Source organism: Marinobacter sp. 1-4A (assembly GCF_016597725.1).
In the GTDB taxonomy this organism is placed as follows: domain Bacteria; phylum Pseudomonadota; class Gammaproteobacteria; order Pseudomonadales; family Oleiphilaceae; genus Marinobacter.
This window is the reverse complement of record NZ_VCGY01000007.1, coordinates 113,703-170,999: the sequence shown is the minus strand read 5'-3', so window position 1 is coordinate 170,999 and position 57,297 is coordinate 113,703. Positions and strand designations below refer to the sequence as shown.

Below are 57,297 nucleotides of genomic sequence, written 5' to 3'. Positions count from 1 at the left end.
AGATCCCGCTCCGATACCATTCCTATCAAACGCTTATGCTCATCTACCACACAGAGGTGTGCAAAGTGGTGTTCTGCCATTAGCATGGCCGCGTCAAAGGCGTCTGCTTGTACAGGTAGACAGCAGGGGTTTTTGGTCATAATTTGACCCACAGGCTCGTCTAAGCTGCACGTTTCCTCTGCAATCATGGTACGCAGATCACGAAGCGTAAAAATACCTATGGGGTGCCTGCCATCGTCGGTGATAACGATGCTGCCAACGTTATTTTCATGCATGCGGGCAACGGCTTTGCGCACTGGCACATCCGGATTGCACACAATGGGGTTGCGCAGCGCGTAACGCTCAAGTGGTGTGCTTAAAGAGATGCTGGATCCCATAGAAGCCATGGCGCCGGTTTGTATGCGTTGGTTAACCTGATCCAGTAAACTGCTGACACCGCGCAAGCAAAAATCCCGGAATGGCTCGCTCTCGGATATCAGGGTTACAAACGCGTCTTGCTCAATACTTAAACAGAAGGTATCGCCAGCTGCGCGGTGCAGAGTTCGAGTGGGGCGCTCGCCTATGATGGCCGCTAGAGGAAAACACTCGCCCTGACTTATCTCAAATGTGGTTTCGGTTTTGTCCGCTTTCTCATTATGTCGTTCGCCACGAATCCGTCCCTGTTTAACAACGTAGAACCTGTTAACGACGCCATCTTCTGCCGACAAAACAACATCGCCATCGGCGTAGAACCGCAGCGTTGCATGCTCCGCAAAGTGAGCGAGATGATCGTCATCCATGTTTGAAAAGGGCGCGTGTGACTGTAGAAAGACCATTATGGCGCGAGTATTCTGCGGGCGAGTTGTGTCCTGATTTGCTGCTGCCATAGCCGGTCCCGTCCTTTCATTATTATTGTCAATTTACAGTGTAGAACACTGGGGACAATGTCCACTCTACGATTTTGGTCGCATCTTGGGCGTTTTGATGGGGTCGGTGCACGTCTGATCAAACCTCGGCTTTCTTTATGGAAAGCGTGCCGAGTGGTAGAGTTCCTTCATTCAGCAGCTTATTAAATGCACGGCCATGATTACCAAAAATGATCGCCTCAGTTTTCTTGAGGAAATGAAGGATGTCCGGCGTATCCGAAAGCCCAATCGCGCCGAGATAACCACCCCCCGCGAACTGACGCCCGGTCACTTGGAGCGTCAGCGTGCTGCTGTGGAAAAACCGCTTCGAGATTCTAACCCACTGACCTCGGACATAGTGGAGCCTTTAACCGCGCACGACATCCTCAGTTGGCAGCGCCCCGGTATACAGAACGGAGTCTTCCGCAAGCTTAGGCTGGGACAATATCCTATTGAAGCGAGGCTGGATCTGCACCGAATGACGGTGGAGCAGGCGCGCAAAGAGGTGTTCCAGTTCATTGGAGATTGCGTTAGTTACGGCTTACGGTCTGTGATGATTCTTCATGGGAAGGGTGAACGTAATCCTGATGGCATAGCCCAGCTCAAAAGCTATTTGGCTAAATGGTTGCCGGAACTCGCAGACGTCATGGCGTTTCACTCCGCCCAGAAACGACATGGTGGAACCGGAGCAGTCTATGTCATGGTGCGCAAGAGTGACCGGGACAAGCAGCACAACCGCGAACTGCACGGCACACGCTAGTGTTTCTGAATGGTTTATATATCTGAAGCGTTAATCGACCTACTAACCGATCTAAAGTAAGGATTTTTCATGAAAAAAATGGCTCTGATATTGTTTGTTGGTTTGGCCCTCGCGGGCTGCAAAGACCGTGTGATTTGGGATGACAAAGGCAAGATTGATGAAAAGACCCAGAATCGCGAGGTGTGGGACTCCAACGGAAAAATGAAAACCGATGAGCGCGAAGTTTGGGTAAATAAAGACGGCGAAAAAGTTGTGAAGTAATACCTGCATCAAGCAGCCATCGGCCATACAAAAGCAAGAACCCAACATGCGGTGTTGAGAATAGGGAGAGAGTAGGCATGGCACTTAGCCTTATAGTTAACGGCGAACAGCGCTCGTTGGATATTGAGGGTGATACCCCTTTGTTATGGGTATTGCGTGACGAACTGGGGCTGAAGGGCACCAAGTTCGGCTGTGGTGCGGGGCTGTGCGGCGCATGCACGGTACATCTGAATGGGCAGCCGGTGCGGTCCTGTTCGACCCCGGTGGAGTTCGCGGTTGGTGGTGAAGTAACCACCATAGAGGGCTTGGCTGACAACGGGCAACTCCATGCTCTACAAAAAGCGTGGATTGCCGAGGGTGTGCCACAATGCGGTTACTGTCAGTCTGGCCAAATCATGAGTGCAGCCCATCTTTTGGCAACCAATCCGGCTCCAGCCCGAAATGAAATTGTCGCAGCCATGACTGGAAACCTCTGCCGTTGCGGCACCTACTCGCGCATCATTGCAGCTGTAGAGTCGGTGGCCGCAAGCTCTCTCGCATACGATGCGTCAGCAGCCGGGCAGGAGAGGTGATATGGCTATGAATCGACGCGACTTTCTGAAAATAAGTGCTGGTACATCTGGCTCTCTAATGTTGTCTCTGGCGCTCCCCGGTTGTTCTGGCATGCCCACTGGTTACACACAGGAGACCGGCGAATGGAAACCAGACGCCTGGCTTGAGATAACCAATACTGACGAGATTCACTTTACTTTAGCCCGGGTTGAGATGGGGCAGGGTACCTACACCGGCCTTACTACGTTGATTGCGGAAGAGCTGGAGGTTGATCCTGAAGCGATCACGCCTAGATTTGCGCCAGTTGCGCCTGAATACCGCAACCCCCTATATAAGCTACAACTGACGGGCGGCAGCACCAGTATTTCGACCAGTTGGGAACCGTTGCGCACAGCGGGGGCTTCGGCTCGGCAGATGCTGATCATGGCAGCAGCTAGAGTATGGCAAGTGGACTCCGCGGATTGCTCCGCGGCTCAGGGGCGGGTGCTTCACCCCAATGGTCGGGATTCCATGCGCTACGGGCAGTTGGTGGAACTCGCGGCTAAAGAATCCATAAGCGATGATGTAGTACTCAAACCGGCGCGCGAGTGGAAGTACATTGGTAAACAGCGCGGCCGACTTGATGCGCGCGCCAAATCCACTGGCACGGCGGTTTATGGCATTGATGTTGAGCTACCCGGGATGGTTTACAGCGTTGTAACCCGGCCACCCCGTTACGGTGCGCGGGTTAAAGCGTTCAATGAGAGCGATGTGCGTGCTATGCCGGGAGTTTTGGATGTATTCGAAATCCAACGCGGCGTGGCAATTGTTGCCGACAAATATTGGCGTGCCCGAAAAGCTCAGGATGCCTTGAAAGTAGAATGGGATAACGAGGCAGCTTTGTCGCTTTCAACCCATGAGGTGTTTGCCTCCTATCGAAAGGCGGCGGATGAGGATCGCGGCGAGTCGGAGCGTAGCGAAGGCGATTATGAAGACTCTCTTGAAAAAGCAGAGAGGGTATTTGAGGCAGAATACAGTCAGCCGTATTTGGCCCACGCAACTTTGGAGCCGATGAATGCGACTGCCTGGTACCGGGACAACAGCATAGAAGTGTGGGCGCCTACACAGGCTCCCGATCTCGGTCGTATTGCTGCGGCTAGGGTAACCGACCTTTCTCCGAGTGATGTTATCATCAACACCACCTTTCTTGGTGGTGGGTTTGGCCGCCGCCTGACCCAAGACTATATTGAAGAAGCTGCGGCGGTTGCTTACCGGGTTAAAACACCGGTGAAGCTGATTTGGTCGCGGGAAGAAGATACTCAGCACGACTTATATCGCCCGGCCATGCTGCACAGGATGCAAGCTGGCTTTGAAGGCAACAAGCTAACCGGTTGGCATCACCAAATCGTTGGGCCCCAGTTGCTGGACTGGTACGTGCGGAATGCTGCGCCAGCCCAGTTCCCTTGGGCGCCAAAGTTTATGTACGACACCTTGGGTAAAGTCGGCTTGCTTGCCGAAGGTATCGCAACCCCAAAGGACATGTCGGCCATAGAAGGGGCCATAGAGTACCCCTACAACGTGGATAACATAGATGTTCGCCATACCCACACCGACCCCGGTGTGCCGGTCACATTCTGGCGATCAGTGGGGTACTCCCACAATGGTTTTGCCGTCGAAACCTTCATGGATGAGCTGGCTCACGAAACTGGAGAAGACCCCTACCAGTTTCGTCGCAAACTGCTGGCGGGTCAGCCCAGACACCTGGAAGTGCTCGACAGAGCTGCGCGATTAGCCAACTGGGATACGCCCGTTGCACAAGGTCGTGGCCGAGGCATAGCGCTGTTCAAAAGCTTTGGAACCTTTGTGGCTCAGGTGGTAGAAGCCGGGGTGGAGAATGGCGTCATTAAGGTCTATAAAGTGTTCTGTGCTGTGGACTGCGGCCAAGTGGTTAACCCGCGCATTGTAGAAGACCAGATTGAAGGCGGGATTATCTTCGGGCTGACCGCGGCACTTTACGGCGAGATAACCTACGAAGATGGCCAAGTGCAACAGAGCAACTTCCACGATTATCAGCTGCTGCGGCAATATGAGCTGCCCGAGGTAGCTGTGGACATTGTTCAGAGCAGGGAAGCCCCAACAGGCGTGGGCGAGCCCGGTGTGCCTCCGGTTATTCCGGCCCTGGGCAATGCGCTTTTTGCGTTGACGAGCAAGCGCCAGCGCAGTCTGCCTTTGAAAGCCGATGCCTGAAACCCCTACCGCTCCGGTGACTGGTAGCCATGAATCGGTGATTAAAGATGTCCTGTTATGGCTTGAGCAAGGCAGGCGGGTGTGGTTGTGCACGATTGTGGAAACCTGGGGCTCATCGCCCCGGCCTGCCGGTTCTTGGTTGGCGGTGAGTGACAGGGGGCAATGGAGTGGTTCCGTATCAGGCGGCTGTCTGGAAGAAGATCTTCTGCGCCGCACCGCCCGCGAGGGCTCTGACTACCCTGTGGTTATCGACTACGGTATTACCGACAACGACCGTGATGACTTTCGGCTGCCCTGTGGTGGTCGCATTCGGTTGCTTGTGGAGCCCTTGGGTGCCGCTTCAGACAATAGCAGCGCGATAGCGCATGTGCGGCAGTTGGCAGACGCTTTGAGCCATCGCAACCCAGTAGCCCGGCGCGTCATTCTCCAAGACAACCTTCAAAATATCTCCAAAAGCGCTTATCGAAGCACGGATCAAAGCAGTATGACGCTGCAGCTGCCTGAGTCTGCCTCTGAGCCCAGCATTGTGTTTGACGGACAAGAGTTGCGTCATAGGTTACAGCCGGAATGTCGGCTGCTGCTCATTGGTGCCGGAGAAGTCGCACGCTATGTGGCAGAGTTTGCAGGTGCGGCTGATTTTACTGTCACGCTTTGTGAGCCTCGCGAAACCTTTGCTTCTGGCTGGGGGCACCCGAAACTGCCACTAGACCGGAGATTGCCGGATGATGTGATAATCGAGTCTTTTAGCGATAGCTGGTGCGGCGTGTTGGCGCTGGCACATGACCCGCGAATAGACGATATGGGCTTGCTGGCGGCGCTGCAGTCGCCAGCGTTTTATGTGGGTGCCATGGGTTCAAAACGAACATCCGAGGCTCGGCGTGAACGTTTGGTATCGCTTGGCCTTGGTGATGCTGAGCTGCGGCGTTTGCGTGCACCTATCGGCATCGATATACCCAGTAAAACCCCTGCAGAAATTGCCATTTCCGTTGTTGCTGATTTGATTGCCGCGCGGCATCATTTGCGAACAACCCACGAGCCATGCTCTTCATCTTTTGGAAAGTAAAACCGTGTTTGATGTAAGCCGATACGCTGTTGTTGCCGAAGCCATAGTGGATGCCGGGCGCTTCCTGTACGGGCGTGGCTGGTCCCCGGCTACAAGCAGCAACTACTCTGCCCGTATAGATCAAGAACATATTGCCATTACGGTATCCGGCCGCCACAAAGGTCAATTGGGGGCGGGCGATGTCATGGTTGTCGATCTTCAGGGCAAGCCTGTGCAAAGTGAGTGCCGTGCCTCTGCAGAGACGCTGCTGCATACGGTGCTGTATCCGGTGTTCCCGGATGTTGGGGCCGTTCTGCATACCCATTCTGTTAACGCAACGGTGCTAAGTCGGATCGTTCCCGCTGGGGAGCTTTTAACATTTGAAGGCTACGAGCTGCAAAAAGCCTTCGATGGCGTGGAAACCCATGAGTCGACGGTCACGATTCCAGTTTTTGAAAACACTCAGGATATTGAAGCTCTGGCCCGGGAAACCCGAGAGTGGTTTCTGGAACACCCCGAGCAACCCGGCTACCTGATTCGCGGGCATGGTCTGTATACCTGGGGCAAAACCATGGCGGACTGCCTGCGGCATGTGGAAGCCTTTGAATTTTTGTTTGAATGTGAGCTTGCAACCAAGAGGGTTCGCCCATGACAACTTTGAGTATTTTTGACACACACAACCCGAAATCTGCACCAACAGTAACCCACGACTCAGGCGAAATCGGCGAGTTATTGAACAGCAAGGGCGTCCGTTTTGAGCGTTGGCCAACCCAGAACCTACCAGCAGATGCAGCGCCAGAACAGATTCTGGAAGCCTATCGCTCTGAGATTGCAAAGTTGAAGGCCGAGAGCGGGTTTCAAACCGCTGATGTGGTAAGTCTGAATCCGGACAATCCACAGAAAGGGGCTTTCCGAAACAAGTTTCTCGATGAGCACATTCACAGTGAAGACGAAGTGCGCTTTTTCGTGCGCGGGCAGGGCATTTTCTATCTACACTTTGGCAATCAAGTGTTCGCGGTTCAGTGCCAGAAAAATGACCTGATCAGCGTGCCGCAGGGCACACGGCACTGGTTCGATATGGGGCCGGAGCCGGAGTTTACGTGTATTCGCTTGTTTACCAACCCTGAAGGCTGGGTTGCAGACTTTACCGGGGAAGATATTGCCTCGCGCCTGCCGCGCTTTGAGGAATTAGAGGGGGTGTCAGCATGATCCGGGTCATTCTTACGGATATTGAAGGTACGACCAGTTCAATCTCTTTTGTGCACGATGTCCTGTTTCCCTATGCGGCAGAGCACTTGCCGGGCTTTGTCCGCGAGCATTGCGACAAACCTGAGGTATCCGGACAACTGGATTCGGTAGCCAAGGATGCAGGCGTGGACAGAGGCGATACCGAAGCGCTGATTGAAATCCTCCAAGCATGGATTCGCGAGGACCGTAAGGCTACATCGCTCAAGGCGCTTCAGGGAATGGTTTGGGAGCAGGGGTATCAGAAAGGCGAACTGCAGGGGCATATCTATGAAGATGCCGCACAGTACCTGCAACACTGGCACGACCGTGGCTTGCGTTTATACGTTTATTCGTCAGGCTCGGTGAAAGCCCAGAAACTGATCTTTGGCTTTACGACGGCTGGTGACTTTACACCGTTCTTTTCAGGCTATTTCGACACCAGAATTGGTGGCAAAAAAGAACCAGAAGCCTACCGAAATATCCTTAATGAGCTTGGTGTTGAGGCGAAGACGGTTTTGTTCCTCTCAGATGTTGAAGCCGAGCTTGAGGCGGCCGAGGCTGCGGGTATGAAAACGGCGTGGTTGATCCGTGATGGTGATTTGCCGGAAACAGAGCGAGTTGTTGCCCGGGATTTTGCCGAGGTGGACGGTGCCCTGCTGCAAAAGCGGTAACCGGTATCCAGGGCCCATCCGGGCTGGTCTAGGAGGTAAATATGCCAGCATCCATCGCTGTCAGACTGTTCACTTCCACCTTGGCCGCGCTGTTGCTGACAGGTTGCAATCCCTTCTCGGATGCTCGCCCAATGATGGAGGAATACGTAGAGCGGGTTGGGCGGGTACTGGATTCAGAACCAGTATTGTCGGAGGTGCCTGCAGCGAAGCCCATTCCCCGGCGCCGTAACCGCGTACTGCCAATGCCCGAGCTGGAATTGGGTATGCTCGATTTTTTATCCTTGTACGGTTGTGAGTTGCAGTATGTGGTGGGGGAGAAAAACTCTGTTATGGGCAAGGTGATGCAACCCCTTAACCGGTTGCGTTATGAGGTGCGTTTTATCCGGGCCGCCACTGAGTGTTTGGAAACGGTAGAGGATGAAGAGCTTGAAGGCGTGTTAAAGCAAGCCATTGCCAGTAAGCGTGAATCACTTCCAATCGCGGTGTGGAACGCAACCTGGGGTGTGGAAGAAGTTGAAACACTATTCACGCTCGCCAAAGGTGAGTACCCCGTAGAAGCTAAAAACGCACTCTCGGACCTTGCCCGCGATGCCCGCCAGTTAAACAAATCAGTGGCAGCACTTCTTGCGCAGAATCTTGAAATAGATTTGAGCTTTTGGGGCAAGGTGCACCAGCGCTGGCAGGCGGAATACCGCGCAGGCCAGTTACTCAATAGCGCTCGACTGGTTACTGCGCGTCTCGAAGACGGCACACGCCTCATTCGTCAGCGGTTGAATAGTCGCCCGCTGTGCTTCAATGGCAAGCCAAATAGCCAGTCTGATACCGTTCAAAGTATGTTTTTCAGTATCTACATTGGAAAAATCCAACCCTACCTCGCCGATATACGTCGCGCCCGCACAGATTTGATAGAGCCCTTATCTGAACTTGCCACTATGCAGGCAAAGGTAATGCCGACAGTGTTTCAAGAATGGAGCCGTTCGGCGCTGGCTTTGCAGGGCCACGATAGTGCGTGGGCCAATCTGGATAATGCCGTGACTACCCACACTAAAGCGTGGCAATCGCTACTTGAACAATGTGGACTGAGGCCGGGAGCATAACGGCTGCTTGTTTTTTGTTTAGCAAACACTCGCCTTGAAGTCAGCGTTGACTTGCCGGTGTAACCCGGAGAATTTCCTCAACGGTGGTCTGGCCGCTGGCCACTTTTTGTGCGCCGCTCAACCTCAGTGATTTCATGCCTTCTCGATAGGCGTCCAGCCTTAGCTGTTCAAGTTCGCAGTGGTCAGTAATCTGGCTCGTGAGTGCGCCCGACAGTGTCATGATTTCGTACACGCCCGCACGGCCAAGGTAGCCGGTGTTGCGGCATTCCAGACAACCTACGGGTTTATGGAAGTGTTTGGGTGGCGGAGCTTTCCAGGGTTTGGTCAGCGTCTGCCAGGCCTGCGTGTCAACGGGCGCTGAGACTTTGCAATGCGGGCAAAGTGTGCGAACCAAGCGTTGGGCCATAACACCCAATACCGTTGCACGGATGAGGTAGGGAGGAATGCCCAGTTCCATCATTCGAGTCAGCGCGCTTGGCGCGTCGTTGGTGTGCAGAGTTGAGAGCACTAAGTGCCCCGTCAGGGCTGCTTGAACCGCCATTTCAGCGGTTTCCAAATCGCGTATTTCACCGATCATAATAATGTCGGGGTCTTGCCGCAGTAGCGCCCGAACGCCGGAAGCAAAGGTCAGGTCAATATTGGTTTGAACCTGCATCTGGTTGAACGCTGGCTCCACCATTTCGATGGGGTCTTCAATGGTACAAACATTCAGCTCGGCAGAAGCGATCTGCTTCAGAGTGGAATACAGTGTTGTGGTTTTACCAGACCCTGTAGGGCCGGTAACCAACACAATTCCGTGGGGTTTTGAGGTTGCTTCCTGCCAGCGCTCCCGATCTTCGCGGCTGAACCCCAGTTGTTCGTAGGATTTTAACAACACATCAGGGTCGAATATCCGCATCACCATTTTTTCGCCGAAAGCCGTTGGCATGGTAGCCAAACGAAGTTCTACTTCGCTGTTGTCGGGCTTGCGAGTTTTTAGGCGGCCATCTTGAGGTCTGCGTTTTTCGGCAACGTTCAGTCGCCCCAGAATTTTTAGCCTACTGGTAATGGCCATACCCACATGTTCTGGAAACTCGTAAACGCTGTGCAAAACGCCGTCTATCCGAAAGCGTATGTGGGTTAGCGTGCGTCTTGGCTCAATGTGAATGTCAGAGGCGCGCTGATCAAAGGCATATTGCAGTAGCCAGTCGACAATACGTACAACGTGCTGGTCGTTGGCATCTGCGCTGTCGCTGGCGCCCAAGTCCAGTAGCTGTTCCAGATTCTGATGACCTGCGCTGTTGCCCGGACCTTGACCACCACTGGCTTTATTCACAGAGTTCGCGAGCTGATAGAACTCGACGGAGTAACGTCGAATATCTTCGGGGTTTGCCACTACGCGACGAATGTCTTTGCGCACCGCTTGGTGTAGATTGCCCTCCCAGTCGGTTTTGAAGGGTTCCGCACTGGCCACGACTATGTCGTCCGGCCCAATCTCAACGGCGAGAATGCCATGGCGTTGGGCGAACGCATAGGACATAACCCGGGCAATCGCGGGCGTGTCTATTTTTAGTGGATCAATGTGGTAGTAGGGTTGGCCAGCCCAGCCAGCTAACCATTGTGTAAGCCGGTCGAGATCGAGAGTCTTACCGCTCTTTTCGCTGGTGAGCGCCGCAATAGCAACAAGCTCCAGAGGGTGACGTTTTGCTGTCTGACTGCTGGCAGCGCCGAGATTGGCAGAGAGCACCCGCTCAGCGCTTTCCTGATTGATTTCGCCGTCGCTGACCAGTGCCGTACAAACATCCCGCAGTGTTAGAGTGCTTCTTGGAGGCGCAGGGGGCTTAGAAGAATGTGACGGTGTGTGTTCTGCTTTAGTGAAATCAGCCATGGAGTATCACTTTTCGGAATTGGGGCGAATCAATCTGCAACCGGCCGGTTCACTTTTAAATGAATCATGGCCACAGTGAACAAAAGAAATGTCAGGATCATAAGCACGACGGGGCCAGGCGCACCCTGACTAAGCCACGAGGTAACCACTGCTTGAGTAAAGTAAAAAATCACTGCAAAAGCTAACCAAATATAGCCTCTATTGTTGCCACGGAAAACGGGTGCCACCAGTGCGAGCAGCGGTATCAGTTTAACGGATAGCATAAGGGCTATCGACACGCCAGCAACCGGTGCTGGGTAAAAGGTGGTGATCAAAAGGGTTGCCAGTACCGCCAAATACAAAAACTGGGTTGCGTGGGCGGTGTGCCGGGCTTTGGGGTTGTGGAGCATTGTAGAATTCCCGAAAAGTATAAAGTGCTTTACGTGGCGAGGCTGTGTTTGTGTCAATCAGCTAACTTAAGTGCCAGATTTGCAAGGCGTTCACCAAATAGCTGGCAGAGGGCCTTTTCATGTGTGCTCAACGGTTGTTGCGCAGCAGTTCCGGCCCAGTGTGTGGGGCCATAGGGTGTGCCGCCGGTTGTGGTTTCACTGAGGTTTTCATCAGTATAGGGAAGCCCGCATAACACCATGCCGTGGTGCAGCAAAGGTATCATCATCGTCAGTAATGTAGCCTCTTGGCCGCCGTGTAGGCTTCCGGTCGAGGTGAAAGCCCCCGCTGGCTTGCCTGCTAGGGCGCCGCTTAGCCATAAATCCCCAGTGGTGTCTAGAAAGTGTTTGAGCGGTGCGGCCATATTGCCAAACCGGGTGGGGCTGCCAATAGCCAGACCTGCGCAATTAGCGAGGTCGGACTTGCTAGCATAAGGCGCACCTGTGTCTGGAACCGGAGGCAAGGATGCGTCTGTATCGGGCGAAACCATGGGAACGGAGCGCAGTTTTGCCTCGATACCCTTCACCTTTGCGACTCCGCGGCCTATCTGGCTTGCCAGCTCCGCAGTCTGCCCGTTGCGGCTGTAATAGAGAATAAGAACATAAGGCAGTTGCTCAGACACTTTGGCTTCCTTTAGTCGACGGTCGTACAATCAAAGAATGGTTAGAATATTTTCCGGTGGGCGTCCCACGGCAGCTTTGCCGTTGGCGATCACAATGGGCCTTTCAATCAACCTTGGACTGGCTACCATAGCAGCAATCAGTTGTTCTCGGGTAAGGTGCGGGTTGCCCAAACCTTGCTCCTTGAATTCACTTTCACCGGTGCGCATCAGTTCACGCGGCTGGCGGCCGAGTGCCTCAAGAATATCGGATAGTTCCTGCTCTGTTGGCGGTGTTTCCAGGTAGCGTATAATCTCCGGCTCAATACCTCGTTCCGTAAGTAGTTCGAGCGCTTGGCGAGATTTTGAACAGCGGGGGTTGTGGAAAATCCGGATGGGTTCTGTCATGTTCGTGCCTGTTTGTTGAAATGGAGCTGCAATCATTTGTGGCGAGCAGTCTAACAGGAGGTTTTCCCGTGCAGAACCCTGACATCCGCCGGTTAACCCGGAGAGTCGTCGTTACGGCAGCGGTATTTTTAGCGGTTGCATTAGCCGGTTGCCAAAAAGTTGAGCTGGAAAGAGCAGAGGGCCCAAAACTTGCCTGGAATGATCTGCGGGGCCAGTGGGTATTAGTTAATTACTGGGCTGAGTGGTGTAAGCCTTGTTTGGAAGAAATCCCGGAATTCAACGAGCTGGACAAAGCACCGGATATAACGGTGTTGGGTGTCAACTTTGACGGTGTGAAAGGCGAAGCTCTGGTAAATCTCGGTAAACGCATGGGCATTGAATACACCATGCTTGGTCAGGATCCGGGGCCCGAATTCGACTGGAAGCTCCCGGTTGCCTTACCTGCAACCTTCATTGTGAACCCCGAAGGGGATCTCGTGGAGGCTCGTTTCGGCCCTCAGACGGAAGCCGATATACGCGCATTGATTGGCGGGTAAGGGCTTCTCGGACACGTTGTTCCCGACCACTTAAATCCTTTTAATGAATACATATGCAGGAATTACCTGACGCTATGTCGCAGACTTTTGTACACCTTCGCGTACACTCCGAACACTCCATGGTGGACGGCCTTGTGCGCGTCAAACCGCTGGTCCAACGCGTTGTGGAGTTGGGCATGCCAGCCGTGGGCCTCACGGAACAGTCCAACATGTGCTCGCTGGTGCGGTTTTACAAAGCGACAACCGGTGCAGGTATAAAGCCGGTTATTGGTGCGGACCTATGGCTAGAGAATCCAGACGAACCGGAAGCCCCGTTCCGTTTAACCTTGCTAGCCCGGGACAATCAAGGCTATCTCAATCTCACAGAAATCATTTCCCTTGGATACACAGAGGGCCAGCGTTACGGCAAACCCATTATTCAGCGCAAATGGCTTGAGACCAGAGCCGAAGGCTTGATTGCCATGTCTGGAGCCAAAATGGGTGATGTGTGCAAAGCGTTGCTAGCAGACAAACCCGAACTGGCTAAAACTCGGGCTGAGTATTGGATGAATCTGTACCCGGGCTCTTATTATCTGGAGTTACAGAGAACTGGTCGGCCCGGTGATGAAGACTGCCTGCACATGAGTGTCGAGCTTGCTCAGGAGTTAGGGCTTCCTGTTGTAGCGACAAACGACGTGCATTTTTTGGAGGCCGACGACTTCGAAGCCCATGAGGCTCGGGTCTGTATCGGTGAAAGCCGTGCACTAGACGACCCCCGACGTGATCGCCGCTTCAGCGACCAACAATACTTGCGCAGCGCTGAAGAAATGATTGAGTTGTTCAGCGACGTGCCAGAAGCCATCCAGAACACTGTCGAGATAGCGCGGCGCTGCTCGGTTACCGTGCGGTTGGGCGAATACTTCTTGCCCAACTATCCGGTGCCGGAAGGCATGACCATGGATGAATACTTCCGTAAAGTGTCTGAGGATGGTTTGGAAGACCGTCTGGCCAAAACCCTGCCCAAGGACGATCCTGACTACGACAATAAGCGCGAAGCCTACTACAAGCGGCTGAATTTCGAGCTGGATATCATCATCCAGATGGGATTCCCGGGCTACTTCCTGATCGTAATGGACTTTATCAAGTGGGCTAAGAACAACGGCGTACCTGTTGGTCCGGGACGTGGTTCCGGTGCTGGTTCGCTGGTTGCATACGCTCAGCTCATCACCGACTTGGACCCCCTAGAATACGACTTGCTGTTCGAGCGCTTTCTTAACCCGGAACGGGTATCCATGCCCGACTTTGACGTCGACTTCTGTATGGAAGGGCGGGACCGGGTTATTGCCTACGTAGCTGAAAAGTACGGCCGGGAAGCGGTTTCCCAGATCATTACATTCGGCACCATGGCGGCGAAAGCGGTAGTGCGAGACGTGGCCCGTGTGCAGGGCAAATCCTATGGTCTCGCAGATAAGCTGTCTAAAATGATTCCCTTCGAAGTGGGAATGACTTTGGGTAAGGCGGTTGAGCAGGAGCCAAGTCTTCAGGAATTCCTAGAGCAAGATGAAGAAGCTCAGGAAATTTGGGAAATGGCCCTAAAGCTTGAGGGTGTGTGCCGGAACGCCGGCAAGCACGCTGGTGGTGTGGTAATCGCACCCACCAAAATTACCGACTTCTCGCCGCTCTACTGCGATGATGATGGCGGTAGTTTGGTGACCCAGTTCGACAAAAACGATGTAGAAGACGCTGGTCTGGTGAAGTTTGACTTTTTGGGCCTGCGTACGCTCACCATCATCGATTGGGCGTTGAAAATGATCAATCCGCGGAGAGAGAGCCGAGGATTGCCGCCGTTGGATATTAACGAAATCCCGCTGGATGACCCGGCCTCCTTCGTAATGCTGAAAAAAGCGGATACTACCGCTGTATTCCAGCTGGAATCCCGGGGCATGAAGGATTTGATTCGCCGCTTACAGCCGGATTCGCTAGAGGACATGATCGCTCTGGTGGCGCTGTTCCGCCCCGGGCCATTGCAATCGGGCATGGTTGACGACTTTATCGACCGGAAGCATGGCAAGCAGCCCATGTCGTTCCCGCACCCGGACTATCAATACGAAGGCTTGAAGCCGGTTCTGGAGCCCACCTACGGGGTTATCTTGTACCAAGAGCAGGTTATGCAGATTGCTCAGGTGATGGCGGGTTACACTCTAGGCAACGCTGACATGCTGCGCCGGGCTATGGGTAAGAAAAAGCCCGAAGAAATGGCCAAGCAGAAACAGTTTTTCCTCGATGGGTGTGAAGGCAATGGCATCAACAAAACCCTTGCTGAAAATATCTTCGACTTGGTTGAAAAATTTGCAGGCTACGGCTTTAACAAATCCCACTCTGCAGCCTATGCGCTGGTGTCCTACCAGACGCTATGGCTGAAGGCGCACTACACCGCCGAATTCATGGCTGCGGTTTTGACCGCAGATATGCAGAATACGGACAAAGTTGTCACGCTCGTTGAAGAGTGCCGTAACCTCAAGCTGGACTTGGTGCTGCCGGATGTAAGCCGCTCGGAGTATACCTTTACCGTTAATGATGAAGGCCAGATTGTGTACGGCTTAGGCGCTATTAAAGGGTTGGGCGAAGGTCCGATTCAAGCCATTGTAGAAGGTCGAGCCAGCGGCGAACCCTATCAGGACCTTTTCGACTTCTGCCGCAAGGTAGACCTGAAAAAAATCAACAAGCGGGCGATGGAAGCCTTGATTCGTTCCGGTGCCATGGACAAACTCGGCGCGAGTCGGGCCCAACTGATGGCCAGTATCCCCAAAGCCGTTCAGCAAGCGGATCAGCAATCGCGTAATGAGTCCGTCGGCATGGTGGATATGTTCGGCGACATGCTGGAGGCCGCTGATGGCGGAGATCCCTACGCCGATGTGGCGGACGTGCGCGAGTGGCCCGAGAAGCAGCGCCTGAAAGGCGAAAAAGACACTCTAGGGTTGTACCTTACGGGGCATCCGTTTGATGAATATGAGCGCGAAGTCCGGCGTTTTGTGCGCTCGTCTATTTCAGATCTAAAACCCAATAAATCACCGCAACGGGTCGCTGGGTTGGTCATTGCCCAGCGAACCATGAAAACCCGCACCGGCTCCACCATGTGCTTTATTACGTTGGATGACCGTAGCGCACGAATTGAGGCTACACTGTTTTCTGAGGCTTTCTTTGAGAACCGCGAGTTGTTGCAGTCAGATCAGGTGATTGTGGTTGAAGGTCAGGTAAGCCACGATGACTACTCTGGGCAGATGAAAATGCGCGTCAGTTCGGTAATGGACGTGCCCAGCGCGCGCAAGCAGTTCAGCAAGGGCTTGAAGCTGAACTTGCATGCTGACCAGCTTCAGAATGGACTGCTGGACAAAATCGACAGTACCCTAAGGCCGTTTCGTTGTGACGGTAGCCCAGTATGGATTGAATACATCAGTCCGGAAGCCAGCACCCGGATTGAGCTGGGAGATGCCTGGCGTGTGCAGCCGGATGACAACTTGTTGCTGGAATTGAAGTATCTGGTGGGCGACCAGTGCGTAGAACTGGTCTATGATTGAGTGATTAAGGCAAAGAGTTGCACGCAGAATTAAATGTTTGTCAGGTTGCGGGCTCATACCAATGTCCGCTTTAGCCGTGACTCTGGCGCTGCTATCTTTGTCCCAAATTCTTTATTGGCGGAGCGCTGGCCCGCCTGGCGATAAAATGATGGAACATCATGAACCCTAATTATTTGGATTTTGAACAGCCGATTGCCGACCTTGAAGCGAAAATAGAAGAGCTTCGAATGGTTGGTAATGACACTGACATCAACATTTCTGATGAAATCACACGGCTGAAAAAGAAAAGTGTCAGCCTGACCGAGAACATATTCTCTGATCTACATCCTTGGGATGTGGCTCGCTTAGCTCGGCATCCGCGTCGGCCCTATACCCTTGATTACATCGAGATGATCTTCGAAGATTTCGATGAACTTCACGGCGACCGTCGTTATGCGGACGATCAGGCCATTGTGGGCGGCACAGCGCGCTTAAACGACACGCCTGTGATGGTGATCGGCCATCAAAAAGGCCGCGAAGTGCGGGACAAAGTGAAGCGCAACTTCGGCATGCCGCGCCCTGAGGGTTACCGCAAAGCCCTGCGTCTGATGGAAATGGCAGAGCGCTTTAGAATGCCCATCCTTACGTTTATAGACACGCCGGGTGCCTATCCGGGCATCGGTGCGGAAGAGCGAGGCCAGAGTGAAGCCATTGCCTTTAACTTGGCAGTTATGTCGCGCCTAAAAACGCCGGTTATTTCAACGGTGATCGGTGAGGGTGGTTCAGGCGGAGCTCTGGCCATTGGTGTGTGTGATCAGTTGAATATGCTGCAGTATTCCACCTATGCGGTGATATCGCCGGAAGGTTGTGCCTCCATCCTATGGAAAAGTGCTGAGTATGCTTCTTTGGCGGCTGAAGCCATGGGTGTAACGGCAGATAGGCTGAAGGATCTCGGGCTTGCGGATAACGTTATCACCGAGCCCTTGGGTGGCGCCCACCGTAATCCGGAACAAATGGCTGAATCCTTGCGCGAAACGCTTGTAGGCGGGCTGGCAGAACTATGTCGCCTGCCTCTGGACGAGCTGGTCTCCCGGCGGTATGAGCGGTTAACCCGCTATGATACAGGGCGCTGAGCCCGTCCACGGGTATTCGTTTCCGGAGTCCCTGCTCTCGCCGGTGAAAGCCATTTCCGGTTACCGGCAGCTTTGGGTCGCCCTCAGTGGCGGCCTTGACTCTACCCTTCTTCTGCACCTTGCTGCGCGCTGCCATTCCGGAGTGCGGGCAGTGCATATCAATCATCAGCTTCAGGCCAATGCGGGCGAAACGGAAACGTTCTGCGAAAATCTGTGCGCTGAACTTAATATACCTCTCACCATTCGGCCGGTGTCGGTTGAGCTGGGTACAGGCCCGGGTGAAGGGCTTGAGGAAGCTGCACGCAAAGCTCGTTATAGCGTGTTTGAAGCACTCCTTGATTCCGGTGATGTGGTGTTGATGGCCCATCATGGAGATGATCAGGCTGAAACAGTGCTGTTTAGAATGTTTCGTGGCAGCGGTGTGGCGGGCCTTGCTGGCATGCCTGAGAGTCGCCCGTTGGGTAAGGGGCGTTTGGCTCGGCCGTTGTTGGGTATTGAGCGATCAGAGCTTGAGAGTCATGCGCAAAATGCTGGGCTTTCATGGGTTGATGACCCCAGCAACACCGATACAAAGTTCGACCGCAACTTTTTACGTTTAAGCATTCTACCGGCCCTTAAAAAACGCTGGCCCGGCTTGAGTCAACGCTTGCGACACAGCGCTGAAGCCTGCTCCGAGAGCGACTTTCTAAACCAACGGCTGGCGGAGTTGCAGTGGCAGGCGATCGGAGGAGAAGGGCGGCGCCTGCCAGTTGCCGGGCTGATGACACTTTCGCTTGCGGAGCAGACAAATCTTCTCCGCTGGTGGATCCGTCGGGCTGGATATCACCCTCCCTCGGTTAACAACTGGTCGCAGGTACTGCAGGATCTATTGCTGGCAGCAGAAGACCGTTTGCCGGAGCTGAGAGCGAACCGTTATAGCCTTCGACGTTTTCAGGGCGAGCTGTGCTTGGTTCCCGAAGCTCAGTCATTGCCTAAGGCGCCTTTAAAGCTTCGGCCTGACCAAACGGTGCAATGGGCAGAGTGGGCGATTCGGTTGAATCGGGTGTCTACAGCGAAAACGGATTTGCCGCCTATACGGATATGTACGAGGCAAGGGGGGGAGCGCGTTCGTTTTCGCGTAGATGACCGCTCTAAATCACTTAAAAAGTGGTTTCAGGAGCAAGCCGTTCCCCCTTGGGAAAGGGGGCGTCTGCCCTTGATTTTCGCGGGTGCGACGGGGCAAGAGGAACTCATTGCGATTGGCGATTTATGGTGTTCTGAGCAATACTGCGGAAGCGCCCCTGCCGCAGGCTTGCGGCTGATTGTCGAGCGGGATTGTGATTGAGTCGCTAGGGGCTTTCTGGTAGTCTGGCGTCCCATCTTGAGATGACAATCTCCCTCCTTCACAGAACCTGATAATCATGGAATCTGCATGACGCGTTATATTTTCGTCACCGGCGGTGTTGTGTCTTCACTGGGGAAAGGAATCGCATCAGCCTCTCTGGCTGCGATCCTTGAGGCACGCGGCCTGAAGGTCACTATCCTCAAGCTGGACCCTTACATTAACGTGGATCCAGGCACCATGAGCCCGTTTCAGCACGGTGAGGTGTATGTCACCGAAGACGGCGCTGAAACCGACCTCGACCTTGGTCATTATGAGCGTTTCATTCGTACACCGATGAGCCGTCGCAATAATTTTACGGCTGGCCGTGTTTACGAGGAAGTTATCCGCAAAGAGCGTCGCGGTGATTATCTCGGTGGAACCGTGCAGGTTATTCCCCATATCACAGACGAGATTAAACGCCGCGTTGTTGAAGGTGCCGCTGGAGCAGACGTAGCTTTAGTAGAAGTGGGCGGAACCGTGGGCGATATTGAATCTCTGCCATTCCTCGAAGCCTGCCGCCAGTTGAAAGTTGAAGTAGGCTCGTCTCGCGCCTTGTTCATGCACCTTACTCTGGTTCCCTATATTGCCACGGCTGGTGAAATCAAAACCAAACCAACCCAGCACTCCGTAAAAGAAATGCGCTCTATCGGTTTGCAGCCGGATATTCTGCTATGCCGCTCAGAGCATGAAGTAGACGCGAGCTCACGCCGAAAAATTGCACTATTTACCAACGTAGAAGAGCGTGCCGTTATTCCTATGCGAGACGCCAAATCTATCTACGCTATCCCGCGCATGCTGCACGAGCATGGTCTGGATCAGTTGGTAATCGAGCGCTTTAATCTTGATGCCCGCGAAGCAGACTTGAGTGAATGGGACAATGTTGTCGAATCGCTGATGAATCCAGAGCAGGAAGTGACCATTGCCATGGTAGGCAAGTACATGGAACTGCTTGAAGCCTATAAGTCGCTGATTGAATCTTTGCTTCATGCAGGGATTAAAACCCGCACCAAAGTGAACATTAAATATATCGACTCAGAGGACATCGAGCGCGATGGCACTCAGGTACTTGAGAGCGCAGATGCAATTCTGGTTCCAGGTGGATTTGGCGAGCGTGGCGTAGAAGGTAAAATCACCACGGTTCAGTATGCACGTGAGAATAAAGTGCCCTATTTGGGTATCTGTCTGGGCATGCAGGTGGCGGTGATTGAATACGCCCGCAACAAAGCTGGACTGGTTGATGCGCACAGCACAGAATTTCGTGAGCATACTCCCGAGCCTGTGATTGGTTTGATTACCGAGTGGCTGGATGCGACGGGTGAGCGCGAAGAGCGCTCGGACGATTCAGACCTTGGTGGCACCATGCGTTTAGGCGCTCAGGACTGTGTGCTGACCGAAGGCTCGAATATTGCTAATTGCTACGGTAGAAAGACCATTCGTGAGCGCCATCGCCATCGTTATGAAGTAAATAACCACTTCTTACCTCAGTTGGAAGCTGCTGGCCTGCTGATTTCCGGGCGTTCCACAGATGGAAAATTAGTGGAAGTTGTGGAAGTTGCCGATCATCCCTGGTTTGTCGCTTGCCAGTTCCATCCGGAATTTACATCAACGCCCCGGGATGGCCATCCGCTTTTCAAGGGCTTTGTGGAAGCAGCGCTGGCGAATCGTAAGGACTCCTGATCATGGCCCAGAGCACCGTTACTGTTGCTGACATCGACATCGCCAACCACAAGCCGTTCGTGCTGTTTGGTGGTATGAACGTGTTGGAATCTCGTGATCTGGCTTTTGAGGTTGCTGAAAGCTATGTAGAGGTTTGCCGCAAGCTGGGTATCCCTTACGTTTTCAAAGCTTCATTTGATAAAGCGAACCGCTCTTCGGTTCATTCCTTCCGGGGACCGGGTCTGGATAAAGGCTTGCAGATACTGGCTGACATCAAGAGCAAGTACGGCGTCCCGATTATTTCTGATGTCCACGAGCCGGAACAGGCGACGCCTGCCGCAGAAGTGTGCGACATCATCCAGCTGCCCGCTTTTTTGAGCCGCCAGACCGATCTGGTTGTGGCCATGGCGAAAACCGGTGCGGCAATCAACATCAAAAAGGCCCAGTTTCTTGCGCCGCAGGAGATGAAGCACATCATCACCAAGTGCGCCGAGGCGGGAAACGACCGGGTTATTCTTTGTGAGCGGGGCAGCAGCTTCGGTTATAACAACCTTGTGGTCGATATGCTTGGCTTTGGCATCATGAAGGCCATGAATGTGCCGGTTATGTTTGATGTAACCCACTCGCTACAGATGCCGGGCGGCCGCGCAGATTCTGCAGGTGGTCGCCGTGCTCAGGTTACAGATCTGGCGTTGGCTGGCATGTCTCAGGGCTTGGCTGGGTTGTTTCTTGAGGCTCACCCTAACCCTGATGAAGCCCTGTGTGATGGCCCATGTGCGCTGCGCCTGAGCCAGCTTGAGCCGTTCCTGCAGCGAGTTAAGGCTGTTGATGATCTAGTGAAGAGTTTTAAACCTATCGACACCGCCTGAATGGCGGTGTTCGTGTTTTAGCCCTGGTGGCACGAGCAAGCTGGTAGGGCCTTACGAAACACGCTGTGAATACGTCCATGTACGCTTGGCTACGCCATCCATGGCTTCGCACAGTTTCGTAAGGCCCTACCAGCTCGCTCTTGATCAAACCTTTATAAATGACCTTGAAATTGTAAATCTGGAGACTTCCGAGAATGACCAAGATTGCGAACATTAAAGCCCGTGAGGTTATGGACTCCCGTGGTAACCCTACTGTCGAAGCAGACGTAATTCTGGAAGACGGTACGCTTGGCCGCGCTTGCGCTCCCTCGGGCGCTTCCACCGGTTCTCGCGAAGCGCTGGAGCTGCGCGATGGAGATGCGTCACGTTATCTGGGTAAGGGCGTACTGAAGGCAGTTGCGGCTATTAACAGCAAAATCAACGACGCTCTGAAAGGCAAAGATGCTGCAGATCAGCGTGGTCTTGACAACATCATGTTGGAATTGGATGGCACGGAAAATAAAGCCAACCTGGGCGCTAACGCTATTCTGGCAGTGTCTCTGGCAGCGGCTAAAGCAGCCGCGACGTCTTTGGGCAAGCCACTTTATGAGCACATTGCTGACATCAACGGCACCTCCGGCAAGTTCAGCATGCCGGTGCCAATGATGAACATTCTTAACGGTGGTGAGCACGCGGATAACAACGTTGATATCCAGGAGTTCATGGTGCAACCGGTTGCTGCCAAGAACTTTGCAGAAGCTCTGCGCATCGGTGCCGAGATTTTCCACAGCCTGAAAAAAGTATTGCAGGCACAGGGCCTGAACACGGCAGTAGGCGATGAAGGAGGCTTTGCACCTAACCTGCCGTCCAACGAAGCAGCTCTGGCTGTTATCAAAGAGGCGGTTGAGAAAGCTGGTTACAAGCTGGGTACAGATATTACTCTGGCTTTGGACTGCGCGGCTTCCGAGTTTTACAAGGATGGTCAGTATGTTCTGGCCGGAGAAGGTAAGAGCTTCGATTCTGCCGGCTTTGCCGATTACCTCGCTGGCTTGGCCGAGCGTTACCCGATCGTGTCTATTGAAGATGGTATGGACGAGAGTGATTGGGATGGCTGGAAGGTGCTAACCGACAAGATTGGCGACAAAGTACAGTTGGTGGGCGATGATTTGTTTGTTACCAACACCAAGATCCTCAAGCGTGGTATCGATACAGGTGTGGGCAATTCCATTCTGATCAAATTCAATCAGATTGGCAGTCTGAGTGAAACTCTGGATGCCATTAAGATGGCACAGGATGCCGGGTTTACGGCAGTTATTTCTCACCGCTCCGGTGAAACCGAAGATACGACGATTGCGGATCTTGCGGTTGCTACCTGTGCCGGTCAGATCAAAACGGGTTCTTTGTGTCGTTCGGATCGGGTTGCTAAGTACAATCAGTTGCTGCGTATTGAAGAGGCACTTGAGGGCAAGGCTCCTTATCGTGGTCTAAGTGAAATCAAGGGGCAGGGCTGAGAATAACAGCTTCCGTTTTGGCCTTTAATCCTTTAGATTTTAGGTAACAGAATGTTAAGGCCGTCGTGCTTTGAATGAAAATTCAATCACGACGGCCTTTTTGTCCAATTAGTTAGAAGAATTTGTTGCGAATCTACTCTAAGGTCTATACTTAGCATCCGGTGTATGATTTTTGATCGTTTTAACTCCTGAACGGAATCGGTATTAATGAAGTTGCTCTGGGCTTTCATGGTTGTTCTCATTCTCCTTCTGCAGGTGCGCCTGTGGGTTGGGGAGGGCAGCTTTGCGCAGGTCTGGACGTTGGAGCAGTCGATTGCGGAGCAGCGGGAAGAGAATGCTGAGCTGTCCACACGCAATGCGCGTTTGTATGCGGAGGTGCGTAACCTTCGTAATGAGCAAGGTGCGGTGGAAGAGCGAGCCCGGATGAACCTTGGGTTGATTCGCAATGATGAGACTTTCTTTCTTGTCGTTGAGCAGTGACTTTTTAATTTGAGCACAGAGCGGCAGGGACGTTCTTTCCAAGACACGCTATGAACACTTCCCTGTGCGCTTGACGGTGGCCATCCTTGGCCACCGACAGTCTTGGAAAGAACGTCCCTGCCACTCTCTCAGCAACGTGCGTAACTCTCATGAGTGACTCTAAACTTTGGTTGATTGTCCCCGCCGCAGGCATTGGTCAGCGGATGCGGGCCGGATGCCCTAAGCAATATCTCCGTATCAATAATCGCTTTATTCTGGATATCACACTGTCGCGATTGTTGGATACCGGTCGTTTTACCGGCTGCATGGTTCCGTTGAATGCCTCAGATCATTGGTGGCCAGAATCAGATGCGAGTAATGATAATCGTATTCAAACCTGTAGCGGTGGCGTGGAGCGGGCGGATTCTGTTCTTTCAGCGTTGCACGCACTCAAGGAGCAGGTGGCGCCAGATGATTGGGTGCTGGTTCATGACGCGGCTCGCCCTTGTGTTCATTCTGCTGATCTTGCAAATCTCGTTTCAACACTGATGGATCATCCGGTGGGTGGCCTGTTGGCGGCTCCTGTTGCGGATACGCTTAAAAGGGCGGATTCAGGTGGTTTACCTGAAGTTGCTGAAACGGTGGATCGTAGCCAGTTGTGGCGGGCGCTTACGCCGCAGATGTTCCGTTATTCTATGTTGTTTTCTGCACTGGAGACCGCTCTGCAAGAGAAGCAACCAGTTACGGATGAGTCCTCCGCGATGGAGTTTTCCGGTAATATGCCGGTTCTTGTGGAAGGTCGGCCGGATAATATCAAGATTACTGTACCTGCTGATCTGGATCTTGCCGGCTTTATTCTTAGTCGGTTCTGAATTTTCTGGTTTTCCCGGAGTTGTTTATGAGAATTGGTCAGGGCTTTGATGTTCATGCCTTCGGCGAAGGCGATGCCGTTATTCTTGGTGGTGTTTCCATTCCTTACAAGCAGGGCCTGAAAGCCCATTCTGATGGCGATGTGTTGTTGCATGCTTTGGCAGATGCTCTGTTGGGTGCGGTTGCTCTGGGAGACATTGGTCATTTGTTCCCGGACACAAGTAATGAATGGGCAGGAGCTGATAGCCGGGATTTGTTGCGTCGGGTGATGGCCCGAGTAACCGAGGAAGGTTTTGCTGTGCTCAATGTTGATACAACGATTATCGCGCAAGCGCCCAAGATGGCTCCACACGTTGAGGCTATGCGGTTAAATATTGCGGAGGATCTGGGCATTCCCGCCAGCCGTGTAAGCGTTAAAGCGACCACCAGTGAGCGGCTTGGTTTTACCGGCCGAGGTGAGGGCATTGCTTGCCAGGCCGTTTGTTTGCTTGAGCCGGTGGCCTCTTGAGCGGTGCAAATACTGGCGTGGGAAGCTGGCGGCTGGACTGGCCAGTATCCGGGGGTAAGCGCGTAGCCAGTGCCCAGTTGAAAACTGTACCGGAAGACTTTCAGGTAAGCGAGGTGTTGGAGGAATTCGCGGGGCAAGCGAAGCCGTCCGGACCTTGTGGTGTTGCTGGAGAGGGGGAGCACCTGTGTTTGTATATCGAAAAAACCGGCGATAACACGGAGTTTGTGGCCGGAGAGCTCGCAAATTTGGCTAGCTGTCGGTCTTTTGATGTGGGGTTCTGTGGGCTTAAGGATAGACACGCGGTTACCAGACAATGGTTCAGTCTTTACCGTCCCGGTATGATGGACGAGGATGCTGCCCTGATTGAGCGCGTTTCAGAGCGCTGGCCCGTAAGGTCTGCCTACCGTAGCCCGCGCAAGTTGCGCCGTGGTGATCATCAAGGTAATCACTTTGTGATTAGGCTGCGGCAGGTAGGAGCTGAGCGAGAGGTGATTGAAAGCGCGCTTGATCGTCTGAAGGCGCAGGGTGCTCCCAACTATTTTGGCCCTCAGCGTTTCGGCTTTGCCGGTGGCAATCTGGATCGGGCAGTTCATATTGATCCTTCCACATTGAACCGCCGTAGCGGGCAAGGTAAGCGTAGAGGGCGAGGGCCAAGTAGGGCTGGCGGTGGCAGAGACGGGCGGAAAAACGTATTGTACTTTTCGGCTGCTCGCTCTTGGTTATTTAACGAAGTGCTTGCCTCTCGGGTCGCTGAGGACAGTTGGCGCAGCCCACTGCCGGGAGAGCCACTAGACAGTGCAACTGGCCCGTTATGGGGTGATGGCGGCACTGATGCTGCTGGTGAGGCTGAGCAACGAGAGCGTGAAGTTGTAGCCCAGACACCCGAGCTGGCCTCGTTGTTTCTAGCGACCCGAATGAAGCCAGAGCGCCGGGCTTTGGTGTCCATGCCGCAGAAGTTCAACTGGCTGTGGCTGGACGACGGTGGTTTGGAACTGGAGTTTTTTCTGGAACCGGGGCAATACGCGACCACGGTTTTGAGCGATATTTTTGAGCTTGAGGACATGAGCCTCGGCCAACATAACAAACAACACGGCTAGACTGCGTTCCTCAAGAAAGTAATGGACCGCAAGGTTTGGTTAGCGATTTATTGGAGAGCGCTGTGCGTATTCTGTTGTCAAACGATGATGGTGTTCACTCACCGGGGCTGATCGCCTTATATGAAGGTCTGAAAGGTCTGGGTGATCTTGAAGTAGTCGCACCGGATAGGGATCACAGTGGAGCGAGCAATGCGTTAACGCTTAATCGGCCTTTAACGGTTGAACAGCACCCCAATGGTTTCCGTTCCATCGACGGTACCCCTACAGACTGTGTTCATCTTGCAGTTAATGGCTTGTTTTCAAAGCCTTTTGATCGTGTGGTTTCCGGTATCAACACCCACGCTAATTTGGGTGACGATATTATCTATTCCGGCACCGTTGCTGCAGCCACGGAGGGCCGCCACCTTGGGTTGCCAGCTATTGCCGTCTCTTTGGTGAGCGAGGGTCGTAATCATTATGATACGGCTGCCAGAGTTGTGCGCATGCTTCTCGAAGGCGAGCGCCCGCTTGTGTTGGGGCCGCGCTCTATTCTCAATGTGAATGTGCCCGATGTGCCTTGGGAAGAACTTGCGGGCTTTCGGGTTACGCGATTGGGGGATCGTGAGCGTGCTGAAGGTGCGGTTCCAATGACTTGCCCGAGAGGCAAGGAGCGCTACTGGATTGGGGCGGCAGGCAAAGGCGGTGATGCTGGCCCCGGAACCGACTTTCATGCGGTTGCACAAGGCTATGTGTCGCTTACGCCAGTACACATCGATATGACCCGCCATGAAGCCTTAGTGCCTCTACGTTCTTGGGTAGACGCCCTTCAGGCCTCCATGGGGGATGGTGCGTGAGTGGAGAGCTTCAAGGCATAGGTATGACGTCTCGGCGCACGCGTATGCGTTTGGTACAGCGTCTCAAAGAATCAGGTATCAGATCAGATCGGGTACTGGAGGTCATGGGGGAGGTGCCACGTCATATTTTTCTTGATGAGGCATTGTCGCACCGGGCTTATGAGGACACGGCACTGCCGATCGGCTATGGGCAGACGTTATCGCAGCCCTATATTGTGGCGCGCATGACTGAGCTGCTTCTTCGACACCAGCCAGCCAGAGTATTGGAGTTGGGCACCGGGTCTGGCTATCAAACAGCTGTGCTATCCCAGCTTTTTGATCAAATTTATAGTGTAGAGCGGATCAAACCACTGCAGGATCGTGCCCGGGATCGCTTGCGGCAGCTCAGCATCCGGAATGTCATGCTCAAGCATGCTGATGGCGGCATGGGGTGGCCAGAAAGAGGCCCGTTTGACGGCATTATTGTGACTGCGGCGCCTATGGAGGTTCCTGCAGAACTTTTGGAACAGCTTGCTGACGGTGGTGTGTTGGTCGCACCTGTTGGTGAAGAGCGTCAGGTGCTTGTTGAAGTGATACGAAACGGCGATAAGTTTGATCGACGAGAGCTGGAGCCCGTCCGTTTTGTTCCTTTGCTTGGCGGGGTTGTCCGTTGATTAGTTCGCAACAGGAAGGCTTAGTTGAAAGTGCCACCCGCAAACAGCATCCTGCCTCGGTGTTTTTGAGGGGAATGGCCATGGGGGCAGCGGATATTGTCCCCGGCGTATCCGGCGGCACGATAGCGTTCATTACAGGTATTTACTTCCGGCTTCTGGAGGCTGTGAACGCGGTTCCACGTGCAGTGTTCAGGGATTTATGTAAGGGTAATGTAAGAGCGTTTTGGCAGTCCTGCGATGGTGGTTTTCTCGCCACTCTCCTGCTAGGTATTCTTCTCAGCATTGTCACTCTGGCCTCTGGAATCACCTACATGCTGGCCGAGTATCCCATTTTGATCTGGAGCTTTTTCTTTGGGTTGATTCTTGCCTCTGTTTGGCATGTCGGGCGCCAGACTCGGCATTATCAAGCGTCGCTGTTCGCTCCTCTAATTGTGGGTGTTGTGGTTGCTTGGTGGATCACAACCTTGACTGTTGGACAGCTTAACCCATCAGCTATGACGTTTTTTGCAGCTGGCGCTGTGGCGATATGCGCGATGATTTTGCCCGGTATCTCGGGGAGCTTCATTCTGGTTATTATTGGCATGTATGCACCGGTTCTTGCAGCCATCAAATCCCTTGATATCGCTTATTTGTTATTGTTTATGGCAGGCTGTTTGGTGGGGCTATTGTCGATTGCAAGGCTGATAACTTGGGCTTTTCATAAGTTTCATGACCATGTGCTGGCGCTGCTTACCGGCTTTATGATTGGTGCCTTGAACAAAGTCTGGCCATGGAAGGAAACCTTAAGTTGGCGAACCAACAGTTCGGGGGCGCAGGTACCCTTAAGCGAGATCAGCGTCAGCCCTTGGGCATTTGCGGACCTCACCAATCAGGATCCGAAGATTTTCATGGCGGTTGTTATGGCTGGCGTGGGTATTGCGCTTGTTTTGCTTGTTGAATGGCTAGGTGAGCGCTACTCGTAAACAGAGCTGCCGGTAAGCACTAATCCGCGCTAAAGCGGTGTTACCTTTTCAGGCATATCTATGTTCCCGCCCGTAACAAAAGCCTTACCGGGTAACAGAGATGGCCAGTGAGTAACTTGGATTTGGCATCAAAATGTGCAATAAATTAGCGGGTTACTTTTGAAACTTCAGGATCTTCTTTGATCAAATTCAGAGCCTGTACAGATTAATTATAATCGGGCCGGTGGTATTGCTGTGAGACTGTTACGTGGTCCAGCTCAAGCCGCGTTGTCGGCTTTTCCGCGGTTCCTTTTTGGTGCCCAGCGTCCCTTGTGGGTTTCTAAAAACGGCAAATTCTGGTTTTTTCTGCTCGCGTTTTTGCTTCTTTCCAGTGCGATGAGTGGCTGCAACACTCAAGCGATTCATCAGGATGATATATACAACCCGCCGGTTTACTGGGGGCGCCACGTGGTGCGTCAGGGCGAGACTCTGTACGGTATTGCTTGGACCTACGGCCGCGATTACAAAGAACTGGGTAGCGCCAATGGGATCAGCCCGCCGTGGACTATTCGGCCCGGTCAGGTGCTGCGTTTAGATCTGCGCGGAAAGGCGCAGTCAAGCAATAAAGCAAGTTCAACGGCGCGGGCTCCCCGGCCAACTGCGACGACTACTGCAAAGGCGCCGCGGGCCAAACCACCTGTTCCAACACCACAAAATTCTCGAAAACCTACCGTCACCCGCAAGTCTGATACCTCTGCACCCTTGGCTTCCAGAACCCAAACGGTAGCCAACATTCCATGGCGCTGGCCGCACTCTGGCACCGTAATTGCAGGTTATTCAGCATCCGGAAAAGTCAACAAAGGCGTTGATATTGCCGGAAAAGCCGGGGATGCTGTAAGAGCTGCCGCAGACGGTAGTGTGGTCTACGCGGGCAATGGTTTGCTTGGTTATGGTAATTTGATTATTGTGAATCATAACGAGCGATATCTGAGCGCTTACGCGCACAACCGGAAGATTTTGGTAAGCGAAGGAGAGGGGGTTAAAGCCGGTCAGGTTATAGCTGAGCTGGGCAGCAGTGGTGCAGAAAGGCCGATGTTACATTTTGAAATTCGGAAAAATGGAAATCCGGTCGATCCAACCCATTACTTGCCGCCACGCTAGGTACAACCAAGGCATTACAAATAAGAAAAAATGGTGGCAAAGGTGTTTAAGCTAGCCATTGAAGACGTCCTGAAAAAAATGAAATAACCAATGTCCGCAACAATAAAAAGTATCGGGCAAAATCCAGGATTATTGAAAGGCGGTGCAAAGATATGTCAGCAGAACAAGAAGATATCATTATCGATCGCGTAGCAGATGTTGATGAGCCCGAGGATCAGTTGCTCGCAGAAGAAAAAACCGACAAAGTTGCCCCAGAGGCTGCCGAAGTCGACGGAGAGCTTTCCGCCAGAACGCGTTATTACAGCAGCTCAAGTTCAAAGCAGCTGGACGCCACTCAGCTTTATCTTAATGAAATCGGTTTTTCACCACTCCTAACCCCGGAAGAAGAGGTTTATTTTGCACGCCTTGCGCGCAAAGGAGAGGAGTCTGGCCGAAAGCGAATGATTGAGAGTAACCTGCGGCTCGTGGTAAAGATTGCACGCCGTTATGTGAACCGTGGTCTTACCCTTTTGGATTTGATTGAGGAGGGTAATCTTGGGTTGATTCGTGCGGTTGAAAAGTTTGATCCGGAGAGAGGCTTTCGTTTCTCAACCTATGCAACATGGTGGATTCGCCAGACAATAGAGCGGGCCATTATGAATCAGACCCGCACCATTCGGTTGCCTATTCATGTTGTTAAGGAACTGAATCTTTATTTGCGGGCGGCTCGTGAGTTGACGCAGAAGCTTGACCATGAACCTTCGGCGGAAGAAATCGCCAAGATGGTGGACAAGCCGGTTAACGACGTAAAGCGAATGTTGGGTTTGAACGAGCGTGTTGCTTCCATGGACACGCCTATCGGTGCTGGGGGTGAGAAATCCCTGCTAGACACTGTCGCGGATGAAGGCGCGTCTGATCCTGCAGATGTGTTGCAGGACAACAACATGAGCGCCTGTATCGGTAAGTGGATAGACCAACTCAGTGAAAAGCAGCAGGAAGTTTTGTCCCGACGGTTCGGGCTTCGGGGATACCCGGTCAGTACCTTGGAAGAAGTTGGGCAGGAAATCGGCCTAACTCGTGAGCGCGTTCGCCAAATTCAGGTAGAAGCGCTGCGGCGCTTACGCGAAATTCTGGAGAAAGAAGGCCTGACTGGTAATCTATTGTTCAAATAGCTTTTCCTTTCCTTCACTCAAAGCGCTGGCCATGTTTCATGGCTGGCGCTTTTTGTTTTGAGCGTTCGGAAAACAACTCTGAAAAAGTATCCCGGCAAATGAGAACTAGGCAGCGCTTTGTCCCAATAAGACATTGTTAGAATAGGTAAGTCGGGAGCTAAGGATCTGTACCCGGCGACGAATGAACTCTCATAATAATGACTGAAAAGGAAAGGACTATGAAGAAGGCGTTTTTGACGAGCTTTGCATCCCTGATGCTTGCAGCCACACTCTCAGCTCCTGCTTCGGCGCTAACGGTTGGCGGTGTCGACGTCCCGGATACCTATACTGCTGGCAGCACCGAGCTTCGACTGAATGGCGCTGGCACACGCTCCAAGTTTTTTATGGATCTGTATGTTGGTAGCCTTTATGTGTCTCAGATGCAGAAAGATGGTAGCGCCGTAGTTGAAGCTGACGAGCCACAGGCGATCACACTGCATATTACATCGGGCATGATCACCAGTGATCGTATGACCGAGGCAACTATGGAAGGCTTTGAAGCCTCAACAGATGGCGATATGTCTTCCGTAAAGGCGGAAATTGACCAGTTTATGTCAGTTTTCAAAGAAGAAATTAAAGAAGGCGATGTGTTTGATCTTGTATACATGCCGAAAGAAGGCGTTAAGGTTTTGAAAAACGGAGAGCACAAGGATACGGTGGGCGATCTTGCTTTCAAAAAAGCCTTGTTTGGCATTTGGCTTTCTGACGATCCTGCGCAGAAGAGCCTGAAAGAAGAGATGCTGGGTCAGTAGTAGAGCGACGTCAGTACTTCATTAAAGAGCCGGCATAAGCCGGCTTTTTAATGGGTAAATCGATCGTTTACAGGTAATCGTTCTTATCCTTGAACTCGCAAAGGTCTCCAATAATGCAGGCGCCGCATCTCGGCTTTCGTGCCACGCAGGTGTAACGCCCATGCAGTATCAGCCAATGATGGGCGTCCATTAGAAATTCCCTGGGTACCAGCCGCATCAAGCGCTTTTCTACCTCCAGTACGTTTTTACCCGGGGCGATACCCGTGCGGTTGGATACTCGGAAAATATGGGTGTCTACTGCCATGGCGGGTTGCCCAAAAGCGGTGTTCAGCACCACGTTTGCGGTTTTTCGACCAACACCCGGCAAGGTTTCAAGGTCTTCACGGTTGTCAGGCACAACGCTGTCGTGCTTTTCGATCAGTATACGGCAGGTTTTGATCACGTTTTCGGCTTTGCTGTTAAACAGCCCGATGGTCTTTATGTAGCTCTTCAGCCCATCTACGCCTAGTGCCAGTATGGCTTCCGGGGTATTGGCTACCGGGTAAAGCTTGTCTGTCGCTTTGTTAACACCAACATCGGTTGCTTGGGCAGACAAAATAACGGCAATAAGCAGTTCAAACGGGGTGCTGTAATTCAGTTCTGTTGTCGGATGCGGGTTGGCATCCCGCAATCTGGAAAAAATTTCAATACGTTTGGCTTTATTCATGGGGTTTCGTTACCACTCCGGCCGCAAATCAGGAAACATTTCCGGTAACACGTACACGTTTGCTACCGGGCGTTGCTGCGGGCTGAGCCGCTTTCTGGCGCTCTTTTAGGTGGCGGTCAATGCCGTTTTTCAGGGCTATTAGCAAGCCGAGGCCCACAAAAGCGCCTGGCGGCAATACCATGAACAGCATATCTGGATAGTTGGCAAATGGCGTTATGACCCAATCTGCAGCTATGGGGCCGAGCAGCAGGTGCATATCAACAAACAGCGTGCCCTGACCGATCAGTTCGCGCATGCCACCCAGAATAATAAGTACTACAAGAAAACCGGCGCCCATCATGGCGCCGTCAAGCAGTGCCGGGCCTGGGGCATTGCGGGAGGCAAAAGCATCGGCACGGCCAAGAATGGCACAGTTGGTGACAATGAGGGGGATAAATATGCCGAGAATCTGGTACAGCTCGTAGGTATAGGCCTGCATCAGCAATTCTGCACAGGTTACAAATGAGGCGATGATCATCACGAATGCAGGCAGGCGCACGGACTCGCTAACAAAATTCCGAATCAGCGAAACAGCGAGGTTTGAACCCATGAGCACCATCAGGGTTGCCAGCCCAAGGCCAATCGCGTTAACCACGGTGCTGGTGACTGCAAGAAGAGGGCAAAGTCCCAATACCTGCACCAGAGCAGGGTTGTTGTCCCAGAGCCCGTCGCGAACGATTTCACTGGAGGTCTTGGTTGCCATTGTTAGGGTTGCTCCACTTTCAGTGATTCATCGGTCAGATCTCCGGGGGTAACCACAGGGCCTTGCCCTGACGGGGCCCTATTCAGTTGGGCCCGAATAACCTGTTGGTTCTGCCGGAAATACATCAGTGATTTTTGTACCGCTTTCACCACAGCTCTAGGGGTAATGGTAGCACCGGTGAACTGGTCGAAAACGCCGCCGTTCTTTTTAACATTCCATTCCCGGGGTGCCGGATTACCCAATGAGCGCCCTTCGAATCCTTTAACCCAATCGGATTTTCGGGTTTCAATCCGGTCCCCCAACCCCGGGGTTTCTTTGTGTTCAATCACTCGCACGCCTAGAACAGTGCCTTCGAGATCAAACCCTACAAGTAGTTTGATGGTGCCTGAATAGCCGTCCGGTGCAGTGGCAGGCATGATCATCCCAACCGGATCGCCGTCCTGACGGGCAACCCAAACGGTTACCGGCTCATCAGTTGCTAGCCGGTCACTGGCTGGGAGAATCAAAGTGTCTCTTAGTAGATCGTTGGTGTGATCGCTCTCAGGGATAATTTCAAACAACGCTTTGGCTTCTGCTCTAGCAGCCTGCTCCTTGATTCGTTCGTTGGTGAGCGCCTGAGTAAACGCAATGGTGCCGCCGGTAATAACTGCAAATATGCCAAGACCGATAGCGCTGCGACGAATGGATTGAGTCATGGTTGCCATGGTCAGTTCCTGCCTCCGCCGGGCAGCCCGCGACGAGCCTTGTGGTGACCATAGGTTCTTGGTGGCGTGTAATGATCGATAAAGGGCACAGCAAAGTTCATCAATAAAACACTAAACGCCACAGCATCGGGGTAGTTGCCCCAGCTTCGGATCAGATAGATAAGCACGCCGATACCTGCTCCATAAATCAATTTTCCCTGATGGCTGGTCGCCGCGGAGACTGGGTCGGTTGCGATGAAAAATGCCCCAAGCATAGTGCCACCTGCCAACAGATGCAGTGACAGAGGCGCGTATAGGTCCTCATTGCTACCAAATGCCAGACTCATGACAACCAGTGCACTTAAAAAAGCGACTGGAATATGCCAAGTGATGATGTTTAGGCTTATCAGTACAAGCCCGCCAACTAGAAAAGCTGCGTTGACCCACTCCCAGCCTTTGGCAAAGCCTTCCCCAAATGTTGGGTGGGCAAGAACTTCATCTGCAGTATGGGTTGCAATCTTATGTTTGTATTCGTCCAGCGGTGTGGCCATGGTCCAGCCATCAATCGCTGTTTGTTTTGCCGAGGCGATTACCGAAAGCGTGTCTGAAAAACTGGGTGCCTTATCCCAGAGTAGTGCAGGCTCCGCCCAGTTGGTGGTCATGGCAACCGGGAACGAAATAAGCACCAGCGCATAGCCGACCATCGCAGGATTGAATGGATTTGAGCCGAGCCCGCCATAAAGTTGTTTAGCGATCACAATGGCTGAAATAACTGCCACTCCAGATACCCACCATGGCGCAAACTGGGGTAGGGAAAGACCCAACAAAAGACCGGTAACAGCGGCAGTGTTGTCCTTCAGAACAAATAGAATTGGCTTGTTGCGTAGCTTGAGGATGGCGGCTTCTGAAGCCAAGGCAATGGCAATACACCAGACAACGTTTATGATATTGCCCCAACCAAAAAATAGAGTTTGCGCAAGCAAGCCGGGTAGGGCTGCAAGTATGACCCAAAGCATCACCTTCGATGTTGGGCGCGCACTGCGGGCATGGGGTGAAGACTGTTGAACAAACGCCATGAAGATCGAGCCTGATTCGGGTTAATCGGAGGATTGGGATTCGGGCTGGGTCGCCAGTATTTTGCGTGCGTCCGCTAAAGCTTCTTCTGCCCTCTTTACCCGGTCATGATTCTTGGTGACAGCACGTTCCAGTTTGTCCACGTTATCAGCTTGCTGCGCCTTTGCGTCTTCAAGCATGGCCTGCATAGTGTCCAGCTTGGACTGTGCCTGGGCAAACTGCTTTTCCAATGCCTCTATATCGGGTTTTTCCAGAGCTGGCTCAGCGGGAGCGGCTACCTTCGCGTTGCTGGCTTCGGTGCTGGCTCTTTTCCGTGCCAATGCCTGCTCCACCAAAGCGGATTTTGCGGCTCGCTCGTCCACTGCTTCTCCGTTGGCGGCGGCCCTTTCAGCCTCCGCTTTTTTGTTGGCCTGAGCTTCGGCAGCGGCCTTGGCGCGCTCCTTGCGACGCAGCTCTTTCTCTTGCTGCTCGCGCTCAAGCCTTTGCTGTCGTGCCTCAAAACGCTCGCGTGCACGGTCTGCCTTGAGCTGCTCCGCCCTCTGCACGCGAATCTCGCCTTTGGCGTAACGGTAATACTGCACGAGAGGAATGGAACTTGGGCAAACATAAGAGCAGGCGCCACATTCGATGCAGTCGAAGAGGTTTAGGTGTTCGGCTTTTTCAAACTCGGTTGCCTTGGCGTGCCAGAACAGCTGCTGGGGCAGCAGTTCCATGGGGCAAACTTCTGCACACTGACCACAGCGGATGCAGGCTTGCTCCGGCGGAGGTGCGGGCAACTCGGCGGCAACCGCTGCGATGATGCAGTTCGTGGTTTTGATAACCGGAACCGCTGTTGTGGTTAGGGTATAGCCCATCATGGGTCCGCCAAGAATCAGGCGGCTGACGCGATCCTGTTGTAGGCCTGCCTGATCCAGAAGGTAATTCAAAGGCGTACCCAGTAAAACCTCAAAATTGCCCGGATTCCTGACGGCTTCCCCCGTTACCGTTACAACGCGACTGATAAGCGGTGAGCCTTCAAAAATAGCCTTGGCCACAGCAACAGCGGTTCCCACGTTCTGACACATAACGCCGATGTCTGCCGGAATACCCCCGCTGGGTACTTCCATACCGGTGAGAATCTGGATGAGCTGTTTTTCTCCGCCGGAAGGGTATTTTGTCGGGATAACGGCTAGTTCAATTTGTGTACCTTGGGTTGCTTGGCGCAGTGCCGCTGCAGCTTCCGGTTTGTTATCTTCAATGCCGATTACACAACGCTCGGGGCGCAGAATCCAAGCCATCACCTTTAAACCGGCGACAACATCATGGGCGCGCTCGCGCATGGTCATATCATCAGCGGTAATATAGGGCTCGCACTCGGCGCCATTGAGAATCAGCGTGTCCACTTTGCGATCTCTGGGCGGTCTCAGCTTTATATCCGTTGGGAAGCCAGCGCCGCCCATGCCCGAAACACCCGCTGAATGAATGATGGCAAGGGCTTCATCCCGCTCGAGGCTGCGATAGTCACTAATAGAATAACGTTCGCACCATTCATCTTTGCCATCTGGCTTTAAAACAATGCACCTGTCGGCCATGCCGGAGGGATGGGGTACCGGGTAATCGCCTATGCTTTCAATAACACCAGACGTTGGAGCATGCACCGGAACACCCATGCCATGGCTTACGTCAGCTATTTTTTGGCCTTTCAGCACAGCGTCGCCAATGGCAACTGTCGGCTTCGCAGGCGCACCGATATGCTGCTGCAATGGCAGCACGAGTTGCCCGGGAATGCCTGCGGGTTGAATGGGCCGACTGGTCGAACGCTCTTTGTTTTCTGCGGGGTGAATACCGCCGCTAAAGTCCCAAAGCTTGATGGTGGAGGACATCAGGAGTTCGCCTCCTGTTTGTCTGTGGTGATAATTCGAGGCTGGGACCAAGTCCAGCCGCGGATATCCGGCTCAATGGTGATCATATCAATACAGTCAACGGGGCAGGGCTCCACGCACAAATCACAGCCTGTGCATTCGCTCTCGATAACCGTGTGCATGTGTTTAGCGGCACCGAGAATGGCATCTACCGGACAGGCCTGAATGCATTTCGTGCAGCCTATGCATTCGTCTTCCCGAATGACGGCAACTGTTCGGGCTTGTTCCACCCCGTGTTCGGCGTCCAGAGGCTGGGGCTCTACATCTAAAAGATCGGCAAGTGCGTTAATGGTGGACTCACCACCAGGTGGGCATTTGTTGATAGCGCCACCGTCGGCAATGGACTCGGCATAGGGGCGACAACCGGGATACCCGCACTGGCCGCATTGGGTTTGGGGTAGCAACGCATCAATTTGGTCTACCAGCGGGTTGCCTTCGACTTTGAAACGCTCTGATGCAAAGCCCAGCAAGGCGCCAAACACCAAGGCAAGGCCAAGCAGGGCCAGAACGGCGATAACAATGCCTGTCCACATAAAAACGTGTCTCCGTTAAACGCTGACTAGGCCGGTGAAGCCCAGAAACGCCAGTGACATCAACCCAGCGGTAACCATACCGATAGCCGCACCCCTGAAAGCGGTAGGGACATCGGCCACGGCAATGCGCTCGCGCATCGCGGCGAACAGCACCAGCACCAGCGAAAAGCCGGCAGCGGCGCCAAAACCGTAGAGTACTGATTCAACGAAGTTATTGTTTTTATTCAGGTTAAGAAGTGCTACGCCGAGTACCGCACAATTGGTGGTAATCAACGGCAGGAAAATACCCAGTACGCGATAGAGTAAAGGGCTGGTCTTACGAACAACCATTTCAGTGAACTGAACCACCACCGCAATAACCAGAATAAAGGTGATGGTTTTCAGAAACACCAAATCCAGAGGAGCCAGCAAGTAAGTGTAGGCAAGATAACTGCAAACGGACGACAGAGTTAGCACAAACGTGGTGGCCAAAGACATGCCCATGGCCGTTTCCAGCTTACCTGAAACCCCCATAAAGGGGCACAAACCAAGAAACTGAACCAACACAAAGTTGTTCACCAGAATGGTGCTGACCAATATCAGTAAATACTCTGTCATTGCTGCATCATCATTGCGTTATCGGAGCCTGCTGCCGCGACATCTGTTTACATTACCCGCATGCCGGGTGTCGCACCCGAATCGGGAGACAGGATGAAGATATCCTTGCCACCGGGGCCTGCCGCCAGAATCATGCCTTCAGACATACCGAACTTCATCTTACGGGGTTTCAGGTTGGCGACCATCACAGTCAAGCGACCCTCAAGATCTTCTGGTTTATACGCAGACTTGATACCAGCAAACACGTTGCGTTCGCCATGCCCCAGATCAAGCGTCAGACGAAGAAGCTTATCCGCACCTTCAACATGCTCGGCTTTGACGATCTTTACGACCCGGAGATCCACTTTTGCGAAATCATCGAATTCGATCTCGTCTGAAATTGCTTCGTTATTGTCGGATTTAGCGGGTTGTGCCGGTTTGCCGGTCGCCGCAGGCATTTCTTCTTTCGACGCATCCAGCATTTTCCCGATCTGCGCCATATCCACCCGGCTCATCAGCGGCTTGAACTTGCTGATGCTGTGGTCTTCAAGCCGCTCGCTGCGATTGTTCCAGTCCAGCTTTGCATTCAGGAACTCCTCGGATGCTTTGGCTGTCTCTGGCAATACCGGCGCAAGATAGGTCATTAGCAAGTGGAACATGTTGAGGGCGTTGGTACAGATAGCCTGTAACTTTTCATCTTGGCCCTCCTGCTTGGCGACCACCCAAGGCTGCTCATCATTTACGTATTGGTTGGCAATATCGGCCAACTCCATAATGCGGCGCATGGCACGGCCAAATTCCCGGGCCTCGTAGAAGGCCTCCAGATCCTCACCGGCTTCGATAAACTCCTTCAGCTTTTCGTGCTCGGTCACGTTTGCAAGCTTTCCATCAAAACGCTTGGTAATGAAGCCTGCACTGCGGCTGGCGATGTTGACTACCTTACCCACGAGATCCGAATTCACTCTGGCGGCGAAGTCCTCCAGATTAAGATCCATATCATCTACACCGCCAGTTAGCTTGGCAGCGAAGTAATAGCGCAGATACTCAGGGTTGAGGTGGTCCAGATAGGTGCGGGCCATAATGAAAGTGCCACGGGATTTGGACATTTTTTTGCCATTAACCGTCACAAATCCATGTGCCCAAACCGCCGTTGGCGTGCGGAAGCCAGCGTCATGCAGCATCGCTGGCCAGAACAAAGCGTGGAAGTTGATGATGTCCTTGCCAATGAAGTGATAGACCTCAGCCGTGGAATCCACCTTCCAGAAGTGCTCGAAATCCACATCTTCTCGATTACAGAAGTTTTTGAAGCTGGCGAGATAGCCAATAGGTGCATCCAACCAAACATAGAAAAACTTACCGGGAGCATCCGGGATTTCAAAACCAAAATAGGGTGCATCACGGCTTATATCCCACTCTTGCAAACCTGCATCCAGCCACTCAGCAAGCTTATTGGCCACTTGTGGTTGCAAGGCGCCACTGCGGGTCCATTGGGTCAGGAAGTCGGTAAACTCCGGCAACTTGAAGAAATAGTGCTCCGACTCCTTCTCGACGGGGGTGGCGCCGGATACCGCAGAGCGTGGATTAATCAGCTCAGCAGGCGTGTAGGTTGCACCGCAGGCCTCACAGTTGTCACCATACTGGTCATCCGCCTTGCACTTCGGGCAGGTGCCTTTGATAAACCGGTCTGCGAGAAACATGTTCTTCTCGGGATCGAAAGACTGGGTAATCTTACGCGTCGCAATGTTGCCGTTCTTCAGCAACTGACGATAGATGTATTCAGAAAAGTAGCGATTCTCTTCCGAATGGGTGGTGTAATAGTTATCAAAGCGAATATGAAACCCGCTGAAATCCTGCTGGTGCTCCTCACGGATGCGGTCGATCAACCGCTCGGGCGTAATACCCTCGCGCTCGGCACGGAGCATAATGGCTGTGCCGTGGGCATCATCCGCGCAAACGTAGTAGCAAGTGTGGCCTCGCATATTCTGATAGCGCACCCAGATGTCCGTCTGAATGTATTCCAGCAGATGGCCTAGGTGAATGGGGCCATTGGCGTAGGGCAGGGCGCTGGTAACCAGAATATCGCGCTGTTGCTTTGAACTCGCTTGCGTCATGGTGTGTCCGAACCTTTCATCAGAATAAGGGTTGTATGGTCAGAAACGGGCTCAGATGATACCTTTCAAGCAGATATTTTTCACCCGAAACACCTGTTTTCATGCTGAAAAAAGCAGCATGAGCTTATTCCGGAGAGCCAGATGACACAGATTTCAGAGCAGGCCCTGCAGGCGGCGGTTCGTGAATACCGAGACCCATACCTAGAAAAAGACCTTTACGACTTGGGTGCCGTAAAGTCACTGGCGGCGGATGAGGCAGGTAAAGTAACGCTGATGGTCGAGCTACCATACCCATCAAAAGGCATCGCAGGCGGTCTGAAGCAACTGGTTGCCAACGCGCTTGAAAATGTAGATGGCGTCGAAACCGTTGATGTGCACGTGGCACAAAAACTCCACTCCTATAAAGTCCAGAAAGACCTACCGTCTGTTCCCGGCGTTAAAAACATCATCGCCGTTGCCTCCGGCAAAGGCGGTGTCGGAAAATCCACAACTGCCGTCAACCTTGCCCTCGCTCTGCAAGCAGAAGGCGCCCGCGTTGGCGTACTCGACGCCGACATCTACGGCCCGAGCATCGGTATGATGCTCGGTGTACCCGAAGGCAAACGCCCTGGCGTGCGTGAAGAAAAATACTTCCTGCCTATGGAAGCCCGCGGCCTCCAAACCATGTCCATGGCCTTCGTAACCACCGACAAAACCCCCATGGTATGGCGCGGCCCCATGGTTAGCGGCGCGGTTATGCAACTCTTGCAGCAAACCCTCTGGGATGAACTCGACTACTTAATCGTCGACATGCCCCCCGGCACCGGCGACATCCAGCTCACCCTAGCCCAGAAAGTCCCGGTTACCGGTGCAGTCATCGTCACCACTCCTCAGGACATAGCCTTGCTTGACGGTAAACGCGGCATAGAAATGTTCCGCAAAGTTGAAATTCCGGTGCTGGGCGTTGTAGAAAACATGAGCGTACATATCTGCAGCAACTGCGGCCACGAAGAGCACCTGTTCGGCGACGGCGGCGGTGAGCGGATTGCCGATGAATACGAAACAACCCTGCTGGGCCAGTTGCCCCTGCACATGACCATCCGCGAACAGACCGATGGAGGTAAACCTACAGTGGTTGCCGTGCCGGATTCCGAAGTGGCACTGCGCTACCGGGATATTGCTCGCCGGGTTGGTGCTGAATTATCGACAAGGGAGCGGAATCTTAGCGGCGCGATTTCAAGTGTGTCTGTAAAGACGCGGTAACTTAAGACGTGGGTTGGGCGGCGTGCTGCACATAGGCTAATTCATGGACGCGGCAGGCAACTCATGGATTTGATCGCAGGCGCGGGAAAGGCGGTTCAAAAATGTCGGAGGCCAGGGAAGGCCGGAGACAAGCTCACAGGGATGTGCTCGAAGCGGTTTTTGAACCGGCTTTCCCGTGACTGCAGCCACCAAACCAAAAAGACTTCAGGCCATACCGCCAAGCTTCGACAGAACCAAACCGAACAGGTAAACTACGCCCCAATTTTCCCAGTGGATACGAGACTTCGCCATGAGCATCAAAGCCGATAAATGGATTCGCCGGATGTCCGAACAACACCGCATGATCGAACCCTTCGAAAGCGGTCAGGTCCGTGAAACTGAAAAAGGCCGAATTATCTCCTACGGCACATCAAGTTACGGCTACGACGTGCGGTGCAGCAACGAATTCAAAATCTTCACCAACGTACACTCCGTAACCGTCGACCCCAAAAACTTCGACGAAAAAAGCTTCGTAGACTTCACCGGCGACGTCTGCATCATTCCGCCGAACTCCTTTGCCCTAGCGCGCACCGTAGAGTACTTCCGCATCCCCCGCAGCGTACTTACCGTCTGCCTCGGTAAATCCACCTACGCACGCTGCGGCATCATTGTAAACGTTACCCCGCTGGAGCCCGAGTGGGAAGGCCACGTAACACTCGAATTTTCGAACACCACAAACCTACCAGCAAAAATCTACGCAAACGAAGGCATCGCCCAGATGCTCTTCTTTGAATCTGACGAAATTTGCGAAACCAGCTACAAGGATCGGGGTGGCAAATACTTCGGCCAAACCGGCGTGACCCTACCCAAAACATGAACGCCAACCAGTTTCTCAAAGCGGTTTCCCAGCTGCAGGGATGGCGCGAATGCGCTTTCCTGCTGGCACTTGCCGAACGCTCATTCCCGAATTATGCACTGTTTGCAGACGCCGTAGGCCTGAAAACCGGCGGCAAAATGCACCAAATCTTGGAGCTTGCCTGGGGCTCGCTGCAAGAAGATGTAGCAGAAACCGCTATCCCACAATTGCTGGTAAAGCTCGAAGCCTTGTCTCCTGATGTGGAGGCCTATGACGCCTATGGCGTATACCCTGCGTTCGATTTTTGCCAGCTTTTGGAGCAGGCGCTATTGAACCGCCTGAACCCTTCGAAGCATCGAGCCACAGAAGCATCGCAGTTGGCGACAAGCACCGTTATGAGCTTTATTGAACTGTCGGAAGGAGAGGGACTTGAAGAGGATGAGCTGGTTCGTTTGCTCGACTCACACCCCTTGATGAAAGAAGACAAAGCCTTCCAGCGCGATCTTGTCTTAGCACTGAAGCGCCAGCGCACACCAGTCGAGCAATTTATTGAAGAACTCCGGGTAAATGCGGCAAACGAAGGCGTTAGTAACCTCGGCATCTCGCTGGGGGATTAAAGCCCCAGCAGCCATGTAGTGCAGCCTCGCAGCCCCCGTTAATTATTCAGCTTAGACCTTATGGATGTAAGCCCATGAAACTCTCCACGTTTGGCCGAAAGTTCACCGCAGATGCTGGCATAACCTCTCTGATGGATGACCTGGGTAATGCTATGGCGTCCGGTGACGATATGATCATGATGGGTGGCGGCAACCCAGGGCATATCCCCGAGATTCAGGCTCGGGTGCAAGAAATCTTGGCAGATATGAGCCGAAGCGAAAGTGATGTTCGCCGGCTCGTGGGTGTTTATGATCCGCCTCAGGGTGAGAAACAATTTATTGCCTCGCTTGCAGACCTGCTAAGCCGTGAATACGGTTGGGATCTTAAGCCCGAGAATATTGCGCTTACCAATGGCAGTCAGGCCGCCTTCTTCATGTTGTTTAATATGTTTGGCGGCGACTACGGCGAAGGTCAGCGCAAACACATACTCTTGCCTCTGGCGCCGGAGTATATCGGCTATGCGGATGCGGGCATTGAACCAGACCTGTTCCATGCAGTGCAGCCAGATATCTCATTCACCGATGCCCACGAATTCAAATATCGGGTGGACTTTGATGCAGTAGAGGTAACAGGCGAGACCGGTGCCATCTGCGTATCCCGGCCTACCAACCCGACCGGCAATGTGGTTACCGACGAAGAGATGGCGCGCTTGGAGGAAATGGCGCGCCAGCATGACGTGCCGCTGATTGTTGACGGTGCCTATGGAACGCCTTTCCCTAGCTTGTTGTTTGTAGACGCAACGCCCACTTGGAATGAGCAGATTATTTTGTGCCTCAGCTTATCCAAACTTGGCTTACCTGCCGCCCGCACGGGCATCGTGATTGCTGCGGCACCGGTGATAAAAGCCTTGTCTGGAATAAATGCCATCATGAATCTGGCCACGGGCAGCTTTGGTGCCATGCTAGCTGAACCGCTTGTGCGCTCCGGTGAAATTTTGTCCCTGAGCCGAGAGGTGGTGTGTCCGTTTTATAAGCGGAAAATGCAGCGGGCTGTGGCGGCGTTTCGTGACGCCATGGGCGAAGACAGTTGCCGCTGGTACGTGCACAAACCAGAAGGCGCCATGTTCCTATGGCTGTGGTTTCCGGATTTGCCCATTACCAGCCTTGAGCTTTATCAGCGTTTGAAAGCCCGTGGCGTGCTGGTTGTGTCAGGCCACTATTTCTTTCCCGGGTTACCCGAAGATGGCTGGAAACATTGTAATGAGTGCCTGCGCGTAACCTACTCACAGGACGACGAGCGCGTAGCACAAGGGTTGAGAATTATTGCGGATGAAGTGAAGGCCGTGTGGGCTGAGGCAGACCGGGAGGTTTAACCTCCCAAGTCTACATCTTTCAGTTCCAGTTCGTACTTGCTGCCGTCGGGCTCAACCTGAAGTAGCCGCACCAACACGTATTTGTTGTCCGGGTCGAACCACATCAGGGTTTGTCGTTTTGAGTTTTCGCGAACCTTTTCTGCTTTCAGAAGAGAAGACTGGCCTCCGTCTGAGCGGCCAGCATCGTCACTCACTACGGCAAATCGCTCGCTATCAATATTGCCGCGATCGAGTACCTGATATTCCATCTCCCGCTTGCCATTTAGGATGTCTTGGTGCAACTGCACCTGAAAACCGAGCGGGTCGAGTGTGCCTTCCTTAAGTTCTACTTCGAACGCTTTGCCCTTGTATTCTCCTGTTGCGACGTTTGCTTCCCAGTCGAAATCGATGGACTGTTTTCTATCTTTGATAAGAAAGCCAGACAGGCTATAGCGGTATCTTATAGGAACAACCCGACCGTCTTCCCATTTGAGGATCAAAGATTCGTTAAGGTCGGCGATGAAGGACTTCACTTCCGTGCGGTAAAGCCACACATCATTGCCCTGAGAAGTAAGAATCCGCTTGGCGCCACCATTGAGCGATATCCCCTTTTCCATGGAGGCGCCATAGCTGACTTCGAAGGGGAAGAGGTCGGGAACTGGCTCCGCGCGTGCGGCGGCACTCAGTACTAATGCCAGCATGCACATAAGGCTGGCGATGGTAACCCGCCCCCTAGTTAGGAGGGCGGGAACAATCCGTTGAGCTGCAAACATTTCGTTGACCTCGAATCCTTCATGTATGTTGGAAGTTTAGCGGGTCAGAGAGTGTTGCCTAGTGACAGTCTGTTAAGGTGCGCCTCAGCTGTCCGTGAGACGCATGGGTGTTTCGATAGCTTGCCCATCAAATAGTACCTGATCATCGCCCAGTTGGATTCTGCCTTCGCAGAACCAGCGAACAACAATCGGGTAGAGCAGATGCTCTTTTTGCTGCACTTTTTCCGCGAGTGTTTCGCGGGTGTCTTCTGCCGTAATGGTCACTTCTGCCTGCGCGACAACCGGCCCGCCATCAAGCTCTTCGGTTACGAAGTGAATCGAGACGCCGTGAGCAGCGTCGCCAGCATCCAGTGCTCTTTGATGCGTATTGAGGCCTGTATACTTCGGCAGCAGCGAGGGGTGAATATTCACCAGCTTGCCACGGAATGCCCTGACAAAATCTGTGGTCAGGATTCGCATGAAACCCGCCAACACAATGAGATCCGGGTTGTAGCGGAGAATGTGAGCCATAAGCGCGGCATCGAATTCTTCCCGAGAGCCGAACTCCTTGTGGTTGACCACAAAGGTTTCCACGTTGGCTTGTGCGGCCCGCTCGAGTGCAAACGCTTTTGGCTGATTGCAGCCCAGAGCAACAATTTGGCCGGGGAAATCCCGCCCGCGACTTGCGTCTAAAAGAGCCTGGAAGTTGGTTCCGCTGCCAGAGGCAAGGACGAGAATTTTGGGCAGGGTGGGTTGATCTGCCTTCATTCTGCCAAAAGCCCCGGTGCATAACGCACCACTGCATCTTTTTCGGAATCCTCAGCGCGCTCGATAATGCCTACCTGCCAAGCTTTCTCACCCAAGGCCTTCAAGGTGTCCATCGCCAAACTTTTCTGGCTTTCGGGAACACAGATGATCATGCCAATTCCGCAGTTAAAGGTGCGGTACATTTCTTCACTGGCAACACCGCCTGCGTCTTTAAGCCACTGAAATACGGGGGGGAGTTTCCAGCTTTCGGTGTCGATGGCTGCAACTACGCCCTTGGGCAGAACTCTGGGGATGTTCTCCGGCAAACCACCACCAGTGATGTGTGAAAGAGCGTTTACATCCACTTCGCGAATAAGTTGCAACAGGCTTTTTACGTAGATGCGTGTAGGAGCCATCAGCGCATTCGCAAGTGTTGTATCGCCGATTGGTTGATCTAAGTCGGCTTCGCTGACTTCAAGAATCTTCCGGATCAGCGAGTATCCGTTGGAGTGGGGGCCTGAAGATTCTAGTGCGAGCAGCGCGTCTCCTGCTTGAACGTTGCTGCCGTCGATGATTTCGCTGCGCTCTGCGATACCTACGCAGAAACCGGCAAGATCGTAATCGTCACCCTCGTACATCCCGGGCATTTCGGCGGTTTCACCACCCACCAACGCGCAGCCAGCCAACTCACAGCCTTGGCCAATACCTGCAACCACGTTTGCAGCTATATCAACATTGAGCTTTCCGGTGGCGTAGTAATCAAGGAAAAATAGCGGCTCCGCACCACCAACAATAAGATCGTTCACGCACATCGCAACGAGATCAATGCCAATGCTGTCGTGTTTTTCCAATTGCATCGCCAATCTCAACTTGGTGCCCACGCCATCAGTGCCAGAAACCATAACCGGCTCTTTATACCCGGAAGGGATCGCGACCATGGCACCAAACCCGCCAAGCCCTCCCAGAACCTCGGGTCGCCGCGTGCGGGCGGCGGTTTCCTTGATACGGCTGACAAGTTCATTGCCGGCGTCAATATCAACGCCAGCATCGCGGTAGGTCAGGGAAGGCTTCTGTTCGCTCATGGTGTTCTTAAACCGTTGGGCAATGGGTCAGGCGGCGGATTTTAGCAGGTGCAGTGTAGGGCTCCAAGTGTAAAAGCCTTGTGTCGCTCCGGATTCTTGCATCCGGCCGTTTTCGCGCAAGCAAGATTGCATTTCGGAAACCCGGGCTGGCTACTCAGGCATAGGGGCATGGTGTATCCTATGCGCCATTCATGCGAACTGCAGGGTGTTTCATGCCAGTAACAGACCAGATCCGGTTTTTTAAACCATTGCGAGCCCTATGGCTTGGTGTTTTTTGTACGCTCATACTGGCTTTCACGCCCACATCTGCCACTGCTGTAACAGTATCAGGGCTCTATTCAGTCGAAGTTCCTGTGTCTGGCTCCGGGCAAGCCGCTCTTGCCCAAGGTTACGCAGATGGTTTGGCCCGGGTTTTCGTGAGGATTTCCGGCACCCGTGAGGTGCTTGCTCTTGATGGTGTAGACGCTCTGCTGGCAGATGCGGAATCCTTGTTGCTGTCCTATCAGATACTTCGCGGCGCAAGTGGTGAAAGCCGCCTGAGTATGGCGTTTGGTGCTGTCGGTGTTAACCGGGCTCTGGCGTCAGTCAACGCTCCCGTTTGGGGTGCCAACCGACCCTTAACCCTCGCTTGGGTGGCAGTCGAAGACCGTGGTGTTCGTACACTCGTGACAGGTGCTGGCGAAGACCAAGCCAATGCTGCCGAAACGGGCGTTTGGTCGGCAGCATTTGCTCGTGCTGCTCAGGAGCGTGGGCTCCCGGTAGCCCTGCCTCCCGCAGGGTTCAGTGGCAATAGAGAGTTGTTGTCGGATATATGGGGGCAGTTCACCGGGCGCGTTCGCAAGGCGTCTGAAGGCGTGGAGCATGACGTGCTTGCACTGGTTCGTGTTAACCGCTCAGGCAATCAGTGGCGTGCAGGCTGGGTATTTGAAGGTGCAAAGCTAAATAGCAGCGAAGAGTCGGTTAGCGCTGACACGCGGGAAGCTCTTGCAGAGGCATTGGTTAATCGCTGGGCGGAGCTGTACGCCAACCGATATGCTGTGGCAGCCGGTGAGGTTGGGGAACTACCTCAGGTGGAAATCGTGTTGCGCGGTGTTAAGACCGTTACAGACTACGGCAAAGCCACTCAAGTTCTGGAGGGCTTAACGCCAGTTGAAAATGTAGGTGCATCCCGGGTTAAGGGCGAGCAGTTAACGCTGAGAGTTGGCTTTTCCGGTGAGCTTGACCAGCTTAGGGAGTATATTGCCCTGGATTCTCGGTTTGTGCCCGTTGAGGGCGGATCACAGGAAAGTCAAGCGGCCCGCCCGTCACCACTCCCGTCGTCTGCAGCCGCTTCGGCAAAACCGACACAGCTTGATTCTAACGAGAATCAGCAAGAAGCGATTCCGGAAGGTGAGTTGGAAAAGGAGTCGTCTGAGCAGACTATGTTTAGCTACCAACCCTCGCCCGTAGACGAAGAAGAGGCCGAGCAGGCGTTCGAGTCACTTTATCAAGTTCTTTATTACCGCTGGCAACCCGTGCCAGCTATCGGAAATAATGGCGGGCAGTAAGCCGCTACCGGAGGCAATTGAGTGAGGTCACACGCCTGGCGCTGGATACCCAATGCTCTGACGTTTGTGCGCATTCTATTGATAGCTCCCTTTGCCAGAGCGCTGCTGGTGCAGGAGTACCGGCTCGCTTTGTTCATTTTTGCTGTGGCGTCGGTGACAGATGGCCTTGATGGCTTTCTTGCGCGGCATTTTAATTGGCGCTCCCGTTTCGGTGCTGTGGCTGATCCACTGGCCGATAAAGCGCTACTGATTACAGCCTATTTGGTGCTGACTTATACCTCGGTTTTACCTCTGTGGCTGTTTGCACTGATCGTTGGTCGAGACCTTCTTATTGTGGGAGGTGCGCTGGTTTACCATTACGGTATCGGTCGCTTCGATATGGAGCCCAGCATACCCGGCAAGCTGAATACGCTGGTTCAGATTGTTGTCATTTTGGGCATTATTGTTATTTTGGCTGGTTTGCCGGTGCAGCCGATATGGTTGGATATTGGAATTTGCTTGGTCGCAGTTTCAACGGTCTTCAGTGGCGGGCACTATATTGTCGTTTGGGGTAAGCGCGCATGGAGGGCCAGACACCCGTGAGCAACTCTCAGCTGGTGCTTGGCGTCCGGCTTCGGGACGACGCACGTTTTGACAACTTTCATGGTGATCGCAACCGGGAAGCGGCGTTGCGCCTGTCTTCGGTATTGAGCCAGCCGGCTGGCCTGCCAGTGGTCGTAGTTTGTGGCGATTCGGATACCGGCAAAAGCCATTTGCTGCAGGCGGCCTGCCATCACGCAGAAGCGGAAGGGAAAACGGCGGTTTGTATTAGTATTGCCGAGCTAGAGCCCTTCGGCCCGGAAGCGCTGGCGGGACTGGATACCATGGATGTGGTTGCACTCGATGATCTGGATCGGGTAGCGGGTAAGGCCGACTGGGAAGAAGCGGTTTTTCATCTCTATAACCGGCTGCATGATGGCGGTCATATGCTGGTTGTTAGTCTTTCTGAAGTTCCCGGATCTTTGCCTTTCGTACTACCGGATTTGGTGTCCCGGCTGCACCACGGCTTTACCGTGCAACTGGGAACCTATCGTGACGATGATCGCCTGAAAATTCTGATGGCTCGTGCACAAAAGCGTGGGCTGACTATGACGGACGATGTCGCAGGCTTTATTATGCGCAGGGCCTCAAGGCGACTTGGCGAATTGTTAGGCATTCTCGACACCCTCGATGAAAACTCCTTGCAGGCGCAAAGGCGCCTCACCGTGCCATTCGTGAAAGCGGTCATGCGGTGGTAAGAACATACAAGCCAAGCGTTACATCACACAAAAACAGAACTTTAACGATTAGACGCTGAATGAAGCGCCAGATGGAGAGACGACATGAGACGGGTAGTATTCAACCAAAAAGGCGGAGTCGGCAAATCCAGTATTACCTGCAATCTGGCAGCAATCAGCGCTGCACGCGGCAAGCGTACTTTGGTGGTTGACCTTGACCCCCAAGGTAACTCAACGCATTACTTGTTGGGCAAGCCCGCTAGCGAGCTTCAAGATACTGTTGCAGACATGCTGGAGCAAACGGTAGCGTTCAAGGTATTCAATCGTCGCCCTGAAGAATTTGTTCATGCTTCGCCGTTCAGAAATCTCTTTGTTTTGCCTTCCAGCCCTGAACTGGATTTTCTTGAACGCAAGCTTGAGGCAAAGCATAAAATCTATAAGCTCAGAGAGGCGTTAAAGAAGCTGGGTGAGTCGTTTGATGAAATATACATTGATACAGCGCCAGCCCTGAATTTTTATACCCGCTCCGCGCTTATTGCTGCGCATCGGTGCTTGATTCCGTTTGACTGTGACGATTTTTCCCGTCAGGCACTTTATAACATTCTTAGTGAAATTCGCGATTTGCAAGAAGACCACAACGAGGAGCTTGTGGTTGAAGGTATTGTCGCAAACCAGTTTCAACCTCGGGCCAGTCTGCCAAAACAGTTGGTTAAAGAGCTTATTGCAGAGGGTCTGCCGGTATTGCCGGTGCGTTTGTCCAGCTCCGTAAAAATGAAAGAGTCTCACCAGAGCCGGCAACCGCTGATTCACATGGCACCAAAACACCCGCTTACACGTCAGTTCGAAGATCTTTATCGCGTACTCAATGGCGAGGCGGTAGAACTAGAGCCTTTGGCCGATTGAACCGAGGGCTTTATGACGGATTCCGATAAGGTTGCAGGGCAGGTTGCGGATTGTCTTCTGGCCATTGAAATGGAGCTGCGCACGATTGGCCTATGGGCAACCGAGCGCCCACCACAGGCGGCATTTCAAAGCACCGAGCCTTTCTGTATCGATACCTTAGAGTTCACCCAGTGGGTTCAGTTTGTGTTTCTTGAGCGCATGAAGCTGATCGTTGAGAACGGGCATCCTTTGCCTTCAGTCTCTGGCATTGCGCCCATGGCTGAGGAGTACTTTCGCGGCCGCCCGGAATCAGGGCAAGGTTTGATCCGAGCGCTTGAAGCGATCGATCAGCTACTTTCGGGGAGCTGACTAACGCCTATTTATGCTGACCATTCACGTCAGCCTAGGCGCATAGACAAGTCTACCGCTTTGACGTCTTTGGTCAGCGCGCCGATAGAAATATAATCGACTCCGGTTTCCGCAATGGGAACCAGTGTGTCTGAGTTGATGCCCCCGGAAGCTTCCAGCTTTGCGCGTCCTTCGGTTATTGCGACGGCTGCCCGTAAATCCTCCATGGAAAATTCATCGAGCATGATGATGTCAGCGCCAGCTCGGAGCGCTTGCTCTAGCTCGGCCATATTCTCGGTTTCCACCTCGACTGGTTTGCCCGGCGCGATTCTGTGGGCTTCTGCAATAGCTGCGGCGATGGAGCCACATGCGGAAATATGGTTTTCCTTGATCAAGAAGGCGTCCCACAGGCCGATTCGATGGTTGTGGCAGCCGCCGCAAGTCACGGCATATTTTTGTGCAAATCGTAAGCCGGGTAGAGTCTTTCTCGTGTCGAGTAGGCGCACAGGTGTATGTGCAACCCGCTCGGCATAACCAGCGCAGCTTGTCGCAACAGCTGAAAGCGTTTGCAGCCAATTCAGTGCAGTTCTCTCGGCGGTAAGCAGGCTTCTGGCGGTTCCTGTCATGCGGAATAGAACCTGATCGGGGCTCACTCGCTCGCCATCCTCAACCAGCCACTCTAGCGCTACTGACGTGTCTACCTGACGAAAAACTTCGTCCACCCATGCCCGCCCGGCTATTGTTGCGTGTTCTCGCGTGATGACATGGCCGGAAGCCTGTTTATCCGCAGGAATAAGTTGGGCCGTAATATCGCCATCACCAATATCTTCGCGCAAGCTAGCGGCTACTGTTTCGATGAGTGACTGGCGTTGGCGTTCACTGAAATTCATGGTTTTGCACCCGCTTGTGACTGGCTAAAAGGTTCTGACATATTCCGGACGCACGATTCTATAGTTCGACAACGGTTTCGCCAAATTATCGCAGAAACGTGATCTGAGTCTGGCGTACACAAAAGGTGACAATTTCTGACACAAGGTGACACGGTCTAATCGTATGATGTGCAATCAGAGTAGTTTGAAGTTTATGGTCAGGGGCTTCACATGCAACGGCCGGGAGATCAGTCGATGAAACAGGAAAACAAGGTTGTCAGCTTTTCAGGCCAGAAGCCGTTCTCACGGTTTGATCTGCCACCTGCGCTTGTTCGCCTGCGTGATACCTCCGGACAAATACTAAAAGGCGTTCTCGAACGCTTTTTCGAACGTGCCGACGACGCCTTGTTCGAGCTCGCAGATCGCGCCGGTTCCAACACAGACCAAACCGTCTATTTTGATGCCATGCGGGAATTGCGGCTCAGGCGCAAAGCCATGGTTGTTTCGGTGCTGCAGTACGTCAGTCAGGCATTTAACGACATTGGCCAATTTCGGCCCAAGCAGTCGGGAGGCGCATTGGATGAGGTTGATCAAGACTCTTTGAGCCTTGTTGAGCATTCGGATCTGGAGCAACAGGTCGCGATCGACAACTTGATCAACAAAATGCGCAATAAGTATCAAACCCCAATTCAGCTTTTGTCTGTACGGGTGAATCATCTGGTGCGAGGCGTGGAATTGGCAGACAGCCAAATGCCACTGAGCCCGGAAGTTATCTGTGGAGGGCTGGCAGAGGCCTGCTCAGATCTGGATATAGATATCCGGGCGAAGCTAGTGGTGCTCAAGCTGTTTGATCGGCTGCTGGGAGATAAGCTTGGTGATTTCTATCAAGAAGCGAACCGGACTTTGGCTGCAGAAGGTGTCTTACCGGACGCAAAGCGACCCCCAGCCCGTTCAGCCATCGCCCCTTCAGGCGCTCGGTCTGCAACCTCGGCTCCTGTGCCACCAAGCTCCTCGCAGCGTGGAGCAGCCAGTGGTGTGTCGAATGAAGAGGCCGGCAGCCAGTATTACAGTCACGACCAGATTCAGGGCGGTGCTTCCTATGCAACGTTTTCCGAATTGAGCGCGCTCCTGCACCAACGAGGTGCAACCCAATCTATGGTTGAGCCGGATAAGACTGACGAAGCCTACCTAGATACCGAACGGTTGATGGCACTTCTCAGCGAGGCACAGGCTTCTTACGATCAATGGGAAGGTGGTGAAGTTGCCTCACTTGATCAACGCCTTCAGCCTGTTCTTACGGCGGCGAATGGCCAAAAGGCCAGTGTTGGACAGGTGGATAATGATGTTATTAACCTGGTGTCGATGCTGTTCGATTTTATTTTGGAAGACCGGCAGCTTCACCCGGTTATGAAGGCACTGATCGGACGCCTCCAGATCCCCGTGTTGAAAGTTGCCTTAAGCGATAAAAATTTCTTCAATCGTGGTGGGCATCCGGTTCGTAAGCTGTTGAATGAGTTGGCATTGTCTGCCATTGGTTGGAGCGAAAAGCGCCCCGGCCAGCGTGATCCTTTACATGAAAAAATTGAGTCGGTTGTAGATCGGGTATTGAGTGAATTCAGCACCAATGTGTCGCTTTTCGACGAGTTGCTAGAGGATTTTTGCCATTTCACCGATCTCGATCGTCGTCGCCGTGAGCTTGTAGAGCAGCGGTTGCGCGATGCTGAGGAAGGCCGGGCACGACAGGAGCAGGCCACCCAAATTGCTGAGTCGTTAGTAAAGGAGCACACGTTTGGTCGAGACATTCCCGAGCCTGTTCTTGCGATGCTCAACGAAGCATGGACAAAGTATTTGCAATGGGTGGTCTTGCGCGAAGGCGAAGACGGTGAGCGCTGGACGGATGCTAGAGAGCTAACAGGGCACCTTGTATGGAGCGTTGACCCGCAGCCGGTTGAAAACTCCACGCGTAGCGACCTGCTCCGTGCTATCCCGGCAATTGTGGACGACTTTCGCTTGGCCCTTCAGGAAATCTCATGGGACCCGTTTGCAACGGATACAGCAGTACGTGATCTGGAATTGGCCCATGTTGATGTATTGCAGAGTTTGGCAACGGCGCCATCCAGTGCCGCGCCGCCAGCTACGGAAGAAGCTGTTTCTGAAGTCTGGTCTGAATCTTCTGAAGATCCTGAAGCCGCGGTACCGGCTATCGATGAGCCCTTCGGCGCACTGGATGAACCGAGCCAGACACTGGCAGAATCACAGCCCCAGTTTGATTCTGTAGAGACGCTAGCCGAAGCCCCGGCCGAACCGGAAGTGGAAGAGATTGCCGAGCAATGGCTGATTCAGGCAGACAGCCTCCGTGTTGGTGCATGGATTGAGCTCACTCGAGATGGGGCCAAGCTTCGTTGCAAGCTGGCGGCCGTGATAAGGGCTACGGGTAAGTACATCTTTGTTAATCGTAGCGGTGCAAAGGTTGCGGAGTACCATCGTCCGGAGTTGGCCGCCGCTATGGCAAATGGAGCCGTTAGCATGCTTGATGATGGACTCATTTTTGACAGGGCGCTTGAGTCCATTATCGACAATCTTCGCAGCAGTCGTAGGGATTGATCCGTAGTAACAAGGCTTACTTTGTGCTTCAATCAGACCACATTGTAACGCTCTGATAGCTATGGATTCATCTTGTCCTATTCAGCCCGAGATTCCCTAAGCGCGACCGTTTTTGGCGAAGATGTCAGTGTTCTTCGTCGAACGGGGCGTCTTGCAACTGCCCGTTGGTGTCCGTCACCTAATTACGGTCCGCGCCCAGACGGCGTTTCAATAAGTCTTCTGGTGGTACACAGCATAAGCTTGCCCCCCGGCAAGTTTGGCGGCCGTTATATTGAAGATTTCTTCACGAACACCCTTAATCCCGCACAACACCCGTACTTTGAAACCATTGCCGACATGCGCGTTTCGGCCCACGTACTGATCCGCCGAGATGGAAGCGTGATTCAATTTGTCAGCCTGCTTGATAGAGCCTGGCACGCTGGGCGCTCTTGCTTTCAGGGTGTAGAAGAGTGCAACGACTACTCCATCGGTATTGAGCTTGAGGGCGCAGACGATATTCCTTATAGCCCGGAGCAGTACCGGGCACTGGCAGAGCTCTCGGCGGTGATCAGCTTGGCCTGGCCGGATATTAGCAGCGACCGTATTACCGGCCACTGCGATATCGCCCCAGGCCGTAAGACCGACCCTGGGCCTGCGTTTGAGTGGCTACACTTCCGGACTGCTTTGGAAGAAGCCAAGTCTGGCCAGCACAGCGGTGAACCGCCCAATAAAGGAGCTGTGTGAATGACTTTGGTGGCCTTTCTTTTTGCCTATTTGGTGCGGCGTCGGCTTGATAGCCTGAATGCTGTCTCCGGTGACGAGCTTTGGCGGCGCTGGTTTCGTCAGGGGAGCGTTGTTAAAGCCGGTCGCGAGTCAGGGATCTGGAATGGCCTGATTTTAGTGTTTGTGCCGGCCTTGCTTGCGGCCTTGGGTGTTTTTGTTTTGGCGTTGTACGGTTGGCGAATCGCGGCCTATCCGCTCGAAATTCTCGTACTTATATTGATGATGGGCACGCCCGGGTGGCGGCAATCGGTTGAGCCCTATGCGCAGGCCTGGCATAAAGGAGACATGCAGGCGGCTTGGCACCTTATTCAGGAGCGCCTGCCTGCCAGCGAGCGTGGAGCTGCGGCCTCGCCTGAACTTATGCATCTCTCTTTAAGCAAAGCGCTCATGTTGGCTGTATTCCAGCGATTCTTCCTGATTGCCTTCTGGTATGTGGTGGGCGGCATTGGATTTGCAATTTTTGTACGCGGGTTGGTGGCGCTGTCGGAGCAGTGGCCTCAGGCGGCCGCGCGACCTCGCTACGTGGCTGTTTGCGAGTGGTTCAACTGGATGCCTGTGCGGCTGCTTTCAATAACCTTTGGCATCGCCGGTGATCTGTCGGGGTGGCTAGGTGAGGCCAAAGTGGCGATTACAGGTATCACGAAAAAGACATCCGAAATCCTCATGATTTCCGCCAACGGGTCGTTAACCGGTTATGCGCTTGATCCGGCGCGTTTTTCTCAAATTCACCCGGATGAGTGGGCCAATTATGGCGGGCGCAGCTTGAGCGCGGTGAGGGATTTGCTCAACCGGAGCATGCTGGTATGGATTTGTACCCTGGCTTTGCTGGTGATTGCAGGCGTTGTCTGAATAGCGGTGTTGCAGTAAATAAAACTTCAGTTTTCCGGTAGTTGGGCGATAATAAAAAAAGAACATGCATTCATTTGTTTGCGTTTCAGAGAGAGGACCGATGTGAAGCAACTCATTTATCCCGCAGTAGCACTGATGAACCGGTTGCCGATGCTGTATAAGTTCAGTCTCATCAGCATCTTGTTCCTCTTGCCGATTGGTGGTTTATCCTGGCTTGTGATGACCGAACTCAATCGCTCGGTTGCGACCATGACCCGAGGTGTGGAAGGGCTAGAGCAATTGCGCCACATCGACCGCCTTGTTGATGCTTCCATGGACTACCGGGATTATCGTGCGCCAGCAGTAGCCAAAAATGAAGATGCCATTAAAAAGCTCTCCGACGAAGCCGCAAGCGAGATCAGTTCTGTTCTGGAAACGCTAACGGCCCAGCCCCGCTCGTTTGATGCATCCGGAGCCTGGGCTGATCAAGTCGAGGGTCTCAAGGCTGAATGGCAAGCCCTTCGTGCCGATGATAATTACCAGACCAACTTTGATCCTCAATTTAAATACTTTCATGAGTTTGTGCAGAAAGCACTGGCACTGCTGCCAGCTACTATCGAGACGTCAGGATTGGGGCAGGGTGCTTCAAGAGAAAACCTACTTATCTTGGGGCTTATCCGGGAAACCTTGCCTGAGGCCCGCAGCGTAATTGGACAGGCACGTTCGTACAGTTTGTTTGCTTTGGTTAACGGTCAAGTAGGCTATGCCCTTAGCGAAAACTTTAACGAAATCTATGATGCTTTAACCAACCGCAGCTCGCTGCTTTCTCCGGCGCTGACGCTGACTGCGGATGCTTCCCCAGTTCTGGCATCTCAGGCTGACCAAGCGTTTCGACAGGTCGATGAGAGCCTCCTGAATGTGCGTGAACTGGTTGATGTAAATATCATTACTCCGATGCGGCTGGAGATGACTTGGCAGGAGTTCGAATCCCGCGTTGCTGCAGAGTTGGCGAGCTACGGGGAGCTGAAGCGTGCCGCGTTTGATGTGATAGATGCCAACCTGAGCGCCAGACTGGAGCAGGAAGTAAGCCAGCGGCGCCTCATTGTGGTGGCCTTGGTTGTGGTGCTGTTATTTGTTGTTTATCTCTATGTCGGTTTCTTTATGTCTGTGCGCACAGCCATCAACCGCTTTAGTGAAGCGGCTCGTAAGGTGGCAGCAGGGGATATGACGACTCGGATTTCCCTCGATAACCGTGATGAGTTGGGCGAGCTTACCGGCGAGTTCAATAACATGACCGATCGCATTGCCGAGCTTATAAGGTCGGTAGGCCAGACAACGTCAGAAGTCGACCAGCAAGCCGCTCGTGTCAATGAGACGGCGTCTGCCAACAGCGAAGCGGTAGCGCACCAAATGGCCGAAAGCGGCCAAATCAATGAAGCCATGAGCCAGATGGTCGAAGCGGTGAGTGAAGTCACTGAAAGCGCCCACCGGGTTGCAGACAGCGCGACCGCTGCAGAACAGGACACAGAAACCGGCCGCGGTGTGGTCTCTGATACCGTGGAAACCATCAACCGCCTTGCGACAGAGATTTCGGGCGCTGTGGATGTAATCAACCGGGTTAGTGAAGACAGCAATAATATCAGTCAGGTTTTGGTAGAAATTAAAGCTATTGCCGAACAGACCAACCTCTTAGCCCTTAATGCTGCGATTGAAGCAGCCAGAGCGGGTGAGCAGGGTCGTGGGTTTGCGGTGGTTGCTGATGAAGTGCGTTCCTTGTCGCAACGCACACATAAGTCTACTGAAGAAATCGAAGGCATGATTACGCGTCTTCAGAGCGGCGTAAAAGATGCTGTGGCCGCCATGACCAATAGCCATGATGTTACTCAGGCAACGGTTCAGAAATCGGGAGAGGTGACAGAAGCGTTGACTCGGATTGCGCAAGGCATCTCGGTGATTGTGGATATGAGCCACCAGATTGCTCAGGCTGCTGAGGAGCAGTCGGCGGTTTCCAAGGATGTGAATGCTAGCGTTGCCCACATTGGCGAATTGGGTGCATCGACCGCAGCGAACGCTGAAGAAACTCTGGCTTCCTCTCAGGAGATGTCGGATTTGACGGCTTCTTTGCAGAGGCTTGTTGAGGCGTTTAAGGTTTAAGTTGCTAGACCGTCACGCTATTTTAGACGGTCAAGCAGCGTCCTCCCCT

At 53.2% G+C, this 57,297-nt stretch carries 56 protein-coding genes (1 of these 56 cut by a window edge); 39 read left to right on the top strand and 17 right to left on the bottom strand.

The genetic code is table 11. From position 1 onward, the window contains the following. Positions 1-866 carry the 5' portion of a putative nucleotidyltransferase substrate binding domain-containing protein gene (locus FE845_RS15205; protein ID WP_200366434.1) on the bottom strand. 1,051 nt of this gene lie to the left of the window's left edge, so the window shows 866 of its 1,917 coding nt (coding positions 1-866); the start codon lies at positions 864-866; its stop codon lies off the left edge, out of view. A 196-nt stretch (positions 867-1,062) separates the two neighbouring features. Between FE845_RS15205 and smrA the strand changes: the two genes are divergently transcribed. The 9 genes from smrA to FE845_RS15160 all read left to right on the top strand — a co-directional run bounded on the left by smrA (position 1,063) and on the right by FE845_RS15160 (position 8,720). Beyond that, entirely contained in the window at positions 1,063-1,644 is a 582-nt protein-coding gene (smrA, locus tag FE845_RS15200) for a DNA endonuclease SmrA (RefSeq protein ID WP_200366425.1), read from the top strand. Positions 1,645-1,713: 69 nt separating this feature from the next. Next, the gene (locus FE845_RS15195) at positions 1,714-1,905 is read left to right on the top strand and encodes a hypothetical protein (protein ID WP_200366423.1); all 192 of its coding nucleotides are present in this window, start codon (positions 1,714-1,716) and stop codon (positions 1,903-1,905) included. 77 nt (positions 1,906-1,982) lie between these two features. Then, complete coding sequence (locus tag FE845_RS15190) at positions 1,983-2,477, top strand: (2Fe-2S)-binding protein (protein ID WP_200366421.1); 495 nt, start codon at positions 1,983-1,985, stop codon at positions 2,475-2,477. Position 2,478: 1 nt separating this feature from the next. Further along, a complete protein-coding gene (locus FE845_RS15185) occupies positions 2,479-4,683 on the top strand; it encodes a xanthine dehydrogenase family protein molybdopterin-binding subunit (protein ID WP_200366419.1) in 2,205 nt (734 codons plus the stop codon). After that, entirely contained in the window at positions 4,676-5,746 is a 1,071-nt protein-coding gene (locus tag FE845_RS15180) for an XdhC family protein (RefSeq protein WP_200366416.1), read from the top strand. The genes FE845_RS15185 and FE845_RS15180 overlap by 8 nt, the downstream gene beginning before the upstream one ends. Positions 5,747-5,750: 4 nt before the next feature. Then, complete coding sequence (locus tag FE845_RS15175; RefSeq protein WP_200366414.1) at positions 5,751-6,377, top strand: methylthioribulose 1-phosphate dehydratase; 627 nt, start codon at positions 5,751-5,753, stop codon at positions 6,375-6,377. Beyond that, positions 6,374-6,934, top strand: coding sequence for a 1,2-dihydroxy-3-keto-5-methylthiopentene dioxygenase (locus FE845_RS15170; protein WP_200366404.1), 561 nt, complete (start codon positions 6,374-6,376; stop codon positions 6,932-6,934). The genes FE845_RS15175 and FE845_RS15170 overlap by 4 nt, the downstream gene beginning before the upstream one ends. Beyond that, positions 6,931-7,623, top strand: coding sequence for an acireductone synthase (gene mtnC / locus FE845_RS15165; RefSeq protein WP_200366402.1), 693 nt, complete (start codon positions 6,931-6,933; stop codon positions 7,621-7,623). Before FE845_RS15170 ends, mtnC begins: the two co-directional genes overlap by 4 nt. A gap of 41 nt (positions 7,624-7,664) precedes the next feature. Continuing rightward, positions 7,665-8,720, top strand: a complete 1,056-nt coding sequence (locus tag FE845_RS15160) for a DUF3080 domain-containing protein (protein WP_227714403.1) — start codon at positions 7,665-7,667, stop codon at positions 8,718-8,720. A 40-nt stretch (positions 8,721-8,760) separates the two neighbouring features. Here the strand turns inward: FE845_RS15160 and FE845_RS15155 are convergent, their stop codons facing one another. The 4 genes from FE845_RS15155 to arsC are packed head-to-tail and all read right to left on the bottom strand — an operon-like array spanning position 8,761 to position 12,019. Continuing rightward, a complete protein-coding gene (locus FE845_RS15155) occupies positions 8,761-10,587 on the bottom strand; it encodes a GspE/PulE family protein (RefSeq protein WP_200366400.1) in 1,827 nt (608 codons plus the stop codon). Positions 10,588-10,616: 29 nt separating this feature from the next. Further along, a complete protein-coding gene (locus tag FE845_RS15150) occupies positions 10,617-10,976 on the bottom strand; it encodes a DUF2069 domain-containing protein (RefSeq protein ID WP_200366389.1) in 360 nt (119 codons plus the stop codon). A gap of 53 nt (positions 10,977-11,029) precedes the next feature. Further along, a complete protein-coding gene (gene wrbA / locus FE845_RS15145; RefSeq protein WP_200366387.1) occupies positions 11,030-11,635 on the bottom strand; it encodes an NAD(P)H:quinone oxidoreductase in 606 nt (201 codons plus the stop codon). A gap of 30 nt (positions 11,636-11,665) precedes the next feature. Next, positions 11,666-12,019 carry an arsenate reductase (glutaredoxin) gene (gene arsC, locus FE845_RS15140; protein ID WP_200366385.1) on the bottom strand — a complete coding sequence of 118 codons (354 nt, stop codon included), beginning with the start codon at positions 12,017-12,019 and terminating at the stop codon, positions 11,666-11,668. A gap of 68 nt (positions 12,020-12,087) precedes the next feature. Here arsC and FE845_RS15135 point away from each other — a divergent pair, with 68 nt between their 5' ends. From FE845_RS15135 to FE845_RS15055, 17 genes are all read left to right on the top strand, one after another. Next, positions 12,088-12,555: a TlpA family protein disulfide reductase gene (locus FE845_RS15135; protein WP_413785087.1), complete on the top strand. Its 468-nt coding sequence runs from the start codon at positions 12,088-12,090 to the stop codon at positions 12,553-12,555. Between the two features lie 74 nt (positions 12,556-12,629). Then, positions 12,630-16,112 carry a DNA polymerase III subunit alpha gene (gene dnaE, locus FE845_RS15130; protein WP_200366381.1) on the top strand — a complete coding sequence of 1,161 codons (3,483 nt, stop codon included), beginning with the start codon at positions 12,630-12,632 and terminating at the stop codon, positions 16,110-16,112. Positions 16,113-16,270: 158 nt separating this feature from the next. Further along, on the top strand, positions 16,271-17,224 hold the full coding sequence (gene accA, locus FE845_RS15125; RefSeq protein WP_200366379.1) for an acetyl-CoA carboxylase carboxyl transferase subunit alpha: 954 nt from the start codon (positions 16,271-16,273) through the stop codon (positions 17,222-17,224). After that, a complete protein-coding gene (tilS, locus tag FE845_RS15120; protein WP_200366366.1) occupies positions 17,208-18,548 on the top strand; it encodes a tRNA lysidine(34) synthetase TilS in 1,341 nt (446 codons plus the stop codon). Before accA ends, tilS begins: the two co-directional genes overlap by 17 nt. A gap of 87 nt (positions 18,549-18,635) precedes the next feature. Beyond that, the gene (locus FE845_RS15115; protein WP_200366357.1) at positions 18,636-20,264 is read left to right on the top strand and encodes a CTP synthase; all 1,629 of its coding nucleotides are present in this window, start codon (positions 18,636-18,638) and stop codon (positions 20,262-20,264) included. A gap of 2 nt (positions 20,265-20,266) precedes the next feature. After that, positions 20,267-21,112, top strand: coding sequence for a 3-deoxy-8-phosphooctulonate synthase (gene kdsA / locus FE845_RS15110; RefSeq protein WP_200366346.1), 846 nt, complete (start codon positions 20,267-20,269; stop codon positions 21,110-21,112). A gap of 194 nt (positions 21,113-21,306) precedes the next feature. Beyond that, a complete protein-coding gene (gene eno, locus FE845_RS15105; protein WP_200366344.1) occupies positions 21,307-22,602 on the top strand; it encodes a phosphopyruvate hydratase in 1,296 nt (431 codons plus the stop codon). 207 nt (positions 22,603-22,809) lie between these two features. Next, complete coding sequence (locus FE845_RS15100; RefSeq protein WP_200366342.1) at positions 22,810-23,082, top strand: septum formation initiator family protein; 273 nt, start codon at positions 22,810-22,812, stop codon at positions 23,080-23,082. 149 nt (positions 23,083-23,231) lie between these two features. Beyond that, positions 23,232-23,933 carry a 2-C-methyl-D-erythritol 4-phosphate cytidylyltransferase gene (ispD, locus tag FE845_RS15095; protein ID WP_200366340.1) on the top strand — a complete coding sequence of 234 codons (702 nt, stop codon included), beginning with the start codon at positions 23,232-23,234 and terminating at the stop codon, positions 23,931-23,933. Between the two features lie 26 nt (positions 23,934-23,959). After that, entirely contained in the window at positions 23,960-24,439 is a 480-nt protein-coding gene (ispF, locus tag FE845_RS15090) for a 2-C-methyl-D-erythritol 2,4-cyclodiphosphate synthase (protein WP_200366338.1), read from the top strand. Next, positions 24,436-25,536: a tRNA pseudouridine(13) synthase TruD gene (gene truD / locus FE845_RS15085; RefSeq protein ID WP_227714402.1), complete on the top strand. Its 1,101-nt coding sequence runs from the start codon at positions 24,436-24,438 to the stop codon at positions 25,534-25,536. The genes ispF and truD overlap by 4 nt, the downstream gene beginning before the upstream one ends. A 62-nt stretch (positions 25,537-25,598) precedes the next feature. Further along, positions 25,599-26,369, top strand: coding sequence for a 5'/3'-nucleotidase SurE (gene surE / locus FE845_RS15080; RefSeq protein ID WP_200366336.1), 771 nt, complete (start codon positions 25,599-25,601; stop codon positions 26,367-26,369). A 23-nt stretch (positions 26,370-26,392) separates the two neighbouring features. Beyond that, positions 26,393-27,022, top strand: coding sequence for a protein-L-isoaspartate(D-aspartate) O-methyltransferase (locus FE845_RS15075; RefSeq protein ID WP_227714412.1), 630 nt, complete (start codon positions 26,393-26,395; stop codon positions 27,020-27,022). Positions 27,023-27,096: 74 nt separating this feature from the next. Then, positions 27,097-27,984, top strand: a complete 888-nt coding sequence (locus tag FE845_RS15070) for a DUF368 domain-containing protein (protein ID WP_227714411.1) — start codon at positions 27,097-27,099, stop codon at positions 27,982-27,984. A 375-nt stretch (positions 27,985-28,359) separates the two neighbouring features. Then, a complete protein-coding gene (locus FE845_RS15065) occupies positions 28,360-29,124 on the top strand; it encodes a peptidoglycan DD-metalloendopeptidase family protein (RefSeq protein WP_200366485.1) in 765 nt (254 codons plus the stop codon). 152 nt (positions 29,125-29,276) lie between these two features. After that, complete coding sequence (rpoS, locus tag FE845_RS15060) at positions 29,277-30,275, top strand: RNA polymerase sigma factor RpoS (protein WP_200366332.1); 999 nt, start codon at positions 29,277-29,279, stop codon at positions 30,273-30,275. A gap of 218 nt (positions 30,276-30,493) precedes the next feature. After that, entirely contained in the window at positions 30,494-31,066 is a 573-nt protein-coding gene (locus FE845_RS15055; RefSeq protein ID WP_200366330.1) for a chalcone isomerase family protein, read from the top strand. A 67-nt stretch (positions 31,067-31,133) separates the two neighbouring features. Here FE845_RS15055 and nth read toward each other — a convergent pair whose 3' ends face one another. From nth to metG, 8 genes are read right to left on the bottom strand one after another with little or no spacing between them, the layout of a single operon-like run. Beyond that, positions 31,134-31,772, bottom strand: a complete 639-nt coding sequence (nth, locus tag FE845_RS15050) for an endonuclease III (RefSeq protein WP_200366328.1) — start codon at positions 31,770-31,772, stop codon at positions 31,134-31,136. Positions 31,773-31,800: 28 nt separating this feature from the next. Next, complete coding sequence (locus tag FE845_RS15045) at positions 31,801-32,514, bottom strand: electron transport complex subunit E (RefSeq protein ID WP_200366326.1); 714 nt, start codon at positions 32,512-32,514, stop codon at positions 31,801-31,803. A gap of 2 nt (positions 32,515-32,516) precedes the next feature. Then, positions 32,517-33,218 (bottom strand): electron transport complex subunit RsxG, encoded by a 702-nt coding sequence (gene rsxG / locus FE845_RS15040; RefSeq protein ID WP_200366324.1) that lies wholly within the window; start codon positions 33,216-33,218, stop codon positions 32,517-32,519. 2 nt (positions 33,219-33,220) lie between these two features. Beyond that, complete coding sequence (gene rsxD, locus FE845_RS15035; protein WP_200366321.1) at positions 33,221-34,273, bottom strand: electron transport complex subunit RsxD; 1,053 nt, start codon at positions 34,271-34,273, stop codon at positions 33,221-33,223. 21 nt (positions 34,274-34,294) lie between these two features. Then, the gene (gene rsxC, locus FE845_RS15030; RefSeq protein ID WP_200366311.1) at positions 34,295-36,133 is read right to left on the bottom strand and encodes an electron transport complex subunit RsxC; all 1,839 of its coding nucleotides are present in this window, start codon (positions 36,131-36,133) and stop codon (positions 34,295-34,297) included. Next, the gene (rsxB, locus tag FE845_RS15025; RefSeq protein WP_200366309.1) at positions 36,133-36,705 is read right to left on the bottom strand and encodes an electron transport complex subunit RsxB; all 573 of its coding nucleotides are present in this window, start codon (positions 36,703-36,705) and stop codon (positions 36,133-36,135) included. Before rsxB ends, rsxC begins: the two co-directional genes overlap by 1 nt. Positions 36,706-36,720: 15 nt before the next feature. Next, positions 36,721-37,302, bottom strand: coding sequence for an electron transport complex subunit RsxA (gene rsxA / locus FE845_RS15020; RefSeq protein ID WP_200366307.1), 582 nt, complete (start codon positions 37,300-37,302; stop codon positions 36,721-36,723). A 47-nt stretch (positions 37,303-37,349) separates the two neighbouring features. Then, positions 37,350-39,392, bottom strand: coding sequence for a methionine--tRNA ligase (gene metG, locus FE845_RS15015; protein WP_200366305.1), 2,043 nt, complete (start codon positions 39,390-39,392; stop codon positions 37,350-37,352). Positions 39,393-39,533: 141 nt separating this feature from the next. Between metG and apbC the strand changes: the two genes are divergently transcribed. From apbC to FE845_RS14995, 4 genes are all read left to right on the top strand, one after another. Next, complete coding sequence (gene apbC, locus FE845_RS15010; RefSeq protein WP_200366296.1) at positions 39,534-40,634, top strand: iron-sulfur cluster carrier protein ApbC; 1,101 nt, start codon at positions 39,534-39,536, stop codon at positions 40,632-40,634. A 289-nt stretch (positions 40,635-40,923) separates the two neighbouring features. Continuing rightward, positions 40,924-41,490, top strand: coding sequence for a dCTP deaminase (dcd, locus tag FE845_RS15005; RefSeq protein WP_200366294.1), 567 nt, complete (start codon positions 40,924-40,926; stop codon positions 41,488-41,490). Continuing rightward, a complete protein-coding gene (locus FE845_RS15000; protein ID WP_200366292.1) occupies positions 41,487-42,086 on the top strand; it encodes a YjaG family protein in 600 nt (199 codons plus the stop codon). Before dcd ends, FE845_RS15000 begins: the two co-directional genes overlap by 4 nt. 74 nt (positions 42,087-42,160) lie before the next feature. Then, a complete protein-coding gene (locus FE845_RS14995) occupies positions 42,161-43,438 on the top strand; it encodes a valine--pyruvate transaminase (protein WP_200366290.1) in 1,278 nt (425 codons plus the stop codon). On the opposite strand, the gene FE845_RS14990 is transcribed toward FE845_RS14995, so the two are convergent. From FE845_RS14990 to purM, 3 genes are all read right to left on the bottom strand, one after another. Beyond that, positions 43,435-44,190 carry a DUF3108 domain-containing protein gene (locus tag FE845_RS14990; protein WP_227714401.1) on the bottom strand — a complete coding sequence of 252 codons (756 nt, stop codon included), beginning with the start codon at positions 44,188-44,190 and terminating at the stop codon, positions 43,435-43,437. The two genes, FE845_RS14995 and FE845_RS14990, sit on opposite strands and share 4 nt — an antisense overlap. Before the next feature lie 84 nt (positions 44,191-44,274). After that, positions 44,275-44,937, bottom strand: a complete 663-nt coding sequence (gene purN / locus FE845_RS14985; RefSeq protein WP_200366288.1) for a phosphoribosylglycinamide formyltransferase — start codon at positions 44,935-44,937, stop codon at positions 44,275-44,277. Beyond that, positions 44,934-45,998 carry a phosphoribosylformylglycinamidine cyclo-ligase gene (gene purM / locus FE845_RS14980; protein WP_200366286.1) on the bottom strand — a complete coding sequence of 355 codons (1,065 nt, stop codon included), beginning with the start codon at positions 45,996-45,998 and terminating at the stop codon, positions 44,934-44,936. The genes purN and purM overlap by 4 nt, the downstream gene beginning before the upstream one ends. A 212-nt stretch (positions 45,999-46,210) precedes the next feature. Between purM and FE845_RS14975 the strand changes: the two genes are divergently transcribed. The 5 genes from FE845_RS14975 (at position 46,211) to FE845_RS14955 (ending at position 50,052) form a co-directional block, all read left to right on the top strand. Beyond that, complete coding sequence (locus FE845_RS14975; protein ID WP_200366276.1) at positions 46,211-47,545, top strand: DUF2066 domain-containing protein; 1,335 nt, start codon at positions 46,211-46,213, stop codon at positions 47,543-47,545. Positions 47,546-47,566: 21 nt separating this feature from the next. Next, on the top strand, positions 47,567-48,127 hold the full coding sequence (locus FE845_RS14970; RefSeq protein WP_200366274.1) for a CDP-alcohol phosphatidyltransferase family protein: 561 nt from the start codon (positions 47,567-47,569) through the stop codon (positions 48,125-48,127). Further along, positions 48,106-48,822 (top strand): DnaA regulatory inactivator Hda, encoded by a 717-nt coding sequence (gene hda, locus FE845_RS14965; protein WP_200366272.1) that lies wholly within the window; start codon positions 48,106-48,108, stop codon positions 48,820-48,822. Before FE845_RS14970 ends, hda begins: the two co-directional genes overlap by 22 nt. 84 nt (positions 48,823-48,906) lie before the next feature. Then, complete coding sequence (locus FE845_RS14960; protein ID WP_200366270.1) at positions 48,907-49,704, top strand: ParA family protein; 798 nt, start codon at positions 48,907-48,909, stop codon at positions 49,702-49,704. Positions 49,705-49,716: 12 nt separating this feature from the next. Then, positions 49,717-50,052, top strand: coding sequence for a YqcC family protein (locus FE845_RS14955; protein WP_200366268.1), 336 nt, complete (start codon positions 49,717-49,719; stop codon positions 50,050-50,052). 29 nt (positions 50,053-50,081) lie between these two features. On the opposite strand, the gene nadC is transcribed toward FE845_RS14955, so the two are convergent. Then, positions 50,082-50,921: a carboxylating nicotinate-nucleotide diphosphorylase gene (gene nadC / locus FE845_RS14950; protein ID WP_200366266.1), complete on the bottom strand. Its 840-nt coding sequence runs from the start codon at positions 50,919-50,921 to the stop codon at positions 50,082-50,084. A gap of 234 nt (positions 50,922-51,155) precedes the next feature. On the opposite strand from nadC, the gene FE845_RS14945 reads away from it, so the two are divergent. The 4 genes from FE845_RS14945 to FE845_RS18860 all read left to right on the top strand — a co-directional run bounded on the left by FE845_RS14945 (position 51,156) and on the right by FE845_RS18860 (position 57,248). Further along, entirely contained in the window at positions 51,156-53,504 is a 2,349-nt protein-coding gene (locus tag FE845_RS14945; protein WP_200366263.1) for a DUF1631 domain-containing protein, read from the top strand. Between the two features lie 72 nt (positions 53,505-53,576). Continuing rightward, complete coding sequence (gene ampD / locus FE845_RS14940; RefSeq protein ID WP_200366261.1) at positions 53,577-54,227, top strand: 1,6-anhydro-N-acetylmuramyl-L-alanine amidase AmpD; 651 nt, start codon at positions 53,577-53,579, stop codon at positions 54,225-54,227. After that, the gene (gene ampE, locus FE845_RS14935) at positions 54,228-55,115 is read left to right on the top strand and encodes a regulatory signaling modulator protein AmpE (RefSeq protein ID WP_200366259.1); all 888 of its coding nucleotides are present in this window, start codon (positions 54,228-54,230) and stop codon (positions 55,113-55,115) included. 102 nt (positions 55,116-55,217) lie between these two features. After that, complete coding sequence (locus tag FE845_RS18860) at positions 55,218-57,248, top strand: methyl-accepting chemotaxis protein (RefSeq protein ID WP_200366256.1); 2,031 nt, start codon at positions 55,218-55,220, stop codon at positions 57,246-57,248. The last annotated feature ends 49 nt before the right edge of the window (positions 57,249-57,297 follow it).

Coding starts and splice junctions, on each gene's coding strand:
- mtnC (WP_200366402.1), top strand. CDS start 6,931: ATGATCCGGGTCATTCTTACGGATATTGAAGGTACGACCAGTTCAATC.
- nth (WP_200366328.1), bottom strand. CDS start 31,772: ATGAATAAAGCCAAACGTATTGAAATTTTTTCCAGATTGCGGGATGCC.
- ampE (WP_200366259.1), top strand. CDS start 54,228: ATGACTTTGGTGGCCTTTCTTTTTGCCTATTTGGTGCGGCGTCGGCTT.
- dnaE (WP_200366381.1), top strand. CDS start 12,630: ATGTCGCAGACTTTTGTACACCTTCGCGTACACTCCGAACACTCCATG.
- kdsA (WP_200366346.1), top strand. CDS start 20,267: ATGGCCCAGAGCACCGTTACTGTTGCTGACATCGACATCGCCAACCAC.
- metG (WP_200366305.1), bottom strand. CDS start 39,392: ATGACGCAAGCGAGTTCAAAGCAACAGCGCGATATTCTGGTTACCAGC.
- rsxG (WP_200366324.1), bottom strand. CDS start 33,218: ATGGCAACCATGACTCAATCCATTCGTCGCAGCGCTATCGGTCTTGGC.
- FE845_RS15045 (WP_200366326.1), bottom strand. CDS start 32,514: ATGGCAACCAAGACCTCCAGTGAAATCGTTCGCGACGGGCTCTGGGAC.
- FE845_RS15115 (WP_200366357.1), top strand. CDS start 18,636: ATGACGCGTTATATTTTCGTCACCGGCGGTGTTGTGTCTTCACTGGGG.
- FE845_RS15065 (WP_200366485.1), top strand. CDS start 28,360: ATGAGTGGCTGCAACACTCAAGCGATTCATCAGGATGATATATACAAC.
- eno (WP_200366344.1), top strand. CDS start 21,307: ATGACCAAGATTGCGAACATTAAAGCCCGTGAGGTTATGGACTCCCGT.
- FE845_RS15190 (WP_200366421.1), top strand. CDS start 1,983: ATGGCACTTAGCCTTATAGTTAACGGCGAACAGCGCTCGTTGGATATT.
- FE845_RS15070 (WP_227714411.1), top strand. CDS start 27,097: ATGGCCATGGGGGCAGCGGATATTGTCCCCGGCGTATCCGGCGGCACG.
- FE845_RS14960 (WP_200366270.1), top strand. CDS start 48,907: ATGAGACGGGTAGTATTCAACCAAAAAGGCGGAGTCGGCAAATCCAGT.
- nadC (WP_200366266.1), bottom strand. CDS start 50,921: ATGAATTTCAGTGAACGCCAACGCCAGTCACTCATCGAAACAGTAGCC.
- accA (WP_200366379.1), top strand. CDS start 16,271: ATGAACCCTAATTATTTGGATTTTGAACAGCCGATTGCCGACCTTGAA.
- arsC (WP_200366385.1), bottom strand. CDS start 12,019: ATGACAGAACCCATCCGGATTTTCCACAACCCCCGCTGTTCAAAATCT.
- FE845_RS15170 (WP_200366404.1), top strand. CDS start 6,374: ATGACAACTTTGAGTATTTTTGACACACACAACCCGAAATCTGCACCA.
- FE845_RS14990 (WP_227714401.1), bottom strand. CDS start 44,190: ATGTTTGCAGCTCAACGGATTGTTCCCGCCCTCCTAACTAGGGGGCGG.
- FE845_RS14995 (WP_200366290.1), top strand. CDS start 42,161: ATGAAACTCTCCACGTTTGGCCGAAAGTTCACCGCAGATGCTGGCATA.
- FE845_RS15075 (WP_227714412.1), top strand. CDS start 26,393: ATGACGTCTCGGCGCACGCGTATGCGTTTGGTACAGCGTCTCAAAGAA.
- rsxD (WP_200366321.1), bottom strand. CDS start 34,273: ATGGCGTTTGTTCAACAGTCTTCACCCCATGCCCGCAGTGCGCGCCCA.
- FE845_RS15055 (WP_200366330.1), top strand. CDS start 30,494: ATGAAGAAGGCGTTTTTGACGAGCTTTGCATCCCTGATGCTTGCAGCC.
- rsxC (WP_200366311.1), bottom strand. CDS start 36,133: ATGTCCTCCACCATCAAGCTTTGGGACTTTAGCGGCGGTATTCACCCC.
- tilS (WP_200366366.1), top strand. CDS start 17,208: ATGATACAGGGCGCTGAGCCCGTCCACGGGTATTCGTTTCCGGAGTCC.
- FE845_RS15180 (WP_200366416.1), top strand. CDS start 4,676: ATGCCTGAAACCCCTACCGCTCCGGTGACTGGTAGCCATGAATCGGTG.
- FE845_RS15150 (WP_200366389.1), bottom strand. CDS start 10,976: ATGCTCCACAACCCCAAAGCCCGGCACACCGCCCACGCAACCCAGTTT.
- rsxB (WP_200366309.1), bottom strand. CDS start 36,705: ATGTGGACAGGCATTGTTATCGCCGTTCTGGCCCTGCTTGGCCTTGCC.
- rsxA (WP_200366307.1), bottom strand. CDS start 37,302: ATGACAGAGTATTTACTGATATTGGTCAGCACCATTCTGGTGAACAAC.
- FE845_RS15195 (WP_200366423.1), top strand. CDS start 1,714: ATGAAAAAAATGGCTCTGATATTGTTTGTTGGTTTGGCCCTCGCGGGC.
- dcd (WP_200366294.1), top strand. CDS start 40,924: ATGAGCATCAAAGCCGATAAATGGATTCGCCGGATGTCCGAACAACAC.
- apbC (WP_200366296.1), top strand. CDS start 39,534: ATGACACAGATTTCAGAGCAGGCCCTGCAGGCGGCGGTTCGTGAATAC.
- FE845_RS15000 (WP_200366292.1), top strand. CDS start 41,487: ATGAACGCCAACCAGTTTCTCAAAGCGGTTTCCCAGCTGCAGGGATGG.
- FE845_RS14945 (WP_200366263.1), top strand. CDS start 51,156: ATGAAACAGGAAAACAAGGTTGTCAGCTTTTCAGGCCAGAAGCCGTTC.
- smrA (WP_200366425.1), top strand. CDS start 1,063: ATGATTACCAAAAATGATCGCCTCAGTTTTCTTGAGGAAATGAAGGAT.
- FE845_RS14975 (WP_200366276.1), top strand. CDS start 46,211: ATGCCAGTAACAGACCAGATCCGGTTTTTTAAACCATTGCGAGCCCTA.
- FE845_RS15185 (WP_200366419.1), top strand. CDS start 2,479: ATGGCTATGAATCGACGCGACTTTCTGAAAATAAGTGCTGGTACATCT.
- FE845_RS15100 (WP_200366342.1), top strand. CDS start 22,810: ATGAAGTTGCTCTGGGCTTTCATGGTTGTTCTCATTCTCCTTCTGCAG.
- ispD (WP_200366340.1), top strand. CDS start 23,232: ATGAGTGACTCTAAACTTTGGTTGATTGTCCCCGCCGCAGGCATTGGT.
- purM (WP_200366286.1), bottom strand. CDS start 45,998: ATGAGCGAACAGAAGCCTTCCCTGACCTACCGCGATGCTGGCGTTGAT.
- ispF (WP_200366338.1), top strand. CDS start 23,960: ATGAGAATTGGTCAGGGCTTTGATGTTCATGCCTTCGGCGAAGGCGAT.
- FE845_RS14955 (WP_200366268.1), top strand. CDS start 49,717: ATGACGGATTCCGATAAGGTTGCAGGGCAGGTTGCGGATTGTCTTCTG.
- FE845_RS15160 (WP_227714403.1), top strand. CDS start 7,665: ATGCCAGCATCCATCGCTGTCAGACTGTTCACTTCCACCTTGGCCGCG.
- hda (WP_200366272.1), top strand. CDS start 48,106: ATGGAGGGCCAGACACCCGTGAGCAACTCTCAGCTGGTGCTTGGCGTC.
- FE845_RS15155 (WP_200366400.1), bottom strand. CDS start 10,587: ATGGCTGATTTCACTAAAGCAGAACACACACCGTCACATTCTTCTAAG.
- rpoS (WP_200366332.1), top strand. CDS start 29,277: ATGTCAGCAGAACAAGAAGATATCATTATCGATCGCGTAGCAGATGTT.
- purN (WP_200366288.1), bottom strand. CDS start 44,937: ATGAAGGCAGATCAACCCACCCTGCCCAAAATTCTCGTCCTTGCCTCT.